The following is a 40,394-nucleotide window of genomic DNA, read 5'->3' as shown; positions in this document are numbered from 1 at the left end:
TATTTCATGAGTGGACAATTTTTCATCTATCTTTATAAAAAATCTATTTTCCAACCCTTTTGTGGGCTTATTAAGGCCTTTTATTTTACATATGCAGCAAAATTCATGTCATGGGTCAAATCCATACTAGCTTAATTAGGTAAGTTTCTTGGCTTTGACATACTTTTTTAAACATCACCTATATAGCTGTAGTTTAAATCTGTTTTACTACAACACTATATATCCTTAAGCTAACAGCTAAATCAGAGCACTTTTTCATTATAGCTATAAATGATCATTCAATTTAAAGGTGCATTTTTTTAACCTTTCGCGGCATATTCACTCTGTTTAAGCTTGGTTAAACTATATTTTATTTCAACGACTGCTTTGTCATGCCTCAGCAATTTTATTTACGCTTTCCATTGTTATTGATCGGCCTGATGTTAATGGCTTTTGGCGTGGTGCTGTCTATTCGCTCGGATTTAGGCACATCGCCTATTTCATCCCTGCCTTATGTATATAGTTTCATTGTGCCGCTTTCGGTCGGGGTGCTAACCATTGCGATGCATATTGTAATGATTATTGGACAAAAGCTCTTATTGGGAAATAAGTTTACATGGACGCGTTATCTACAACTGCCGATTGGTATAATTTTTGGCCTAGGCATTGATGTATTACTGTGGCTTACACAAAATTGGCAAGCAGATAACTATATACAGCAATTGTTGTACTGTTTAAGTAGCTGCATGATCACTGCAATTGGTGTATGTATGCTGGTTAAAGCCAATTTGGTCTTTTTGGCAGGCGAAGGATTGTATCAAGCCTTTGCATTGCGTTTTAACTGGAACTTTGGCTCATGTAAATCTTATGGTGATATGGTTTTAGTGCTGTTGGCCCTTATAAGTTCATATATTGGATTGCAGTATATTGTTGGGATTCGTGAAGGCACTATAATTTCGGCACTATTGGTTGGTTTTTTGGTTAAACAAATGCTACCGCGCCTAGCATTTATTCAATATAAATAGCGCATAGAGTCGCTGTAAATAACAACGTGTTGCATAGAGCTTTTTCTAGACATAAAAAAAGAAAGAGATCTCTCCCAAAATCTCTCTCTCTGAGTTAGATCATCAAATGCGATCCAGTGTGTCTTATTATAATTATTTTCGTTAAATTCTTGCTAAAAGTGAACCGATCTTCCTTGAATAATCGTCCTTATCTATACCCTCTGGACTGTGCTACACAGTCATAAGATGCAATCCATCCTAACGAGATTTTTTTTCAAATGCAAGGTTTTGGAAAAAATTAAACCTTGTTTTTATAAGGTTTTTTTTGAATTTACTTATTTAAAATACAAATATAAAACTTTAGTCATAAAAAAAGCAGACCAAAGTCTGCTTTTTTTCAATTACTTAAAACACATCAAATAGGCTTAGTCCACAAAAGTGACTTTCGCAATGGCTTTTTTACTTGATTGAACAATTAAGGTCACATTTTCTTTGACAGCAAAAGAAGCATCTACTTCTTTCCAATCAACTTTGGCTGCACCACGTGCAACTGCATCTTTGGCTTGGGCCGCATTTTTAACCAGACCTGCAGCACGCAAGATTGACGCAATGAACATCTCACCGCCAAATTCTGAGCGTGAAATCGTCACTTCTGGTGTACCTTCTGGTAATTCACCTTCGGTAATGATGTTGCCGGCACCTTTATGCGCATTGGCAGCCGCTTCGCTTCCATGGAAACGTTCTACCAATTCAAGGGCAAGAATCTTCTTCACTTCTTGAGGATTACGCCCTTCAGCCACTTCTTTTAATAGCTGTTGAATTTCATCTAAAGATTTAAAGCTGAGTAGGTCAAAGTAACGTTCAATTAAAGAATCCGGCATTGAAAGCACTTTTTGATACATCGCACCCGGTGTATCAAACACACCAATATAGTTGCCTAAAGATTTAGACATTTTATTGACGCCATCTAAACCTTCAAGGATTGGCACAGTAATACAAACTTGTGCTTCTTGATCATAACGACCTTGCAGCGTACGACCCATAAGCAAGTTAAAGGTTTGATCGGTACCACCAAGCTCTACGTCAGCTTGTAAAGCAACTGAGTCATACCCTTGTACCAATGGATACAAAAATTCGTGAATGGCAATTGGCTGTTGGTTGTTATAACGCTTGGTAAAGTCATCGCGCTCTAACATACGCGCCACAGTTTGCTGTGATGCCAATTGAATTAAATCAGCCGCAGTTTTTTGCGCAAACCATTCTGAGTTAAACACCACTTTGGTTTTGTTTGGATCAAGAATTTTAAACACTTGTTCTTGATAGGTTTTAGCGTTTTCTAATACTTGTTCACGTGACAGTGGTGGACGTGTCGCACTCTTACCGGTCGGATCACCGATCATGGCAGTATAGTCACCAATCAAGAAATATACTTCATGACCTAAATCTTGGAATACTTTTAATTTGTTAATTAAGACCGTATGACCTAAATGTAGGTCTGGTGCTGTCGGGTCAAAACCCGCTTTAATTTTTAATGGACGATTCTGTTTTAATTTCTTCAGAAGGTCTTCTTCAGAAATAATTTCATGGGTGCCTCGTTTGATGAGAGCAAGTTGTTCTTCAGCCGGCAGGAAATTTGACATCACAAAATCCAAATAGATCAGTTATACAATTTGTGCGATATACTAACACTTTTTCAGCATATTGCAGGCTTTAGAATCATCATGACAGCGATCTATATTGGGGTAATGACCGGCACAAGTATGGATGGTGTCGACATTGTTGCTGCTTCTTTTAATCCTCTGCATCTTCATGCCACACTAACCTTGCCATTTGACCCTGATTTACGTGATGAACTGATGGCACTGACTTTACCTGACGACAACGAAATTGATCGTATGGGCAAAGCCGATGTAGCTTTGGCAACCATGATTGGGCATGGCATTAATCAACTGATCCAAGACCACAATTTAGATAAAACAAAAATTAAAGCCATTGGCTCACATGGGCAAACTATTCGTCATCGTCCTGAACATGGTTTTACCTTACAAATTGGCGACCCCAACATCATTACCGAAATCACCCAAATTCCGGTCATATCTGATTTTCGTCGTCGTGATATGGCAGCAGGTGGTCAAGGTGCGCCGCTTGTTCCGGCTTTTCACCAAGATATTTTTCAACATCAATCAATTCATCGGGTGATTTTAAACTTAGGCGGCATTGCTAATGTCAGTATGTTGCCTGCCGGTCAACCTGATCAAGTCTTTGGTTTTGATACCGGACCTGCAAATATTTTGATGGATGCATGGTGCGAGCGTTACACCGGTCAGCCTTATGATGAAAATGGCAATTGGGCCGCTTATGGCACGCCAATTCGCAGTTTGCTCGATCGGCTACAAAGTCATGATTTCTTTTCTAAAGAACCGCCTAAAAGTACAGGACGTGAAGACTTTAATTTAGAGTGGTTGGATGAACAAATTTTAGATTGGCGTAGCGACATTGAATATAACGAATTAGAAGATACACCAGAAAATGTGCAAGCCACCTTAATGAAACTCACCACACGCGCGATTAAAAAAGCCATTTATCGCTCTGATATGGCAACTGGTGAAGTGTATGTCTGTGGTGGTGGCGCATATAACTCACATTTATTAGAGCAATTACGTTGGCGTTTACGTAAACATCAATGGACGGTACAAACCACTGCCGATTTAGGTTTAAGCCCAACGTGGGTAGAAGCCACAGCTTTTGCTTGGCTGGCTATGCGCTTTGTTAATCAACTCAGTGGCAATTTGCCTGCGGTCACAGGTGCTACAGGTTATCGCGTACTTGGTACCATGACGTGTATCTAAATAAAAAAGCCCCAAATTTGGGGCTTTTTTTACGGCAACTTTACATAGAGAAAGAAGAGCCACAACCACAAGTGGTGGTTGCATTTGGATTTTGCACCACAAAGCGTGAACCTTCTAAACCTTCAATATAATCCACCACAGAGCCTACTAGATATTGGTAGCTGAGTGAGTCGACCAACATTTTTACATCGCCATTTACAAATTCTGCATCATCTTCATTTTGGCTTTCTGCAAAGTTAAAACCGTAAGAGAAACCTGAACAACCACCACCTGTTACATAAACGCGTAACATTAAATCTTGGTTGCCTTCGCTCTCACGCAATTGGCGTACTTTGTTCGCAGCACTATCCGTCAGCTCAAGCGCTTGATCAGTCATGGGGAGATTCCTCTATTGAATTGGGTGGTCTTATGCGGCTAAGACAATATATGCAGTATAGCATAATCAATATATGGGGCACTTTTGAAGATTAAAAGGCAGCAAAATGCCAAGTTTATTTTTTACTCAAGATAAAAGTCACTCAGGTTTTGGCTTTTTTCTAAATTCCATTAGAATGAGGCCTATTTTTTCTTTGTTCGATAATTTCATGATTCAGTTAGAGCAACTTTCTTTACGTCGCGGCGGACGTGTTCTTTTTCAAAAAGCGTCTATGCAATTGCATCCCGGTTGGAAAATTGGTTTAACAGGGGTCAATGGTGCTGGTAAATCCACTTTGTTCTCAGCGCTCTTAGGGGGCATGGAATCTGACAGTGGTAGCTTAACGCGCCCTGCGGTATGGACTGTGGCCCATATGGCACAAGAAATTAAATCCTTGGATATGAAGGCTATTGATTTTGTTTTATCGGGCGATGAAGAATATTGGAATATTCAACATCAACTGGCCCATCCTGATACGCTCAATGATTCTGAACTTGCTCATTTATATGGACGTTTTGATGAAATTGACGGCTATTCAGCAGCAGCTAAAGCTTCACAACTGATGGCAGGTTTAGGATTTTTTGAACATCAATCTGAATTGAATGTATCAAGCTTCTCGGGTGGTTGGCGTATGCGCTTAAACTTAGCGCGTACTCTAATGAGCCGTTCAGACTTATTGTTACTGGATGAACCAACCAACCATTTAGATTTAGATGCAATTTTATGGCTTGAAGATTGGCTTAAAGCTTATGAAGGCACTTTAGTTTTAATCTCGCATGACCGCGATTTCTTAGATGCGATCACCGACCATATTTTACATATTGAAAATCAAGAATTAATTTTATACACCGGCAACTATTCAACTTTTGAGCGTACTCGTAGCGAACGCTTAGCACAGCAACAACAAGCTTATGAAAAGCAATTAGAAACCCGCGCACATTTACAAAAATACATTGACCGTTTTAAAGCCCAAGCCACCAAAGCCAAACAAGCACAAAGTCGTATTAAACAGTTAGAACGTATGCAAGAGCTTTCGGCGGCGCATGTTGATACGCCATTTACCTTTAGCTTCCGTGAACCGACCAAAATGAGTTCACCACTGCTTGAGCTTGAAAATGCTGATATTGGTTATGGCGACAAACTCATTGTCACCAATGTCAATCTGCAAATTACCCCCAACAGCCGTATTGGTTTATTGGGCATGAATGGTGCAGGTAAATCGACCTTAATTAAAGCTTTAGTTGGTGATTTAGCCTTAATGCAAGGTCATCGTAAGGATTCAGAATTACTTAATATTGGTTATTTTGCTCAGCATCAAATGGATGCATTAGATGGCAATGCCAGCCCAATGTTACAGTTAGCCCGTATCGCAGATAAAAAAATCAGTGAAGCCACTTTACGAGCTTTCTTGAGTAGCTTTGGCTTTAGTGGCGAACGCATGGATACCCCGTCTGAGAGTTTCTCTGGTGGTGAACGTGCACGTTTAGCATTAGCTTTAATTGTATGGAAGCGTCCAAACGTTTTGATTCTAGATGAGCCAACCAACCATTTAGACTTAGATATGCGTCATGCCCTGACTATGGCGCTGCAAGATTTTGAAGGTGCAGTGGTGTTGGTATCGCATGAACGTCAATTGGTGGCCAGCGTTTGTGATGAATTAATTTTAGTACATGGCGGTCGTAGTCGCGAATTTGATGGTGACTTAGTCGCTTATGCTGATTGGTTGCGTCAAGCCCGCATTGACATGATTAAAAATGGGCAAAAGCCAGCAGCACCTGTGCAATCAGATGTGCAAATTAAACCTAGCATCTCGAAACTCGATAAAGAAGCTCAGCGTAAAGAAACTGCGCGTCGCCGTGAATTGGGGCGTCCAATTCGTAAAAATATCGAGAAAAATGAAGCACAAATTGCCAAATTACAGCCACGTTTAGCCGAAATTGAAGCTTTATTGGGTGATACCGCACTCTATGAAACAAGCCGTAAAGATGAATTGCTTAAACTCATGAATGAGCAAACAGAACTTAAAGCCAAAGTTGAACAGGCTGAAGAGCTGATGTTAGAACTCATGATGGAACTTGAAGAACTCGAAGCCTCTTTTGAAGATTAAATACTCGGTTTAAGTTATGCACACTTGCCAAAAAGTTATCCACAGTTTGTGTGCATAAACCCCAAGTTATCCGCAGTAAAAAGCACCTTTGGGTGCTTTTTATTTTGAAGCGACTTTTTTATTTAAGGTGGATAACTCAAAACTTATCCACAGTTTTTAGCTTAACAATGCCAGTTATCAACATCCATTATTTTAAAAAGCGTAATTCAGTAATTTTCCATTCGGTTGTATACACCCAAGTTTCTTGAATCTTTTGTTGATTACTCAGTTCGACTTGTACTTGGCATTTTTGTAAATTTTCATCAAAATCAAATAGTTCTGCTTCTACATCTAGTTTTTGTGGCTTCCACACACCATTTTGCACCGCATGTTCAATTTGCGTATAACGCGTATAGTGACTTTCAACTCGACCTTCTTGCTCGTAAATTACTTTAAAGTCTTGGTCTTCGTATTGGGCTAAAGCGGCATAATCGCCATTAAAAAATGCCTCTACCCAATGATCACGGATACTTTCTAAAGTAGTGATAGCCATATTATTTTCCTCAATTTTAATCAAATTTTTAGTTTATTTTGATAGCAACATAGCATAAAAAAAGCGCCTCGAAAGGCGCTTTTTAAAATTTTATGCTTAGACTTAATTAAGCATCAATATCAGCATTTAAGGCATTTTCTTCAATAAAGGCACGACGTGGTTCTACATCATCGCCCATTAAACATGAGAACATACGATCGGCTTCAATCGCATCATCAATCGTTACTTGTAACATGTTACGGTTTTCAGGATCCATAGTGGTTTCCCAAAGTTGTTCCGCGTTCATCTCACCTAAACCTTTGTAGCGCTGAATCATCATACCGCGACGCGAGTCTTGTAAAATTTGCTGCCATACTTGATGGAAAGTTGATACTTGAATCTTACGCTCACCTTTTTGTAAGTAAGCACCCTCTTCAAGTAAGCTAAACCAACTTTTCGAGTTCTTTAACAAACGTGCATATTCAGCTGAAGCCAACAAATTCGCTTCAAGTAAATAGGCATGTGGCAAGTTATGAACATACACTGTAAGGCGTGGATAATACGCAATCACGGTATTGCCCGCAGCATCTTGCTTTTCAAAGCTCTCTAAAGACAATTCAGGACGTAAGTTTTCTTGCTGTGCTGCAATCGCTTGACGTAACTGTTCACCCCACGTTTCTACGTAGTTTTTATCGGTCACTTGATCCAGTTTAAAGGCTTCAAGACCTAATAAACCATCAAGTAAAGTTGCAGGATAACGCTGTGTTAAACGCTGAATGCTCTTTTGCGAAGTTTGATAATCCGCAATCACATTAGCTAATGCTTCACCACGAATGGCAGGGGCTTCAGCGCTAATATGTAAAGCAAGCTCATCAATGGCATTTGAAATTAGGTAAGTTTCCAGTGCATCGTTATCTTTGATGTACTGTTCTTGCTTGCCTTTTTTGAGTTTATAGAGCGGTGGCTGTGCAATATAAATATGACCACGCTCGACCAATTCCGGCATTTGACGGAAGAAGAATGTCAACAATAGCGTACGAATATGCGAACCATCCACATCAGCATCAGTCATGATGATGATTTTGTGATAACGCAATTTGTCTGGATTATATTCTTCACGACCAATACCACAACCTAAAGCGGTAATTAAGGTACCCACTTCAGCTGATGAAATCATACGGTCAAAACGCGCACGCTCTACGTTTAAGATTTTACCTTTCAGTGGCAGAATCGCTTGCATTTTACGGTTACGACCTTGTTTCGCCGAACCACCTGCTGAGTCACCCTCGACAAGATATAGTTCAGACAAAGCTGGATCTTTCTCTTGGCAATCGGCCAATTTACCCGGCAAACCTGCAATATCAAGCGCACTCTTACGACGTGTCATTTCACGGGCTTTACGCGCCGCATCACGGGCACGCGCAGCATCAATTATTTTACCTGCAATGGCTTTAGCTGCTTGCGGATTTTCTAATAAGTATTCAGAGAATGACTTATTCATCGCCTGCTCAACAGCAGTTTTCACTTCACTTGACACCAATTTTTCTTTGGTTTGCGAAGAGAATTTTGGATCTGGCACTTTAACAGAAACAATTGCAGTTAAGCCTTCACGCGCATCGTCGCCTGAAACTACAACTTTTTCTTTTTTCAGAATATTTTCGCTATCCATATAGCTGTTTAAACCGCGCGTTAAGGCAGCACGGAAACCGGCTAAATGGGTTCCACCATCTTTTTGTGGAATATTGTTGGTAAAGCAGCGTACATTTTCTTGATAAGAATCATTCCATTGCAAAGCAACTTCAACGCCAATGCCATTTTCTGCTTGCACGGTAAAGTGAAAAATGTCATTTAGATGGGTTTTACCTTGGTTAATATATTTAACAAACTCAGATAAACCACCTTCGAAATCAAATACATGCTCTACGTTAATACGTTCATCACGTAGCACAATACGAACACCTGCGTTTAAAAACGAAAGTTCACGTAAACGACGCGCTAAAATATCAACGTTAAAGATGGTTTGACTAAATGTTTCCGCACTTGGATAGAAACGAACCGTGGTACCAGAGCTGTCAGTTGTACCTGTTTCACGTAATTTGTAAACAGGATCACCGTGACGATATTCTTGCTCGTAGCTTTTGCCTGCACGGCTAATATTTAACAGCAGTTTTTCTGACAGTGCGTTTACAACAGACACACCTACACCGTGTAAACCACCCGATACTTTATAGCTATTGTCATCAAACTTACCGCCTGCATGCAAGATGGTTAAAATTACCTCTGCTGCAGATACCCCTTCTTCAGGGTGAATATCGGTTGGAATACCACGACCATTATCGGAAACAGAAACCGATTCATCTTCGTGAATGGTCACTAAAATTTCATCACAATGACCAGCTAAAGCCTCATCAATCGAGTTGTCAACAACTTCAAAGACCATGTGGTGTAAGCCGGTGCCATCGTCAGTATCACCAATATACATGCCGGGACGTTTACGAACCGCGTCGAGGCCACGTAATACCTTGATACTAGAGGAATCATAAGCCTTTTCAATGGTTTGTTCTGTAGTAGAGACAGATTGATCTTCTGAACTCATGGTTTCTCCCTAGTGAAAAAATAGGTCTATCCCAAGATGGGTAAATCATTGTGTGACAAGGCGAACCTCACCGTTTTCAACATTGAATAATTGATAAGAAATAGACAAATCATGTAAGTGAGTTTGCACTGCTTCATGGTCTAAAGTGGTAATAAAAACTTGACTACCAAGTTGGCTTAAACGCCCAATTAAACGTTGTTGTGCGGTTAAATCTAATTCTGCCGTCAGATCATCTAATAATACCACAGTTTCCTTATTACACCCATGCAGCATTGCAATCTGTGACAGTTTTAAGGCAATGATCAAGAGCTTTTTTTGCCCACGTGACAACACCACATCAGCATCGCCAATTGGCGTTCTTAAACGCAGATCAGCACGATGCGGGCCATATTCGGTATAGCGCCGATCAAGGTCTTTTTGATGATGCTGGGTTAAATCATGCAATAAACCGAGCTCAGTATGAAAGCCTGCTTGGTAATCGAGTTTGATCTCGACATTCGGCAATAAATATGCCAAATCTTGAGCCAAATACTGCTGCCATTGTTCCACAATACTTAAACGCTGTAGATGTAACATTTCACCATAACGACTCAGTATTTCATTCCACGGCTCTAAGTCTTGCAAACTTAAGTTACGCTGATTTTTAAGTAGACTATTACGTTGTTTTAAGGCACGTGAATAAAATTGCCATGTTTGATAAAAATCAGGTTCCACGTGAAACATCAGCCAATCGAGTAATTGACGACGTGGTTTAGCACCATGATCAATAATATCCGTGCTTAATGGATCAATCATTTGCAATGGCAGTAAACGTGCTAGCTGACCTTGTGTGGCAATATGATCACCATTGAGTTTAATGATCTGTTCACCCGAAATCAGCTTTTGCATCCCAATTTTATCGCTTACCGATTGCGCAAAAACAATCGCATCTTGGGCATGCTGCTGAATGTAATGTTTGGGGATATGTGTTCGAAATGAGCGACCTGTAGCCAGCAAATGGATCGCTTCAAGTATAGAGGTTTTACCCGAACCATTGACCCCATAAAAGACGTTAAACGGCTGCAACTCTTGGAGCGCAACCGTTTTTAAATTTCGAACACGTTGAATATTTAAATGCGTGATCTGCATAAATCTAAACGCTTAAACACGCATTGGCATGACCACATAGGTCTGATCAGGATGCATCGCATCTTGTACCAATACCGAATGATTGGCTTCTGTCATGGTCATGGATACATCTTCACCATCGAGGACATTAAGTACTTCAAGTAAGTATTGCGAGTTAAACGACATTTCCAATTCATCGCTAGTGTACTGAATTGCAAGCTCTTCGGTTGCTTCATCTTGCTCAGGGTTATTGGCACGCAATTGCAACGCATCTTGCTTAAAGATTAAGAACACACCACGCAATTTTTCATTACTTAAAATCGAAACACGTTGCAATGATTGTTTAAATACATCATGACCAATCACAACTGTTTTATTGCCACCACGTGGAATCACACGACGGTAATCAGGGAACTTTCCATCAATGAGTTTGGTTGTGAAACGCACGGTAATATCTGGTTGTTCTTTGTCACGGCTTGGCGTGCTAATGGTAATATTAAGTAATTCACGACCAATCAACAAAGACAGTTGTTCATCTTCAAGACTGAGTAAACGCTGCAACTCAGCAACTGCCTTACGTGGCACAATCGCTTGCATCGGCTGTGTAGCATTCGATGAAGCGACTGTTTCACACAAGGCTAAACGATGACCATCTGTGGTCACCGCACGCAATTGATTCTCTTCAACTTCAAGCAAGGTACCTGTTAGGTAAAAACGTACATCTTGCACTGCCATCGCGAAAGCAGTCTTTTCAAACAAACGTTTTAATTCACGTTGTGTCACGGTCACTTGCGTGCCTTGCGTACTTTCTGTAGTTAATAGCGGATAATCTTCAGCAGGCAATGTGCCTAACACAAAGCGACTACGCCCTGAGGTTAAAACACAACGCTGATCTTCAGCGACATGTAAATCAACAAAAGCACCATTCGGTAGAGATTTACAAATATCAACCAATTTACGTGCCGGTACAGTCGTTTCACCCGCTTGTAAGCATGCACCTTCAGCTAAGACTGTACTTGCTACCAACTCAACTTCTAAATCAGAGCCTGTGACCGTTAACGCATGCTGCGTCACCTGCACTTTAACGTTAGATAGAATATTCAGAGTATGGCGACGTTCTACCGCGCCCACAACGTGAGAGAGAACATTCAATAAGCTTTCTTTCGCGATTTTTAAACGCACAATACATTCCTCTAACAACTGAAGATGAAATTTTTCGATGAGTAATATGAGGTAGAACTTACGTGATTGCAAGGTCTAGCAATTGAATAAAACTTAATCAGCTTTGTAACAAGCGCTGTAGGTTTTTATAGTCCTCATTAAACATAGGGTCTTCTTGGCGTAAGCTTTGCACTTTTTCACAGGCATGCATGACCGTACTATGATCACGCCCACCAAAAGCCATACCAATTTCAGGAAAGCTGTCGCCAGTAAGTTCACGTGATAAACCCATAGCCAATTGACGCGGACGCGCATAAATACGGGTACGTTTAGGTCCAACCAATTCTTTAAGTGGAATACGGAAGTACTCACTTACTACACGCTGAATGTTTTCAGTACTAATGGTACGTGCACGAATCGCAAGTACATCTTTGAGTGATTCACGCACCACATCTAGGTCAATAGACGTGCCTTTAAAGCGTGAAATTGCCACAACTTTATTTAAAGCACCTTCGAGTTCACGAACATTAGCGACCACTTGTTGTGCAATAAATAAAGCACAATTACGCGGTAATTCTACACCCGTGCTTTCTGCTTTTTTCAGTAAAATTTCGATCCGTGTTTCAATATCAGGGGGCTCAACACCAACCGATAATCCCCAAGAAAAACGTGAAACCAAACGTGGATCAAGTTCAGTCAACTCTTTTGGATAGCGATCTGAAGTTAAAATGATCTGTTTTGATTCATCAAGTAATGCGTTAAAAGTGTAAAAAAATTCAACTAAACTCGCTTCTTTACCAGCAAGTAAATGAATATCATCGACAAGTAATAAATCCAGTGAACGGCAATTTTTCTTAAATTCTTCGACCTTACCCTTTTGCAATGATGTGACAAAATCTTGCACAAAGCTCTCAGCAGTCATATACATCACACGTGCATTTGGTTTCGCTTGCAACAATGCATTGCCTACCGCTTGCATGAGGTGAGTTTTACCTAAGCCAGTTGGACCATACAAAAATAACGGATTGTGTTGCGGCTCACCTAATTGCGTTAAAACCTTACGACACGTTTCAGCAGCCATTTGATTAGAACGACCTTCCACAAACAGTGAAAAAGTGAATAAGGGATTTAAAAGACGCTTACGATTTGCTTTAGCTGCTTCATCTTTGTCTTTTTTAGCTTTGGTCGGTGTAGATACAGGAGTAGGATTTTGTAAAGCTGCTGTGCTCGTTGCAGGCTGTTCACTAGGCGCTAAAATTGCACCAGGACGCGAATCAACTAAAATTTCAACTTTACGCACACGCCCTTCAGAAAGCTGTTCTGCCAAAATTGAGATCAATTCAAGATGATGTTCTTGAATATAACGCGTCCAATAAGGATTAGGCGCATATAGGCGTAAACAGTCTTGAGCCTCTTCTGCAACTAATGGGCGAATCCACATCGTAAAGACATTTCCAGATAGCTCTTGGCGCAAGCGATCTAAACAGTCTGTCCAAAGCATGTGAAACCCCTATATATCCATTAACAGATGAAAACTGACCGCCCCAAACCTAAGCGGGTCGCCATTCTAACCAAGTTATCCACATCTGTCATGACTAATGACATTAATTTGCTAAAAAAAGCTCAATTTTAAATTTAAACCACCATGTGGATAAGTTTACCCGAAAGTTGTGGATAAAATATATCAAAAACTTATCCCCAAAGTATTCAATTAATATAAACATAGTTATTCACAACTTAACTAAATGTTTTTTATTAAAAAAAGTCACTTATCCATAGAAATTAGGCTTCCTAATAATAATAATATTAAATTTATAAATTTAAATTTATTTATAAGCACAATGTTTTTTGTGGATAAGTCTTAAAATGGAATAAATTTAAAATCAAAAATATAAGCTATTAACAAACTATGTATAAACTTGTGGATAAGTATGTTAATATCGTTGTTGATATTTAATTTATCCATTAATATCAAATATATAGAATAATAAAAACTGTACATTCTTAATTTTCTATATAGGACAATCATTTTAATGTTTAAGAAAATATTACAATCTAATTTGATAACATTTGCCCTTTTTCATTGACAGCTCAAGCAATGAGCACTAAAATCGCGGACCTTTATAGAAAGATCATTTTTGGAGTTTCGATATGAAACGTACATTTCAACCATCTGAATTAAAGCGCAAGCGCGTTCATGGTTTCCGTGCTCGTATGGCTACTAAAGCTGGTCGTCAAGTATTAGCTCGCCGTCGTGCAAAAGGTCGTCATAGCTTAACTGTTTAATCAGTTAACGCTTGACGGTTTTGGGTGTGATGACAACACTTTGCGGCTATAGCACAGAGGTTCGTTTACGCTGTGCTGCCGATTACAAAGGTGTGTTTGATGGTGCGCTTTTTAAAGTGCATCAGCCCCATTTCTTATTTCTAGCAAAACATTCCGAACTGCCAAATAGCCGTTTGGGTTTAGTTGTTGCTAAAAAGAAAGTGCGTCGCGCACACGAAAGAAATAGAGTAAAACGACTTGCTCGCGAAAGCTTTCGCTTGCACCAACATCAATTAGGTTTATTAGATATTGTCGTCATGCCCAAAATGGGAATTGAAGCTATACCTAATGCCGAATTGTACCAGCAACTACAATTTGCTTGGCAGAAGTTACAACGCCTTGCCAAAAAGCATTCTAAAATAGCTCCCTCTCCACAAAAGTAGAGATGGCCAATGGTACGTCTACTGCATTGGTTCATTCGTTTCTATCAGATTGCGATTAGTCCTTTACTTGGACCTCGTTGTCGTTATATTCCAACTTGTTCTCAATATGCTTTAGAAGCAGTCCAGACACATGGTGCTGTCGGTGGTGTGTGGTTGTCTACAAAACGTATTTGCCGGTGCCATCCTTGGGGAGGATCGGGTTATGATCCTGTTCCATTTAAAGCAATTCGTTTTATTTCCTTTCAGCAAATAGATTCTGATTCTCAAAAGCGTCTTGTTGCTGTACCCTTTCGTGATCGTTTATTGAACCAAAAACACTCTAACCACTTGGGGTAATAGATATGCAACAATGGGCCAGGATTGCAATTCTCGGTGCCATGTTTGTTGTCGCATATTTGCTCATTTTGGCGTGGCAAAAAGATTACGGTAATGTCGAGAACCAACCGCAGCAACAAGCTGCCGTGGTATCACAGGATGTATCTGCAGATTTGCCAAATGCTCAGACGGCTGTTGCCGCATCTGATCTGCCACAAGCAAATGTCACAGCACAACAGGCAACGGACACTACAGCACCTGTAAGTCAACAGCTTATTTCAGTACAAACTGACCTTTATCATCTTTGGATTAGTCCAAAAGGTGGTGATATTGTTCGTGTTGAATTACTCAATCATGACAAAAATAAAGATAGCGATGAACCATTCGTTATGCTTGAAAGTGACGCGAAACGCACGTATGTCGCGCAGTCTGGTTTAGTTGGTCTAAATGGCCCAGACTCAAGCCGTAATGGTCGTCCTAATTATGAAGTTGAGAAAACGTCATATAGTTTAGCCGATGCTAAAGCTGTACCAAGCAAAGATGGTCAATCAGCAAAAACGCTGAGCGTACCTATGGTATATAAAACAGCGGATGGCGTTGAAATTATTAAAACCTTTACCTTTACTGAAGGTAAATACCCAATTGTTGTTAATCACAAAGTGGTTAACCGCAGCAGCCAAACTTGGCAGGGTCAAATGTTTGGTCAAATCAAACGTGATAACTCTGAAGACCCAGGTCAATCTGATCAAGGCATTTTCACTTTAGGAACTTTCCTAGGTGGTGCATGGGGTACACCGGATGAACACTACAACAAATTAAAGTTTGATAACTTTAATGAAGAAAAAGTAAGTGTTGATGCCACAGGTGGTTGGGTTGCGATGGTGCAACACTACTTCGTGAGTGCTTGGGTACCAGGCGAAATTAAGTTGACCCAAAATGGCGGTCAAGCTTATGCAGCCAAACTAGAATCACGCAAATCAGCTGATGATATGAATATCATTGGTTTTACTTCACCTGCGATCAATGTACCAGCAGGTACAGTAGCTGAAGTGGATGCCACATTCTATTCAGGTCCAAAAATTCAATCTGAGTTGAAAGATTTAGCAACAGGTTTAAATCAAACTGTGGATTACGGTTGGTTATGGCCAATTGCGAAACTTTTATTCTTAGGTCTTGAGTTTTTCCATGGTTTGATCGGCAACTGGGGTTGGGCGATTATTCTACTTACCGTATTGGTTAAACTAATTCTTTGGCCATTATCGTCGAAGAGCTACCGCTCGATGGCGAAAATGCGTGTGATTGCACCTGAAATGCAACGCATGAAAGAAGAGTTCGGTGAAGACCGTATGCGTTTTTCGCAAGAAATGATGGCGTTGTACAAGCGTGAGCAAGTGAATCCACTTTCAGGTTGCTTACCATTGTTACTGCAAATGCCAATTTTCCTTGCTTTATATTGGGTATTGATGGAGTCAGTTGAACTTCGTCATGCACCATGGATGTTCTGGATTCAAGATTTATCTGCAATGGATCCATGGTTTATCCTGCCCTTATTGATGGGCTTAACCATGTTTATCCAACAGTCGTTGAATCCACAACCGACTGATCCAATGCAAGCTAAAGTATTTAAAATCATGCCAGTTATCTTTACAGTATTCTTACTGTTCTTCCCTGCAGGTTTAGTACTTTACTGGATCGTCAACAACTTGATCACCATCTTACAGCAAGGCTTAATTAACAAAGCTGTGGCTAAAGAACGTGAACAACGTGAAGGCTCAAGTCAGTAATACAACACGACTGACTAGCTGAATTAATCCGCTTAAGATGGTAATCTTAGGCGGATTTTTATTTGTGCTGTTATCCAAAATTTTTAGGTGAATGTTATGCAAAACCAAACCACGATTGCTGCGATTGCCACACCACCGGGGCGTGGTGGTGTTGGGGTCATTCGCCTATCTGGGCCAAAAGCGTATGCTATTGCTGAGAGCTTGACTCAACAGCCACTTGCAGGCGCACGTTATGCAGCATTTCGCAAGTTCTATGATGCCGTTGGTGAGGTCATGGATGAAGGCTTAGCCATTTGCTTCCCTAATCCACATTCATTTACTGGTGAAGATGTGGTTGAGCTACAAGGTCATGGTGGCCCTGTGATTCAAAATGCCCTTTTGGCGCGTTTATTTGAATTGGGTGCCATTGCTGCCAAAGCCGGCGAGTTTTCGATGCGTGCTTTTGAAAATGGTAAGCTCGATTTAGTTCAAGCAGAAGCGATTGCCGACTTAATTGATGCCACCTCACAAGCGGCAGCACGCTCAGCGGTACGTTCATTGCAAGGTGCATTTTCAAGCAAAGTGAATCGTGTTTTAGAGCAACTGATTCACCTACGTTTACATGTTGAAGCAGCAATTGACTTCCCTGAAGAAGAAATTGATTTTTTAGCCGATGGTAAAATTTTAAGTTTGCTAGATGGTGTAGCGATTGCTGTCACTGAAGTACAGCAATCAGCGCGTCAAGGTCAGTTACTACGTGAGGGCTTACAAGTGGTGATTGCAGGTAAGCCCAATGCGGGTAAATCATCATTACTCAATGCTTTGGCAGGGATTGAACGTGCCATTGTGACTGATATTGCTGGTACGACACGTGATGTATTACACGAAAAAATCACGCTTAATGGTTTACCAATTACCCTAACCGACACGGCAGGTTTACGTGAAACTGGTGATATTGTAGAAAGAGAAGGTATTCGCCGTGCCATCAAAGAAATTGAAAATGCTGATTTATTATTATTGGTGTATGACTTAAGCCAAGGTGACGATCCGCTACAATTGGCACAAGAGTATTTTGCCGAGCATCTTGAACCAAAGCGTTTAATGTTAATTGCCAATAAGTGCGATTTAACAGATGCGATGCCTCACTTAGGTGATTATCAAGGTTTCCGTCATATTACGGTATCAGCTAAGCAAGAGATGGGTGTACAGGCGCTTATTGATGCAGTGACAGCACATGCAGGCTTCCAACCTGAGGAAGATACCTTTATTGCGCGTACCCGCCATCTAGACGCAATGAAGCGCACACAGCACTATCTTGCAGAAGCTCGTGAACAATTAGTTGTGTATAACGCAGGTGAATTAGTTGCAGAATCGCTCCGCTTAGCACAAAATGCTTTGGGTGAAATTACCGGTGACTTTAGCGCTGATGATCTATTGGGCAAGATCTTTGGCTCTTTTTGTATTGGTAAATAGACATAATCAGTTAAAAAGCCCTTATGTTGAGGGCTTTTTCATAGGTCTTGCTTGCATAAAAACTAAAATGAATCTTAAACATCAGTCATTCACTAGTGCTTGTGTAAAAGTCTCATAAGGTTGTTGATAAGTCATGTTTTATCCACAGGGTGAATTATATAAAAAGCCAACATATCTAAAAAATTAATTAAGTTGTTGTTTTTAAAGAAAAATATTAAATCTGGTTTGTTTTTTTATGTTCCACGTGAAACTTTATGGTTGTTGTATTTGAGTAAAAAAATTCACTCACAAATTAGAATCAGACAAGAACAGCGTAGAATATTGACCTAGATAACATCTCAATTTTGAGTACTTTACAGATGCAAAAAACAATATGGGTTGCAATCTTGCTCTCTTTGAGCAGTCTGGGTTGGGCAGATATCAATACAGCACAGCAAAATCTTGCAAAAAACTATCCAAATTTAGAGATTAATAATATTGCAAGCACCGAGATGCGTGGTATTTATAGTGCTGAACTTGACGGACAAGTGGTGTATTTAAATGAGGATGCCCAGCATTTGATTGCTGGCAATATGCTGCGTTTAAGTGATCAAAAAAGCTTAACACAAGAATTGATTGTGAAAAAAAACACGATTGATTGGAAAAAACTCCCGCTTAAGAATGCCATTAAATCAGTACGAGGTAATGGTAAACGCCAATTGGCGATCTTTTCTGACCCAAATTGTCCATATTGTAAACAGCTTGAAGTAGAATTAAAAAAACTCAATGATGTCACGATTTACACATTTATTTTACCGCTTAAATCACAATCTGTTGCCGCATCTAAGCAAGTGTATTGTGAACAAGACCCTGCATATGCTTGGCAACAACTGATTGAAAAAGGCATTGAGCCTAAAACTAAGAAAAGCTGTACTAACCCTGTGAACGCTAATTTAGCGTTGGCTAAAGAGTTAGGAATTGCAGGAACACCAGCTATTATTTTTAGCAATGGTTACCGTGTATTAGGGGCTTATCCTGCCAATGAAATGGAAGCAATTTGGCGTGAATTAGGTTTATAAGTTGTATAGCGTTAAAAAAGCCCTGCGTATACAGGGCTTTTTTGTTTTTAAGCTTTTTTGCTGAGTATATTGTAAATAAACAAGATAATAATTGCACCAATGATAGAGGCAATAAAGCCAGCTGCTGAATTTTCACCATAAAGACCGAGTAACCGACCGCCATAAGTAGCTAATAAAGAACCTGCGATCCCAAGAACCGTGGTCATGACAAAACCTGCTTTATCATTCCCGGGATGGAGAGCACGCGCAATCAAACCTGCAATAAAACCAATGACAATCGCAACAATAAGTGACCACATAGCTTATCTCCTCTTCAATGAAGGGTTGTCGTAATGTGTTATGAATCTATCATTATGGATTCAACTCTTTGACTAAAGCGCAGTTTAGCTAAAAAATGTTGCTTTTTTGTGCAGCATGGGGCTTTAAAAAAATAAAAAAAGTGGCCTTCGGCCACTTTTCAATAGGTTTAGTTTTAATACAAACTTATAAACCAATTTCACCAATAAATGGGATATGACGGTATTTTTGGTCGTAGTCTAAACCATAACCGACAATAAATTTATCTTCCACTTCAAAACCTAAGAAACGTACATCAAGCTCGATTTCACGGCGCGAAGGTTTGCTCACTAAAGTACATAACTCAATTGAGTTTGGCTCACGAGTTTGTAAAATTTCTAATACTTTGCTTAAGGTATTGCCTGAATCAATAATATCTTCAATTACTAATACATCTTTGCCGCGGATTTCGCCGTCTAAATCTTTTAAGATTTTTACATCACGGCTTGATACTGTACCACCGCCGTAGCTCGACACAGTCATAAAATCAAGTTCGTGTGGCTTAGTAATAGTACGGCACAAGTCCGCCATAAAAATCACTGAACCACGTAATAAACCAATTAAAACCAATTCTTTGTCACTATTGGCATAGTGAGCATTAATTTGTGCGCCAAGTTCTTGAACTTTCGCTTGGATTTCTTCGGCCGAAATCATAACATTCATTTCAACAGACATGGGTAGATACCTAAAAAAGTATAAAAAATAAAAAAGGTGTTGACCTGCAACACCCCAAAACATGTACTAATTTTAAAACATCTTACGCGTTGTTGCATCCGTTTTAGTGTTGAAAATGTAAACCAAAACTATGCAAACTTGACACTTATTTTGTTGAAGACTGATGATACACGCATTCACCAAACACATAAGTGGCGGCAATATTACGATCATCGCCCATGGTGATGAGTGCAAATAAAGCGTCCTCAATATTTTTGGCACGGCTTTGACGCAAACGCTGTAGCGCGGTGGCATTTAAATCCAGTACCACAAAATCAGCTTCTTTACCCAAATTAAAGTTACCTAATTTGTCTTCTAAACTTAAAGCTTTGGCACTGCCTAAGGTGGCGTGATACAGGGCTTCAAAAGCAGAGAGTTTATTGCCTTGTAATTGCTGCACTTTATAGGCTTCGTTTAAGGTTTGTAGTTGGTTAAATGAAGTACCTGCACCAACATCACTCCCTAAACCAACTTTGACTTGTTTTTCCCATGCTGTATGCAATGGAAATAAGCCACTGCCTAAAAATAGATTAGAGGTTGGGCAAAAGGCAATTGCAGAATCGGTATCATGCATACATTGCCATTCATGTTCTTCTAAATGTACGCAATGGGCAAACACTGATTTTGAACCCGTTAAGCCAAAATGATGATAGACATCTAAATAGCCATTTTGCTCAGGAAATAATTCTTTTACCCAAGCAATTTCATTTTTATTCTCACTTAAATGTGTGTGTACGTATACATCAGGATATTCAGCTTTTAATTGCCCTGCTTTGCTGAGTTGCTCTTGGGTTGATGTGGGTGCAAAACGTGGGGTAATTGCATATAAATTACGTCCTTTCCCATGCCATTTTTCAATTAATGTTTTTGAATCATAATAGCCCGTTTGCGCTGTATCACACAGGTTTTCTGGTGCGTGACGATCCATCAGCACTTTACCAGCAATCATACGCATGTTTTGAGCAGTTGCAGCTTCAAATAAAGCGTTGACCGATTCAGGATGTACTGTGGCAAAGACTAAAGCTGTAGTGGTGCCATTTTTAAGTAATTCTTGAATAAAAAATTGCGCAATTTGTTTAGAATATTCGGCATCTTTAAACTGCAATTCTGTTGGGAAGGTATAAGTATTGAGCCATTCAAGTAGTTGCTCACCATAAGCACCAATCATTTCAGTTTGTGGAAAATGAATATGCGTATCAATAAAGCCCGGTACAATCAATTGTTCGGGGTAATGTTCAACTTTAACATCTGGGCCAATTAAATGCTGCCCTGCTTGCCATGAACCAAAATAATCAATCTGACCATTTTTTGTGATGAGTAAACCATCTTCTACATATCGCACTTGGTCGTGAATTTCACGTGCTTGGGCAACTGTATTCTTAATATCAAGAAAGCGACCACGAATCGCTGTCATTGCAACTACAGAAGACATTTTTAACCTGCGAGTTTTATTTTTTCAATTGATTGTACCCAATATAAATAGCTTAAACTGTATAACGTTTACTCAGTCCCCATTCTGCCAAAATACGGCGATACATGGTCGATGAACGGTCGGCTTCAAAATGCGCTTCCATCATTAAATCGAGTGGTAATTCCTCTGGTTTTTGTGCCTCGACCATGGCTTGATCTTCAGCAAAAATCTGTGCATTAAAATCATGGACTGCTTGTAAATCCCCAGTTTGGTCAAAGTTACGCGTGAGTGGCACAAACAAACGAGTTTTATTGTGTGATACAGGGCAACATGCATTTAAGATTTTTAGTACGCCATTGTTGGGAAAATCTACAGTTAAAACGGCACTAAATGGTGGATAAACTTCAAAGGTACGTGTCCATTTAAAACCCTCAGGTGCAAGATGTTGTAAACCGTGTGGATAGTTACTCACCTCACTCACATAGACACTTTTTAAACCATAATAGGTACGTTCAGTGTGATACTTTGGCACCACAGCTTGCTCACGTTGTGCAAAAGCTTGATGGTGTACCCAAGCAAAATGTGCCACATCAATAAAACCTTCAAGTTGGCGGCCACTAGAACCTGCAATATCAACAAAAGGTGGCAAAATCGCTTGATGTTCGGGCTGTTGCCACGTGTCTAGCACAGCAATATTGGCACTTTGTACATCACGAGCAAAAAGACTGGTCCAAATTAAGCCATAACGTTCAAGTACAGGAAATTTAGTTAAACGAAAACGCTCTGAAATTTTTTTTAAATCAGGCTGAGCAGGAATTTTATTGCATTGACCATCAGCACCATAATGCAGCCCATGATAAGGACAGATAATATTTTCATCTTTAACCCACCCTTTACTTAATGGTACACCGCGATGTGGACAAATATCGCGTACTAAGTGAATAGCACCACTTTGAGTTTGATACAGCGCCATATTCACATCAAGCAGCGTGACGCGTTGTGGTTGCATGCTAACGTCTTCTACACGCGCTACAGGATACCAATGCTGCGCTAAAATTTGCCAATCAGCAGCATCAAATTGACTGTGACATGGTTGATCAAAAGGCTGCAAGGTTGGGATGATGGCATTCATAATGGACTTCTTAAATAAAATGATGACCATTATCTAGATGCAAATTCTTTGCCAAATGAAAAGGCAACTTTTGCCCTTTATCTTTTGAGCGCAAGTGCGTAAAGTGTGAAAATTAATCAAATTTGAGCCAAGATCTCTATGTACTTTTGGAAGACCAAAGCACTCGCCCATGAACTCTCTGCCAATACCTTAGAGAAAAAGCATTATAAAAATTATTATCTCATGACCGCTTTATTGGTGTCTGTGGTGTATTACTACGGTATGTATTCACCATATTTTAATGTCAATGTAATTGCAGTTGAAGGCTTGGTCACTTTAGTGATTATGGCACTGGGTATTCAAGCTGCTTATCGTGCCAATGGTGGCGATCAAGGTGAGCACTTTATGGGGCGTATCACGGCATTGTCCTTTCCAATTTTGGTGCAGACCACGGTTGCAGGGATTGTGTTTGGCGCGATCTTATTAAGCTTATATTTTGCTTTAAACCTAGAAGGCACAGCTTTTGATGCGTGGTATGAATGGGCAATTTCAGCCTTTACTGTATTTTTACAAATTTTATTTTTTACCCGTTTAGTATTTTATATGCGCCGTGTTGCTGCACATACCATTTAAAAAAAGTGGCTTTAGCCACTTTTTTATTCCACAAAATAATGCGCTGCAAAATGTGCGTCGTTGCCAATCACATCAAACACATCTTCACGTAATGACATGCCGTGACATTCATCTCCGACCATCCATAAACCCAAAGTCGGTAACATGCCATCATGCAATGGGGTTTTTACCCAACGCTGCATAACATAACCAGCTTGGTCATATTCGGCAAAATGAAAACTACCCGATGCTGCACCACAATCTAGGTTATTTTGCACAATATGAATATTGGCACCTTCACGCGATAAGATGGGTTTACGTGCCCATTTGCCTTGATAATTTTGCTTGGGATCATAGACATGGGTTTCTGCCAGCAATGGATGATGTGGATGACGTTGCCATAATTCCACTAAAATGGCTTTATTGGATAATAGCATTTTCCAACACGGTTCAATCCAATCTATGTCAACATCAGGTCGAATAAAAGCACCAAATTCTTCTTGCCATAGCCACTCCCAAGGATAAAGCTTAAACAAATGCGAGATAGGTAGTTCGGCTAAATCTACAAAATTGCGTTCATCCCAACCCATATTTTCAATAGACAATTCATGAACATTTAAGCCGGCTTGAAAAGCAGTGTCCATTAAGTATTCTAAATTACCCCAATCTTCACGACCTGCTGTTTGGCAGGCGGTAAAATGTACATGCTGCCCTTGCACATATAACTGTTGCCAGCGTGCAATTAAAGCTTCGTGAATACTATTAAATTGATTGCGATTGGGAATATGGGCCACTTGTTCTAACCAATGCCACTGCGCCACAGAGGCTTCTAATAAGCCTGTAGGGGTATCGGCATTGTATTCTAGCATTTTGATGTTTTGACCATCATAAGCAAAATCAAAACGACCATACAACATTGGGCTTTGTTTACGCCAAGAGTCTTCAATACAAGCAATTGCTGCGCGCGGAAGATGAAAATAATCAGGATAGTTGCCACGTTTGACCAAATCTGCCACAACGTCTAAACACATGGCATGCAGTTCATTGCTGGCATCTTCAAGACGTTCAATTTCTTTTAAACTAAACTCGTAGGCTACACCTTCTGACCAATACATCGAGCCATCACGTGAAGCCAAGTCAAAATAATCAAAACCAATAGCACGATGCTGCGCTTGCCAATCATCACGGGCGGGTAAAATGACTCGTTTCATGCTTTAGCCTCCAAAAGATGAACCACCTGTTGAACGACCAAAACCACCACGGCGAATGGGTTTAGATTTGGCTTGTTTAAAAACCTGTTGGGAAAATACCGGTTGATGAATATGACGTGAACCTGTGGCAGTTAAGGTACGCCCTAAATATTTCACTTTACGGTTATTGCTGTAATACTGTGGACCAATATAAAAAATTTGATAATTGCTAGATGCGGTTTGATAGGAACTGGTGCTGTTATAAGGCTGGCACAAATTACGATCCCAATCTTGGCTACAGTTGTATTGATCATTATAAACATCTTGTTGTAAACGACCAGAGTTGCTACAGGCAGCCAATAATACAGGTACAACGACCAACGTTAATGTTTTGCTGCGCATTGGCTTAACCCTTGTGTTTAAATTTTTAATTTAGAAACATCAAGCATAGGTATTTGCTCAATTAAAGTACAGCACGTTTATGCTCAAAATAGAAGATTTTTCCATTAAAAAAGCCCGAACAGTGTCGGGCTTTTTAGAGGCAGACTTATGATAATTCTTGACGTTTACTGTGACGAACCGATAACCATGCAGTTACAGCAAGCACGATCACAATAAAGCTTAACGAAATCCAAATTGGCATATGGAATACATCAAGCATTAGCATCTTAAAGCCGATAAACAACAAGATAATGCCTAAACCATAAGGCAAGTAATGCATTTTAGATGCTGCGCCAGAGAGCAAGAAGAACATGGCACGTAGACCTAAAATTGCCATTAAATTGGCTGTAAGTACAATAAACGGATCTGAGGTTACCGCAAAGATTGCAGGGATAGAATCGACTGCAAAAATAACGTCTGATGCTTCAACTAAAATTAACACCAAAAACAATGGCGTTGCCCATAACACACCATTTTGGCGCACAAAGAATTTATCGCCATGCATTTGTGGGGTAATACGCATACGCTTACGTAAGAATTTTAAGATCGCCATATCTTCGATATTGGTTTCTTCTTCGTCCTGCCCTTTTAAGAACTTGAAGCCGGTATAGACCAAGAACGCACCAAAGATATACAGTACCCAAGAGAATTCTTGTACAAACCATGCGCCAATAAAAATGAAGATGGTACGTAAAATAATCGCGCCCAATACACCATACAGCAGTAATTGACGTTGTAAGGCAGGTGGAATAGCAAAAGCGGCAAAGATCATCAGCCAAACAAATACGTTATCAACGGCAAGTGATTTTTCCAGTAAATAACCTGCAAAGTATTCCATTACTTTAGCGTTGGCAATGGTAACACCTGCGGTTTGTTGTAAGTACAGCCACAGTCCGCCACCAAATAGTGCGGCAACCGAGACCCAAGCAATACTCCAATACGCAGCAGTTTTAATTTTAACGTCTTGACCTTGGGTTTGGCGAAAGCCTAAAAAGTCAATAATAAGCATAATGGTGACTAAGCCAAAGAAGGCTAAGTACAACCATGTATTGCCGATAGTTTCCATGTGTATTCTCCACATCTAGCAATCGGCCATAAAAAAACCTTGACCAGTTGCCAGACACAATTTGTCTATAACAACATGATCAAGGTCTTGCCTACATCTTAAACTCTAAGATGCTCAGATACCGACTTTTTGCAAAGTGTAATGACGATAGTCTGACACCATAACTCAATAACAATTATGGTTTGGAGGAGGCTACTCCCCTTGTTCAAATAAATTTTGTTTTAAGCGAGGCTTAAATATGTGTCCAGTATGCCATATTTTAATATCAAGCACAATTTTTATGCTGTGCTGAGCGTGTATATATTGCGTAAAAGCACATGGTCTTTTTATCGCTTAAGTAGTTAAGTACATATGTTAAAGTAATTGAACAGCATAAAAATAGGATCAAGTATGAACTTTGAACATCAAGATAATGCAACAAAAGGTGAATTCTTTTTAAATAATGATGCAGGCCAACGCATCGCTGAAATTAGTTATCTATGGCGTGATGATCAAACCATTATAGCCGATCATACATGGGTAGATGATTCATTACGTGGTCAAGGTGTGGCACGCAAATTACTTGATCATTTGGCTGATTTTGCCCGTGAAAAATCTGTCAAAATTGTACCCACTTGTTCTTATGTGGTGGTGATGTTTAAACGTGAGCCAACCGCATTTAACGATGTTGCTGCATAAAAAAAGCCTGCATAAGCAGGCCTTTTATTGAATGATTGGAATTAAATATCAATCATGACTTTCATGGCTTTTTCATCGGCAGCATGCTTAAACACATCATAGGCCTTTTCAAAATCTGCAAATTTAAAATGATGCGTGGCCAACTTGTCTAATGGCAATTTACCTGAGCAGCATGTTTTTAATAGCATTCCTGTGGTATTGGCATTGACCAAGCCTGTGGTAATAGTGAGGTTTTTAATCCAAAGCTTATTCAGTTCAAAGTTTACAGCTTTACCATGCACACCGACATTGGCAATGTGCCCTCCTTCTTTAACTACATGTTGGCAAATATTCCATGTGGGTTCAACGCCTACCGCTTCAATGGCACAATCGACACCACGTCCATCGGTAATCTCTAAAATACGTTGGATGGCATCTTCTTTACTTGAATTGACGGTATGAGTTGCACCAATGTTTTTGGCAAACTCAAGGCGATTATCGTCCATATCCACCATAATAATATTGGCAGGTGAATAAAACTGCGCAGTGAGTAAACAGCTCATACCAATTGGGCCTGCACCAACAATGGCAATATTGTCCCCCGGTTTGACATCGCCATATTGCACACCAATTTCATGTGAAGTGGGTAGAATGTCAGATAAGAATACAGCAACATCTTCATTTAAATCTTCAGGTAATAAATACAGTGAAGTATCGGCAAATGGGGTGCGTACATATTCGGCATGCGTGCCATCAATCATATAGCCCATAATCCAACCGCCTTCGTTGCGGCAATGTGCATACAATTGTTTTTGACAATTTTCACAGGTCCCACAGCGGCTGACACAAGAGACAATGACCTTGTCACCTTGTTTAAAATTCTTGACCGCTGAACCAACCTCTTCAACAATTCCAATACCTTCATGCCCAAGAATACGTCCATTAAAAGAACCTTCTTTTTCAATGGCAGTTTGTTCAATTTCAGGATTCTTACCTTTCCAAATGCCTAAATCTGTACCACAAATGGTGACTTTGGTCAGTTTAATCACGGCATCTGTTGGCGCTAAAATTTGTGGCTTGGCACGTTCTTCAAAACGAATATCATTTTCGCCGTAATACACCATGGCTTTCATTGTTGTCATTGTGATTATCCTTTTTGTATATTTTATAGACAGACTTTAGACTAACAAATAAAAGTGACATTCTGTCTAAATTCAGCAATTTTCATACATAAAAAAAAGCCCGCAGTGGCGGGCTGTTCAATCATTTTAGTTTTAAGCCTTTAACGCTGTGATAAGTTTTTGATGTAAGCCCCCAAAACCGCCATTCGACATAATCACCACGGCGTCGCCCTCGCCTGCTTCTTGGCTAATTTTGTTAATAATGTCGTCTAATGAGCGAGCAATTTGTGCTTGATTAGTCGCAGCATTAATCACCGGTTGTAAATCCCAATCTAAACCTTCAGGTTGATACCAGATCACTTCATCAGCAAGGCGGGCTGAATGTGCCAAGCCATCTTTATGACTGCCCATACGCATGGTGTTGGAGCGCGGTTCAATAATCGCCCAAAGTTTACGTTCGCCTAAACGTTTGCGTGCACCCTCAAGCGTTGTGTCAATCGCTGTTGGATGATGGGCAAAGTCATCATAGACTTCAATGCCGCGTACAGTGCCCAGTAATTCCATACGGCGTTTTACACCACCAAAATTAGATAAGGCTTCACACGCCACTTCAATTGATACACCGACATGTTCAGCTGCAGCAATGGTCGCTAAGGCATTGGCAACACTGTGCTGCCCTGTCATATTCCACTTTACTTCACCTTTAATAACGCCGTGTTGTATCACTTTAAAGTGTGAACCATCTGCTGCTAATTGTTCAGCATACAATTGAGATTTTGGGTTAGCATCTAAAGAGGTACGGACTACAGGTGTCCAACAACCCATCTCGAGGACTTCATCAATATTAGTTTCGGTAATGGGAGCAATAATGCGACCTTCAGATGGAATGGTACGCACTAAATGATAGAATTGTTTTTGAATGGCCGCTAGATCATCAAAGATATCGGCATGGTCAAATTCTAAGTTATTTAAAATGGCCGTTTTAGGATGGTAATGCACGAACTTAGAACGCTTATCAAAAAAAGCGGAATCATATTCATCGGCTTCTACACAAAAATATTTACCCGCCCCTAAACGTGCGCTTTGTGAAAAACCAAGCGGTACACCACCAATTAAAAAGCCGGGTTCTAAACCTGCTTGATCCAGTACCCAAGCGAGCATCGTGGTGGTAGTCGTCTTACCATGTGTGCCTGCCACGCCTAAGACATGTTTGCCTTGTAGCACATGGTCGGCTAAAAATTGTGGCCCTGAAATATACGGTAAACCTGCATTAAGCATATATTCAATTGCATCAATGCCGCGTTTCATGGCATTGCCCACAATCACTAAATCAGGATGCGGTTGTAAATGACTGCGGTCGTAGCCTTGCATTAAGGTGATGCCTGCATTTTCAAGTTGGGTCGACATTGGTGGATAAACATTTTGATCCGAGCCAGTCACCGTGTGCCCAAGGTCGCGTGCAAGTAGTGCCAACGAGCCCATAAAAGTGCCGCAAATACCCAAAATATGCAGATGCATACGCTTAACTCCAGTGCGTTTTATACACAAGCTTAGTGCTGTGTTGGAATAATAGAATGTCTCAAACCATAGCAAGGCTGATGATGAAAAGATAGTTTTTCTTGTTGTGCTAAAATGAAAAAAATCGCGCTAGTCATTTAGTATCTGAATAAAAAAAATTACACTACAGGCTTTCTTGACCAGCTAGAAAAACTCATGTTACTGCCTTTAATGTTATTAATTATTGCCAACTGTTTTATGACTTTGGCTTGGTATGGCCATTTAAAATTTTTACCACAAGATGCGCCCATGTGGCAGGCGATTTTATTGAGTTGGATGATTGCGCTGTTTGAATATAGTTTAATGATTCCAGCCACGAAGTTACTTGCACAGCAAGGTTGGGCAGTGGGTGAAATGAAAATTACTCAAGAAGTGGTAACTTTATTGGTCTTTGTGCCTTTTATGATTTTTTTATTTAAGCAACCGTTTAAGTTGGATTATCTATGGGCGGCATTGTGTTTATGCGGCTGCGTTTATTTTGTGTTTCGTGGCCAATAATTTTTATCTAAAATTAATTCTTAATAAAAAATCTAAGTTTAAGGAAAAAATATTAAAAATCCGCGCTTGCTTTAGGCGTTAAATTTTGGTCATTGGCATTTTAAGGCTATAATGCACATTGATTCATAAGAGCTTGGATACCGATCCAAGATCTGTCTTTTCCTTACTTCAGTTGGAATATTTGCAATGAATGCGGCTGCTACACAAGATGCTCCTTTAGTTGGAATTATCATGGGTTCTCAATCAGATTGGGCAACTTTAGAACACACTGCCAATATGCTTAAGCAGCTTGGTGTACCTTTCGAAGCCGAAGTTGTTTCTGCACACCGTACCCCAGACCGTCTATTTGAATATGCAGAACAAGCGCGTGATCGTGGTATTCAAGTGATCATTGCAGGCGCAGGTGGCGCAGCACATTTACCAGGTATGTGTGCCGCTAAAACTGATTTACCTGTATTAGGTGTTCCTGTGAAATCATCCATCTTAAACGGTGTGGATTCATTGCTATCTATCGTACAAATGCCAGCAGGTATTGCAGTGGGTACATTGGCAATTGGTCCTGCAGGTGCAACCAATGCGGCAATTATGGCAGCGCAAATTCTTGGCTTAACTCGTGCTGATATCGCTAAAAATGTAGCAGATTTCCGTGCAGCGCAAACTGAAAAAGTCGCGAGTAAAAATATTCCGGGTCAGGCATAAAACGGGGCAGTCTCTAATGAACAAAACCATTGGTATTTTTGGTGGTGGACAGCTCGGTCGCATGATGGCACAAGCTGCATTGCCACTTAATCTTAAATGTACCTTTTTTGAAGCAAGTACAGATTGTCCATCTGCGGCACTCGGTCAAGTGTATTCAACCCAAGCTGCAAACGGTTTACAAAACTTTATTCAAAGTGCTGACGTATTTAGCCTTGAGTTTGAAAACACACCGCTTGCTGATGTTGATGCATTAATTGCACAAAAAGATTTGCATCCACCACGTCAGGCACTCGCCATTGCACAACATCGCTTATCTGAAAAAGCCTTGTTTGATGAACTCGAAATTCCTGTAGCACCTTATAAAGCGGTTACTTCTTTAGAAGAATTGCATACTGCAGTTGCAACTTTAGGCTTACCAATCGTACTGAAAACTTCACGTGGCGGTTACGATGGTAAAGGGCAATTTGTATTACGCAGTGCAGATCAAATTGAACAAGCATGGGCAGAATTAGGCCCTGCGGGTGAACTGATTGCAGAAAGTTTTGTGACGTTCTCACGTGAAGTGTCAATTATTGCCGTGCGTGGTCAAAATGGTGAAGTAAAAACTTGGCCATTGGCTGAAAATCATCATCACCATGGTATTTTGTCGCATTCGATCGTGCCTGCGCCAAACAGCACCGATTTACAGCCTGTAGCTGAAGATTACATCACGCGTTTGTTAAATCATTTAAATTACGTCGGTGTATTAACTTTAGAATTGTTTGTGACTGACAAAGGCCTATATGCCAATGAAATGGCGCCGCGTGTGCACAATTCAGGGCATTGGTCGATTGAAGGTGCGGTATGTTCACAATTTGAAAACCATATCCGTGCAGTTGCAGGCTTACCACTAGGTTCTACTGCGATTGTACGCCCAACCGTGATGGTCAATATCATTGGTCAGCATCCAAAGTCTGAAGATGTATTGGCATTAGAAGGTGCGCATTTGCATCTTTATAATAAGTCAGAATGTGAAGGTCGTAAAATTGGTCATATTACTTTAATGCCAAACGATACAGCACAATTGACGACCTTATGCCGTCAACTTGCGAAAATCTTACCAAACCCATTAGCATTAAGCGAAGATATGAACATCTAAGCTGCTCAATGTCCAAGAAAAAAGTGATTCTTAAGAGGATCGCTTTTTTTATGCAAAAAACTCATGCAGAATGCGCTATCCTTGGATAGGCACACAGTTTGGTTTTATATTTTTCTCGCAGAATTTTTTTATTAGTGACTTAAACCATTTTTTTAAATTTAAAACAAAAAAATATATCTATAAAGCAGATTTTTTATACTTATCCACGCAATCATCCATAGACTTATCAACAGAAAACCCTTTAAAAGGGGTACTTCAAATTTAAATTACATGATATAAATTTAAAAAATATTCCTTAAAAATCAAAATATTGATTTATTTTTTGATTTTTAAATTTAAAACTTCGTTTTTTATTTGGTGCTTGATTAGGTTTTGAATTTAAATAGTTGAAATGAATTTAAATTTACCCAATATGGCTTTAATTTTTGAATCAAAATGCTAAGGTAAATAAAATTTAAATTTAAAAAAGGGAACTTATGCAGCGCATCGCTTTGCTTTTAGGCGCAGTCACTTTGGCAATGACGGCTCAAGCTGATTTGCTCATCAATGGCAAGCCTGTTTCAGTTACGCCAGCGCCGACAGTGGCAAATTATAATCCAAATAATAATTTTCAAAGTTGTTTAAATAATTTACGTAGCCAAGCCATTGCTAAAGGCGTACATGCTGTAACGTATGATCGTTATCGGCAAAATTTGACCCCCGATTATTCAGTAATTGAACGCCTGAATTATCAGCCTGAGTTTTCTACTCCAATTTGGGATTACTTATCAGGTTTGGTGGATGACGAGCGTGTGCAATTAGGGCAGCAAAAACTCAATCAGCATCAGGCTGTGCTTAATCGTGTAGAAGCTGCTTACGGTGTACCAGCAAATGTGGTGGTGGCTGTGTGGGGTGTCGAAAGTAACTATGGTGATATTTCAGGTCGTTATCCATTATTGCAAGCTTTGGGTACATTAAGCTGTGAGGGACGTCGTCAAAGTTATTTCCGTGGTGAGTTTTTTGCAGCCATGCGAATTTTACAACGTGGTGATGTCAGTTATGAGCAACTAAAAGGTTCGTGGGCGGGCGCATTTGGACATACCCAATTTATGCCAAGCACTTATGAAGAACTCGCGGTGGATTTTGATGGCGATGGTCGTCGTAATTTAGTTTCAAGTACTACCGATGCTTTAGCTTCTACAGCCAATTTCTTAAAAAAACGTGGTTGGCAAACAGGGCAGCCATGGGGCTTTGAAGTCAAAGTACCTGTGGGTATGTCAATAAGCAATGAAGGGCGTCGCAATAAAAAATCTCTACAACATTGGCTAGACCGTGGTGTCGTGCGTGCTGATGGTACATCTTTACTGCAAGGTAATTTAACCACGATGTCCCAAGCTGGCTTAATGGCACCTGCTGGTGCTAACGGTCCTGTTTTCTTGGTGTTTAAAAACTTTGATGCCATTTATGCCTATAATGCTGCCGAAAGCTATGCCTTAGCCATTGCACATTTATCTGATCGAATCAAAGGTGGAAATGGCTTTACACAAGCATGGCCAACTGATGATGCTGGAACGTCACGTCTAGAGCGTCGTGAAATTCAAACTATGTTGTTGGCACGCGGTTACGATATTGGTGCAGCAGATGGTTTGATAGGCGATAAAACCCGTAAAGCGATTATGCTTGAGCAAGCACGTTTAGGTTTAGCGCAAACAGGTCGAGCAGGGCAGAAGATCTTACAGGCTTTGCGTCAAGATCATGCACGCGCTGTAATGCGTTAATTTTGAGACATAAAAAAAGGTCTGTTTTTACAGACCTTTTTTGATATAGGCTTAATCAGTCAATTTAACAGCGTCAAGCAAATCAAAGATAATTGTAGTCACATCTTGACTTAAATTACGATTATTAAAAATCTCATAAGCGCTCATGGTGATATCAGTATCGCTTGGGAGTTGGCGTTGTTCTTCTTCAATCAAATCCTTAATTGGCAACAAGGTTTGCTTCACTTGTAAATGCAATACATCTTTAAACTCAATATTATCATCTTCAAGTTCTAAAATTTGCTCATTCAAGTAAGGCAATAAAATGGCGTGCAAATATGGGCCGATTTCAACAATATCGAAGATTTCAATATCGCGAGTTTCTTCAACAGTGCTGATATGGTCATTGGCTTCAATCAGAATATGGTAGTAACTCACAAGACGCTCCAAAGATATATTGTTCTCATTGAAACATCACAATAACATGAAATGCTTGAATTTGTTTTAGATTATAAAAAATACGCCTAAAAAAAATAAGGAATTTGCATAGTTAAAATTTAGATTCTAGTAAAGCAAAGTCAGCATTACTGAGCTGAAAATTATCCAGCGTTTGCTTTTGTAAAATTGGATACATTAAGCCATAAGGATCATCATGATGGCCAAGTCCGAGTGCATGGCCAAATTCGTGTGCCAAGGTTAAACGTAAATCTTCGATAGAGCTAAACTCATAAATAATAATTTGCTTGCCATTGAAAATGCCTTTATCAAATTGCTTGCCTACAAATTGTCGATTAAAAGCTGAAATTTGCTGAGAAAGCTGCTGATTTAAAGTATTAAGTCGATTCACTTCTTGGTTGAGTGTTTCAATTTTACTGCTATGAATGGCAATATCTTGGTTAAATAATTGTCGTTGCTGACTCAGATAAAGACGCTGCTGTTCCAAGACATGACGTTGCTCAGGCGAGGCACCACCTTGTTGATTAATCGCTTGCACCTGCTGGTTATAATAAGTTGTGGCTTGATTAAGTACATCCTGTTTTTGTTTAAGTTGTTGTTCTAGTTGACTCAGCTGTTGTCGCATGGTTTGCAGTTGCTGATGGCGTTGTTGCCACAATTGTTGTTGCTGTTCAATGTCTGCATGTTGCTGTAGCCGAGTTTGAGTATGTATTTGACGCTGATCATAAATAAAATCAATAACTAAGCGTGCATCAGGATCATAAACGAAAATATTTTTATCCGCTTGTTGCCAAATTTGAGTAGCTTCTAGAGCCAGTTGTTTTACCTCAGCGTGACTCAGTCCAAAGCGTGGATCAAGCTCTCCAATCCGGTAACGAATGTGTAGATCAAATGGTGCAAGCAAACGCTCAGTGATTGGAACAAATCTTAAGTGTGGATAATTGAAATTTTGGTAAAACAAGCCTAAAGCAAAAACCATCAGTCCAAGTAAAACAACAATCCGCAGCACAATAGATACTCTTTTTTAGTTACTTTAGCTGAAAATATTCAACATTAAATAAAAAAAACCGCGCTTGCGCGCGGTTTTTTCTAATCAGACAAATTATTTTTTGTCGTCTTTTACTTCTTTGAATTCAGCATCTACAACGCCGTCATCTGCTTTTTGTTGACCTGCATCGCCACCGAATGCATTTGGATCAAAGCCTTGCGCGCCACCTTGGCCTTGAGCTGCTTCATAGGCACGTTGAGTAATCGGCATGATGATGTTTTGCAACGCTTCAGTTTTCGCCTTGATCTCTTCTACATCATTTTCTTTTGTAGAAGCTTCAAGTTCAGAAACTGCGGTTTCAACTGCAGTTTTTTCATCAGCTGTTACTTGTTCGCCAAGGTCTTTCACCGCTTTTTGTGAAGAAGCAACTAAAGCATCTGCTTCATTACGTGCTTTTGCAAGCTCTTCAAATTTACGGTCTTCTTCAGCATTCGCTTCAGCATCTTTAATCATTGCTTCGATTTCAGCATCAGATAAACCTGAGTTTGCTTTAATCTGAATTGATTGCTCTTTACCTGTGCTCTTGTCTTTTGCAGATACTTTTAAGATACCATCAGCATTGATGTCAAAAGACACTTCAATTTGTGGCACACCGCGTGGCGCAGGTGGAATGTCACCTAATTGGAAGTTACCTAACAGTTTGTTTTGCTGCGCCATTTTACGTTCACCTTGGTAAACCGAAATGTCTACAGCAGGTTGGTTGTCAGCAGCTGTTGAGAACACTTGAGATTTCTTCGCAGGAATCGTCGTATTTTTCTCAATGATCGCTGTTAACACGCCACCCATGGTTTCAATACCAAGCGTAAGTGGAGTTACATCAAGAAGTAGTACGTCAGTTTTGTCACCTGAAAGTACCGCACCTTGAATACCAGCACCCATCGCTACAGCTTCGTCAGGGTTTACGTCTTTACGTGGCTCGCGACCAAAGAATTCTTGTACTTTTTGTTGTACAAGTGGCATACGAGATTGACCACCAACCAAAATCACATCAGAGATATCTGAAGTTGAAAGACCAGCATCTTTCAGTGCAATCTTACATGGCTCAATCGTACGTTCAACTAAATCAGCAACCAAGCCTTCTAATTTGGCACGTGTTACGTTGATCACTAAGTGTTTAGGACCAGTCGCATCAGCTGTGATGTATGGAAGGTTAATTTCAGTTGCATTCGAAGAAGAAAGTTCGATCTTCGCTTTCTCAGCAGCTTCTTTTAAACGTTGTAGTGCAAGCGGATCTTGTTTTAAGTTTACGCTTTGCTCTTTCTTGAATTCTTCTACTAAGAATTCAATTAACGCGTTGTCAAAGTCTTCACCACCTAAGAATGTATCACCGTTGGTAGATAACACTTCGATTTGTTGGTCGCCATCAAGGTCAGCAATTTCAATGATTGATACGTCAAAAGTACCACCACCTAAATCGTAAACTGCGATTTTGCGGTCGCCTTCTTTTTTGTCCATACCAAACGCTAAAGCCGCAGCTGTAGGTTCGTTAATGATACGTTTAACTTCTAAGCCTGCAATTTTACCTGCATCTTTCGTTGCTTGACGTTGTGCATCATTGAAGTAAGCAGGAACGGTAATTACCGCTTCAGTCACTGTTTCGCCTAGGTAATCTTCAGCTGTTTTCTTCATCTTTTTCAAGATTTCAGCAGAGATTTGTTGTGGCGCTAATTTTTTATCGTTTACATCAACCCAAGCATCACCATTGTCTGCTTTGATGATTTTGTAAGGTACAAGACCGATGTCTTTTTGAACTGCTTGGTCTTGGTACTTACGACCAATTAAACGCTTGATCGCGAACAATGTATTTTTTGGATTGGTTACTGCTTGACGCTTAGCAGATTGACCCACAAGAATCTCGCCATCTTTATACGCAATAATCGATGGAGTTGTGCGCGCGCCTTCAGCGTTTTCGATTACTTTAACTGTGTCGCCTTCAAGTACTGCGACGCAAGAGTTTGTTGTACCTAAATCAATACCAATGATTTTAGCCATTTGGATGTTTCCTCAAAAATTCTATTGTGATGTTTCACTTGCTATTCGATATGAGAGCCAATCATTTTTTTTCAAGTAAAATGATTAAAAAAATTTATAAGCTCTCGAATTTTTTAACTTTAAGCGCCAACCATAACCATTGCAGGACGTAATAAACGACCTTTTAGGCTGTAGCCTTTTTGCAGTACTGTACCAATTTCATTGGCTTTGGCATTTGGATCAATACCTACTGCTTGATGTAAATCTGCATTAAAACCACTTGCTGTATCAACAACCACAACACCAAATTTCTCTAAAGTATTCAGTAGACCTTTAAGCGTTAATTCAACACCTTCAGAAAGAGGTGTTTTTTCTTCACCTACCGCAGCAATAGCACGTTCTAGGTTATCTACAGTATCGAGCAATTCTTTGGCAAATTTTTCTAGTACAGCATCTTTATGCTTTTCAGATTCACGTTGAATACGCTCAACACTTTTTTGTGCTTCATATACTGCATTTGCAGTACGTGCTTTTTCAAGCTTTAGATCGCCTTCAAGTTGATCAATTTGTGCTTGTAAAGATTCAACGGTAACTTCAGCCTGCTCAGATTCTGTCTGAGTTTGAGCTGTATTGTTTTCTGTTTGCTCTTGCTCAAGATCTTGAGCTTGTTGGTTTTGCTCAGTCGCCATTGATTTACTCCGTTTAAATGGGTTCTTAAACATGTACAGTCCTTTGGCATCAGCTCTAACTCTGTTAACTCTGAACTGCCATGAGTTTGATAAATTTCATGATTGTTTATAGAAATCGGGGCAGGGGCTAAAAATTCAAGCGTAACTTAAGCAAAATGCCAAAATAATCTTTAATTGATGATGTTTTTTATAGCTGCAGGCTCAAAATTAAAGCTCAATTAATTTTAAAACGGGTGAAAACTGAGTATTTTAAAGTGGCGTCATACCTGATTTAACAACTAAACTGTATTAATCCAAGATACAAAATTGATTTTATTTAATTGATAGTATTAGTTATTTTTAATTATTGTTTATTATTTAGACAAAAAAGCAATCAACATTTGATAAATTAAGTATTTCTAATAAGTGTTTAATTTGGATATTATTTATTCAGATTCTAGGGCTGTAGTTTCTTTTTCGATATTTTCAGATGTGTTTTTAAGGCTTATCCAATCATTGGATAAGCCTTTTTTTTTACTTAAATTTAACTTAGCGGTGACGTTGCTGCTCAAAATACTCGCGTGCTTTTTGCACTTTATCTTCGTTGCTACGGCGATGATCCTGATTACGTTGGCGTTGTTGTAGATCCTTTTGACGTTTTTGCTCTGCCTGACGCTTTTGCAGGGCTTGTTGTTCACGCTGACGTTTTTGCTGTTCAACTTGCTCACGACGCTTACGATCTAGATCTTGGCGTTGTCGCTGTTGTAACTGCTGTTCACGACGTTTCTGTTCTAACTGCTGACGCTCACGTTGTTGTAGGCGTTGACGCTCCAACTGGGTTTTTTCTCGGTCAAGTTGTAGCTGACGGTTACGATTTTGTTCAGCCAAACGGCGACGCTCAAGCTCTAAACGTTGGCGCTGTTGAGTATCGTAACTGCGGTCATAGTTTCGATCGTAACCACGATCATAACGTCCATCGTAGTAGCCATCATCAGGGAGTGCCACACAGCCTACAGCTAAAAAGGTTGTGGCAAGTGACACAAGCAAAAGTTTTCTAGCCATGTGGTTCATCCTTATATTACAAATTAATGAGTATTAAGCATAAGGCATTTTTTTCATTGACTCTGTTAGCAATTGCATCATTTATATAAGGATATGGTGCTCAATATGCTTGATCATGTAGAAATTATGAAGATTTTGGCAACATGATTTTAATAACCAATGCTCTACTTTAGATTTTTTATGAGAAGTCACGCATTTGGAATTTAAATTTAGGATGATTTAAAGCCTGACTCATTAAATTTTATTTTTATAAAAAGCTTGAGCCTTTCTCATAGTGGCCACAGTCATGTTTTTCAAATACTGCTACCAATTATTAACACATGAAGCAACAACATATAAATGCTTCACAACTTAGATAAGAAACTATTTTTTATGTCAAATAGCTTGGTTTATAAAGCCGGGAATTTTTAACCTAGATTAAGTTGTTTCACGTGAAACAGGAGTTTTAACTTCAATTTTGGCTTCAGGTAGCAAAAGCTGTACTTCCGACATATAAAAGCTATTGATATAACGTGCTTGGTTAAAATCTGGAAATACTTCCTCGCTGTCATGCCACTGTACTGATTTTAATTTATGTAGCTTACCTCGAAATTGTGGGGTAAAGGTATAGTCCTGAGATTGCCAATGTTGTTGCACATTTAAAATATGATGTGGCAATTGATGACTATTAATATAAAACTCTGGACTATTTTTATGACGATTTAATTGAATCGTCATATTTTTTCCGTTCACCTCTACTTGGCAATAGGTGGCTGTATTGGTTTCTGTCCAAGTAAATTTAGCTAATTGTTTAGGTAAGCCCCATAAATTTTGCCCGTGTAACATAGAGGCTTCGTTTGAGACAAAGATCTTAGCAATCGTTGAGTAGCGTTGTTTTTTTCTAACGGGATGATCAACAATAAAGAGCGCGTCATAGGCCCCAATAGGTGTTTGCGTATAACGAATTAAAATCACATGTAGCATATGACCTGCACGTGAAGGTCGTAAATTATAGGCTTTGGACTGTTCTAATAACTGTGGACTGGCCCAATAATTTAAAATATAAGCTTGACCGTGACATTGCCAAGGCGGATAACAGTAAACACTGTGAAGGTTGGGTCGCTGTTTCATAAGAATATCCTTTTCACGAATACGACAATTTTGTTTATAGTGAAGTATTGGAATCCATAAATTAAGCCAGTAATGATGAGGATTAGTAAATAAATGTTAAAAAAGAGCTTAGCGATATCGACACTTATGCTGACCAGCATGACAACTTTTGCAGCCAACACCCTGCTTGAAATGAAGACCAGTTTAGGAACGATTGAAATTGAACTGTTTAATGATCAAGCACCAATCTCCACAAAAAACTTTGAAAGTTATGTGAAGAGTAATTTTTATAAGGGCACTATTTTTCATCGTGTGATTCCTGGCTTTATGGTGCAAGGTGGTGGCCTGACTGTTGATATGAAAGAAAAGCCAACGACTAAAAGTATTTCAAATGAATCAAATAATGGTTTGAAAAATATACGTGGTACATTAGCGATGGCACGTACCAATGATCCAAACTCAGCGAAAAGCCAATTTTTTATTAATTTGGTGGACAATGAGTTTTTGAATAAAAGCCAACGAAATGCAGGCTATGCGGTATTTGGTCAGGTGGTGAAAGGTATGGAGATTGTAGATCAAATTGCCAAGGTTCCAACGCACCGTTATGGCGCATATACTGATGTGCCTAAGCAACCTATCAAAATTATCAGCGTTAAAACTAAGCAATGAATAACCTTTTAAAGCTAGATTACGATTTATTACGTATATCTGAGCTGATTTTGTGCGAAAGGTAATTTTTTGCACAAAAAATACTCAGTTGTAAAATA

38 protein-coding genes are annotated in these 40,394 nt (G+C 39.7%); 16 read left to right on the top strand and 22 right to left on the bottom strand.

Annotated elements, in window-relative coordinates; genetic code table 11:
• The first annotated feature begins 371 nt into the window (after window positions 1–371).
• The gene (locus Q0Z55_RS09095) at window positions 372–1,004 is read left to right on the top strand and encodes a DUF6198 family protein (protein WP_297427343.1); all 633 of its coding nucleotides are present in this window, start codon (window positions 372–374) and stop codon (window positions 1,002–1,004) included.
• Window positions 1,005–1,408: 404 nt separating this feature from the next.
• On the opposite strand, the gene tyrS is transcribed toward Q0Z55_RS09095, so the two are convergent.
• Window positions 1,409–2,641, bottom strand: coding sequence for a tyrosine--tRNA ligase (gene tyrS, locus Q0Z55_RS09090; protein ID WP_297427348.1), 1,233 nt, complete (start codon window positions 2,639–2,641; stop codon window positions 1,409–1,411).
• Between the two features lie 63 nt (window positions 2,642–2,704).
• On the opposite strand from tyrS, the gene Q0Z55_RS09085 reads away from it, so the two are divergent.
• Complete coding sequence (locus tag Q0Z55_RS09085; protein ID WP_297427340.1) at window positions 2,705–3,832, top strand: anhydro-N-acetylmuramic acid kinase; 1,128 nt, start codon at window positions 2,705–2,707, stop codon at window positions 3,830–3,832.
• Window positions 3,833–3,872: 40 nt separating this feature from the next.
• Here Q0Z55_RS09085 and erpA read toward each other — a convergent pair whose 3' ends face one another.
• Entirely contained in the window at window positions 3,873–4,208 is a 336-nt protein-coding gene (gene erpA / locus Q0Z55_RS09080) for an iron-sulfur cluster insertion protein ErpA (protein ID WP_297427337.1), read from the bottom strand.
• 208 nt (window positions 4,209–4,416) lie between these two features.
• On the opposite strand from erpA, the gene Q0Z55_RS09075 reads away from it, so the two are divergent.
• Complete coding sequence (locus Q0Z55_RS09075; RefSeq protein ID WP_297427334.1) at window positions 4,417–6,354, top strand: ATP-binding cassette domain-containing protein; 1,938 nt, start codon at window positions 4,417–4,419, stop codon at window positions 6,352–6,354.
• A gap of 187 nt (window positions 6,355–6,541) precedes the next feature.
• On the opposite strand, the gene Q0Z55_RS09070 is transcribed toward Q0Z55_RS09075, so the two are convergent.
• From Q0Z55_RS09070 to dnaA, 5 genes are all read right to left on the bottom strand, one after another.
• On the bottom strand, window positions 6,542–6,886 hold the full coding sequence (locus tag Q0Z55_RS09070) for a hypothetical protein (protein ID WP_297427331.1): 345 nt from the start codon (window positions 6,884–6,886) through the stop codon (window positions 6,542–6,544).
• Window positions 6,887–6,992: 106 nt separating this feature from the next.
• Window positions 6,993–9,461 carry a DNA topoisomerase (ATP-hydrolyzing) subunit B gene (gene gyrB / locus Q0Z55_RS09065; RefSeq protein WP_297427330.1) on the bottom strand — a complete coding sequence of 823 codons (2,469 nt, stop codon included), beginning with the start codon at window positions 9,459–9,461 and terminating at the stop codon, window positions 6,993–6,995.
• Window positions 9,462–9,506: 45 nt separating this feature from the next.
• The gene (gene recF / locus Q0Z55_RS09060; protein ID WP_297427327.1) at window positions 9,507–10,589 is read right to left on the bottom strand and encodes a DNA replication/repair protein RecF; all 1,083 of its coding nucleotides are present in this window, start codon (window positions 10,587–10,589) and stop codon (window positions 9,507–9,509) included.
• A gap of 12 nt (window positions 10,590–10,601) precedes the next feature.
• Entirely contained in the window at window positions 10,602–11,750 is a 1,149-nt protein-coding gene (gene dnaN, locus Q0Z55_RS09055) for a DNA polymerase III subunit beta (protein ID WP_297427324.1), read from the bottom strand.
• Between the two features lie 97 nt (window positions 11,751–11,847).
• A complete protein-coding gene (gene dnaA / locus Q0Z55_RS09050) occupies window positions 11,848–13,230 on the bottom strand; it encodes a chromosomal replication initiator protein DnaA (RefSeq protein ID WP_297427321.1) in 1,383 nt (460 codons plus the stop codon).
• A 650-nt stretch (window positions 13,231–13,880) separates the two neighbouring features.
• Here dnaA and rpmH point away from each other — a divergent pair.
• From rpmH to Q0Z55_RS09020, 6 genes are all read left to right on the top strand, one after another.
• On the top strand, window positions 13,881–14,015 hold the full coding sequence (gene rpmH, locus Q0Z55_RS09045) for a 50S ribosomal protein L34 (protein ID WP_000831329.1): 135 nt from the start codon (window positions 13,881–13,883) through the stop codon (window positions 14,013–14,015).
• A gap of 29 nt (window positions 14,016–14,044) precedes the next feature.
• Window positions 14,045–14,437: a ribonuclease P protein component gene (gene rnpA / locus Q0Z55_RS09040; RefSeq protein WP_297427345.1), complete on the top strand. Its 393-nt coding sequence runs from the start codon at window positions 14,045–14,047 to the stop codon at window positions 14,435–14,437.
• Between the two features lie 9 nt (window positions 14,438–14,446).
• The gene (gene yidD / locus Q0Z55_RS09035) at window positions 14,447–14,773 is read left to right on the top strand and encodes a membrane protein insertion efficiency factor YidD (protein WP_297427313.1); all 327 of its coding nucleotides are present in this window, start codon (window positions 14,447–14,449) and stop codon (window positions 14,771–14,773) included.
• Window positions 14,774–14,778: 5 nt separating this feature from the next.
• On the top strand, window positions 14,779–16,536 hold the full coding sequence (yidC, locus tag Q0Z55_RS09030) for a membrane protein insertase YidC (RefSeq protein ID WP_297427310.1): 1,758 nt from the start codon (window positions 14,779–14,781) through the stop codon (window positions 16,534–16,536).
• Window positions 16,537–16,632: 96 nt separating this feature from the next.
• Window positions 16,633–17,988 (top strand): tRNA uridine-5-carboxymethylaminomethyl(34) synthesis GTPase MnmE, encoded by a 1,356-nt coding sequence (gene mnmE, locus Q0Z55_RS09025; RefSeq protein WP_297427308.1) that lies wholly within the window; start codon window positions 16,633–16,635, stop codon window positions 17,986–17,988.
• A gap of 359 nt (window positions 17,989–18,347) precedes the next feature.
• Window positions 18,348–19,046 carry a DsbC family protein gene (locus Q0Z55_RS09020; RefSeq protein ID WP_297427306.1) on the top strand — a complete coding sequence of 233 codons (699 nt, stop codon included), beginning with the start codon at window positions 18,348–18,350 and terminating at the stop codon, window positions 19,044–19,046.
• A gap of 47 nt (window positions 19,047–19,093) precedes the next feature.
• On the opposite strand, the gene Q0Z55_RS09015 is transcribed toward Q0Z55_RS09020, so the two are convergent.
• From Q0Z55_RS09015 to Q0Z55_RS09000, 4 genes are all read right to left on the bottom strand, one after another.
• Window positions 19,094–19,345 carry a GlsB/YeaQ/YmgE family stress response membrane protein gene (locus Q0Z55_RS09015; protein ID WP_297427303.1) on the bottom strand — a complete coding sequence of 84 codons (252 nt, stop codon included), beginning with the start codon at window positions 19,343–19,345 and terminating at the stop codon, window positions 19,094–19,096.
• A 184-nt stretch (window positions 19,346–19,529) separates the two neighbouring features.
• Window positions 19,530–20,057, bottom strand: coding sequence for a hypoxanthine phosphoribosyltransferase (hpt, locus tag Q0Z55_RS09010; RefSeq protein ID WP_297427300.1), 528 nt, complete (start codon window positions 20,055–20,057; stop codon window positions 19,530–19,532).
• 145 nt (window positions 20,058–20,202) lie between these two features.
• Entirely contained in the window at window positions 20,203–21,528 is a 1,326-nt protein-coding gene (guaD, locus tag Q0Z55_RS09005) for a guanine deaminase (RefSeq protein ID WP_297427297.1), read from the bottom strand.
• A gap of 52 nt (window positions 21,529–21,580) precedes the next feature.
• Window positions 21,581–22,639, bottom strand: coding sequence for an aromatic ring-hydroxylating dioxygenase subunit alpha (locus Q0Z55_RS09000; protein ID WP_297427294.1), 1,059 nt, complete (start codon window positions 22,637–22,639; stop codon window positions 21,581–21,583).
• A gap of 138 nt (window positions 22,640–22,777) precedes the next feature.
• On the opposite strand from Q0Z55_RS09000, the gene Q0Z55_RS08995 reads away from it, so the two are divergent.
• Entirely contained in the window at window positions 22,778–23,251 is a 474-nt protein-coding gene (locus Q0Z55_RS08995) for a hypothetical protein (protein ID WP_297427291.1), read from the top strand.
• 23 nt (window positions 23,252–23,274) lie between these two features.
• Here Q0Z55_RS08995 and Q0Z55_RS08990 read toward each other — a convergent pair whose 3' ends face one another.
• The 3 genes from Q0Z55_RS08990 to Q0Z55_RS08980 all read right to left on the bottom strand — a co-directional run bounded on the left by Q0Z55_RS08990 (window position 23,275) and on the right by Q0Z55_RS08980 (window position 25,927).
• Complete coding sequence (locus Q0Z55_RS08990) at window positions 23,275–24,441, bottom strand: glutathionylspermidine synthase family protein (RefSeq protein ID WP_297427288.1); 1,167 nt, start codon at window positions 24,439–24,441, stop codon at window positions 23,275–23,277.
• Window positions 24,442–24,444: 3 nt separating this feature from the next.
• On the bottom strand, window positions 24,445–24,822 hold the full coding sequence (locus Q0Z55_RS08985) for a hypothetical protein (RefSeq protein WP_297427285.1): 378 nt from the start codon (window positions 24,820–24,822) through the stop codon (window positions 24,445–24,447).
• A 145-nt stretch (window positions 24,823–24,967) separates the two neighbouring features.
• Window positions 24,968–25,927, bottom strand: a complete 960-nt coding sequence (locus Q0Z55_RS08980; RefSeq protein ID WP_297427282.1) for a TerC family protein — start codon at window positions 25,925–25,927, stop codon at window positions 24,968–24,970.
• Between the two features lie 390 nt (window positions 25,928–26,317).
• Here Q0Z55_RS08980 and Q0Z55_RS08975 point away from each other — a divergent pair, with 390 nt between their 5' ends.
• Window positions 26,318–26,605, top strand: coding sequence for a GNAT family N-acetyltransferase (locus Q0Z55_RS08975; RefSeq protein WP_297427280.1), 288 nt, complete (start codon window positions 26,318–26,320; stop codon window positions 26,603–26,605).
• Between the two features lie 41 nt (window positions 26,606–26,646).
• Here the strand turns inward: Q0Z55_RS08975 and Q0Z55_RS08970 are convergent, their stop codons facing one another.
• Window positions 26,647–27,726: a zinc-dependent alcohol dehydrogenase family protein gene (locus Q0Z55_RS08970; protein WP_297427277.1), complete on the bottom strand. Its 1,080-nt coding sequence runs from the start codon at window positions 27,724–27,726 to the stop codon at window positions 26,647–26,649.
• 132 nt (window positions 27,727–27,858) lie between these two features.
• Entirely contained in the window at window positions 27,859–29,223 is a 1,365-nt protein-coding gene (mpl, locus tag Q0Z55_RS08965; protein WP_297427275.1) for a UDP-N-acetylmuramate:L-alanyl-gamma-D-glutamyl-meso-diaminopimelate ligase, read from the bottom strand.
• Window positions 29,224–29,418: 195 nt separating this feature from the next.
• Between mpl and Q0Z55_RS08960 the strand changes: the two genes are divergently transcribed.
• The 4 genes from Q0Z55_RS08960 (at window position 29,419) to Q0Z55_RS08945 (ending at window position 33,354) form a co-directional block, all read left to right on the top strand.
• A complete protein-coding gene (locus Q0Z55_RS08960) occupies window positions 29,419–29,760 on the top strand; it encodes a DMT family protein (RefSeq protein ID WP_297427273.1) in 342 nt (113 codons plus the stop codon).
• A 186-nt stretch (window positions 29,761–29,946) separates the two neighbouring features.
• Complete coding sequence (gene purE / locus Q0Z55_RS08955) at window positions 29,947–30,459, top strand: 5-(carboxyamino)imidazole ribonucleotide mutase (RefSeq protein WP_297427270.1); 513 nt, start codon at window positions 29,947–29,949, stop codon at window positions 30,457–30,459.
• Between the two features lie 16 nt (window positions 30,460–30,475).
• Window positions 30,476–31,597 (top strand): 5-(carboxyamino)imidazole ribonucleotide synthase, encoded by a 1,122-nt coding sequence (locus tag Q0Z55_RS08950; protein WP_297427268.1) that lies wholly within the window; start codon window positions 30,476–30,478, stop codon window positions 31,595–31,597.
• Between the two features lie 476 nt (window positions 31,598–32,073).
• Window positions 32,074–33,354 (top strand): lytic murein transglycosylase, encoded by a 1,281-nt coding sequence (locus Q0Z55_RS08945; protein WP_297427265.1) that lies wholly within the window; start codon window positions 32,074–32,076, stop codon window positions 33,352–33,354.
• Window positions 33,355–33,405: 51 nt separating this feature from the next.
• Here the strand turns inward: Q0Z55_RS08945 and Q0Z55_RS08940 are convergent, their stop codons facing one another.
• The 6 genes from Q0Z55_RS08940 to Q0Z55_RS08915 form a co-directional block, all read right to left on the bottom strand.
• Window positions 33,406–33,771 carry a hypothetical protein gene (locus Q0Z55_RS08940; protein ID WP_297427262.1) on the bottom strand — a complete coding sequence of 122 codons (366 nt, stop codon included), beginning with the start codon at window positions 33,769–33,771 and terminating at the stop codon, window positions 33,406–33,408.
• Between the two features lie 112 nt (window positions 33,772–33,883).
• Window positions 33,884–34,798 (bottom strand): matrixin family metalloprotease, encoded by a 915-nt coding sequence (locus Q0Z55_RS08935; RefSeq protein WP_297427259.1) that lies wholly within the window; start codon window positions 34,796–34,798, stop codon window positions 33,884–33,886.
• Window positions 34,799–34,891: 93 nt separating this feature from the next.
• The gene (dnaK, locus tag Q0Z55_RS08930) at window positions 34,892–36,829 is read right to left on the bottom strand and encodes a molecular chaperone DnaK (protein WP_297427255.1); all 1,938 of its coding nucleotides are present in this window, start codon (window positions 36,827–36,829) and stop codon (window positions 34,892–34,894) included.
• Window positions 36,830–36,948: 119 nt separating this feature from the next.
• Window positions 36,949–37,497: a nucleotide exchange factor GrpE gene (grpE, locus tag Q0Z55_RS08925; RefSeq protein WP_297427252.1), complete on the bottom strand. Its 549-nt coding sequence runs from the start codon at window positions 37,495–37,497 to the stop codon at window positions 36,949–36,951.
• A gap of 528 nt (window positions 37,498–38,025) precedes the next feature.
• Window positions 38,026–38,538: a hypothetical protein gene (locus tag Q0Z55_RS08920; protein WP_297427250.1), complete on the bottom strand. Its 513-nt coding sequence runs from the start codon at window positions 38,536–38,538 to the stop codon at window positions 38,026–38,028.
• A gap of 417 nt (window positions 38,539–38,955) precedes the next feature.
• Window positions 38,956–39,648 (bottom strand): acetoacetate decarboxylase family protein, encoded by a 693-nt coding sequence (locus tag Q0Z55_RS08915; protein WP_297427247.1) that lies wholly within the window; start codon window positions 39,646–39,648, stop codon window positions 38,956–38,958.
• Window positions 39,649–39,741: 93 nt separating this feature from the next.
• Between Q0Z55_RS08915 and Q0Z55_RS08910 the strand changes: the two genes are divergently transcribed.
• On the top strand, window positions 39,742–40,296 hold the full coding sequence (locus Q0Z55_RS08910) for a peptidylprolyl isomerase (protein WP_297427244.1): 555 nt from the start codon (window positions 39,742–39,744) through the stop codon (window positions 40,294–40,296).
• Window positions 40,297–40,394: the final 98 nt, after the last annotated feature.

It is taken from the genome of uncultured Acinetobacter sp., assembly GCF_947626835.1.
Lineage (GTDB): Bacteria > Pseudomonadota > Gammaproteobacteria > Pseudomonadales > Moraxellaceae > Acinetobacter.
This window is presented reverse-complemented; position numbering and strand designations above follow the sequence as displayed.

What these genes read in the sequence shown, in the direction of transcription:
- Q0Z55_RS09095 (WP_297427343.1), top strand. Translation starts at nt 372, where the DNA reads ATGCCTCAGCAATTTTATTTACGCTTTCCATTGTTATTGATCGGCCTG.
- Q0Z55_RS09085 (WP_297427340.1), top strand. Translation starts at nt 2,705, where the DNA reads ATGACAGCGATCTATATTGGGGTAATGACCGGCACAAGTATGGATGGT.
- erpA (WP_297427337.1), bottom strand. Translation starts at nt 4,208, where the DNA reads ATGACTGATCAAGCGCTTGAGCTGACGGATAGTGCTGCGAACAAAGTA.
- Q0Z55_RS09075 (WP_297427334.1), top strand. Translation starts at nt 4,417, where the DNA reads ATGATTCAGTTAGAGCAACTTTCTTTACGTCGCGGCGGACGTGTTCTT.
- Q0Z55_RS09070 (WP_297427331.1), bottom strand. Translation starts at nt 6,886, where the DNA reads ATGGCTATCACTACTTTAGAAAGTATCCGTGATCATTGGGTAGAGGCA.
- gyrB (WP_297427330.1), bottom strand. Translation starts at nt 9,461, where the DNA reads ATGAGTTCAGAAGATCAATCTGTCTCTACTACAGAACAAACCATTGAA.
- recF (WP_297427327.1), bottom strand. Translation starts at nt 10,589, where the DNA reads ATGCAGATCACGCATTTAAATATTCAACGTGTTCGAAATTTAAAAACG.
- dnaA (WP_297427321.1), bottom strand. Translation starts at nt 13,230, where the DNA reads ATGCTTTGGACAGACTGTTTAGATCGCTTGCGCCAAGAGCTATCTGGA.
- rpmH (WP_000831329.1), top strand. Translation starts at nt 13,881, where the DNA reads ATGAAACGTACATTTCAACCATCTGAATTAAAGCGCAAGCGCGTTCAT.
- rnpA (WP_297427345.1), top strand. Translation starts at nt 14,045, where the DNA reads ATGACAACACTTTGCGGCTATAGCACAGAGGTTCGTTTACGCTGTGCT.
- yidD (WP_297427313.1), top strand. Translation starts at nt 14,447, where the DNA reads ATGGTACGTCTACTGCATTGGTTCATTCGTTTCTATCAGATTGCGATT.
- yidC (WP_297427310.1), top strand. Translation starts at nt 14,779, where the DNA reads ATGCAACAATGGGCCAGGATTGCAATTCTCGGTGCCATGTTTGTTGTC.
- mnmE (WP_297427308.1), top strand. Translation starts at nt 16,633, where the DNA reads ATGCAAAACCAAACCACGATTGCTGCGATTGCCACACCACCGGGGCGT.
- Q0Z55_RS09020 (WP_297427306.1), top strand. Translation starts at nt 18,348, where the DNA reads ATGCAAAAAACAATATGGGTTGCAATCTTGCTCTCTTTGAGCAGTCTG.
- Q0Z55_RS09015 (WP_297427303.1), bottom strand. Translation starts at nt 19,345, where the DNA reads ATGTGGTCACTTATTGTTGCGATTGTCATTGGTTTTATTGCAGGTTTG.
- hpt (WP_297427300.1), bottom strand. Translation starts at nt 20,057, where the DNA reads ATGTCTGTTGAAATGAATGTTATGATTTCGGCCGAAGAAATCCAAGCG.
- guaD (WP_297427297.1), bottom strand. Translation starts at nt 21,528, where the DNA reads ATGTCTTCTGTAGTTGCAATGACAGCGATTCGTGGTCGCTTTCTTGAT.
- Q0Z55_RS09000 (WP_297427294.1), bottom strand. Translation starts at nt 22,639, where the DNA reads ATGAATGCCATCATCCCAACCTTGCAGCCTTTTGATCAACCATGTCAC.
- Q0Z55_RS08995 (WP_297427291.1), top strand. Translation starts at nt 22,778, where the DNA reads ATGTACTTTTGGAAGACCAAAGCACTCGCCCATGAACTCTCTGCCAAT.
- Q0Z55_RS08990 (WP_297427288.1), bottom strand. Translation starts at nt 24,441, where the DNA reads ATGAAACGAGTCATTTTACCCGCCCGTGATGATTGGCAAGCGCAGCAT.
- Q0Z55_RS08985 (WP_297427285.1), bottom strand. Translation starts at nt 24,822, where the DNA reads ATGCGCAGCAAAACATTAACGTTGGTCGTTGTACCTGTATTATTGGCT.
- Q0Z55_RS08980 (WP_297427282.1), bottom strand. Translation starts at nt 25,927, where the DNA reads ATGGAAACTATCGGCAATACATGGTTGTACTTAGCCTTCTTTGGCTTA.
- Q0Z55_RS08975 (WP_297427280.1), top strand. Translation starts at nt 26,318, where the DNA reads ATGAACTTTGAACATCAAGATAATGCAACAAAAGGTGAATTCTTTTTA.
- Q0Z55_RS08970 (WP_297427277.1), bottom strand. Translation starts at nt 27,726, where the DNA reads ATGACAACAATGAAAGCCATGGTGTATTACGGCGAAAATGATATTCGT.
- mpl (WP_297427275.1), bottom strand. Translation starts at nt 29,223, where the DNA reads ATGCATCTGCATATTTTGGGTATTTGCGGCACTTTTATGGGCTCGTTG.
- Q0Z55_RS08960 (WP_297427273.1), top strand. Translation starts at nt 29,419, where the DNA reads ATGTTACTGCCTTTAATGTTATTAATTATTGCCAACTGTTTTATGACT.
- purE (WP_297427270.1), top strand. Translation starts at nt 29,947, where the DNA reads ATGAATGCGGCTGCTACACAAGATGCTCCTTTAGTTGGAATTATCATG.
- Q0Z55_RS08950 (WP_297427268.1), top strand. Translation starts at nt 30,476, where the DNA reads ATGAACAAAACCATTGGTATTTTTGGTGGTGGACAGCTCGGTCGCATG.
- Q0Z55_RS08945 (WP_297427265.1), top strand. Translation starts at nt 32,074, where the DNA reads ATGCAGCGCATCGCTTTGCTTTTAGGCGCAGTCACTTTGGCAATGACG.
- dnaK (WP_297427255.1), bottom strand. Translation starts at nt 36,829, where the DNA reads ATGGCTAAAATCATTGGTATTGATTTAGGTACAACAAACTCTTGCGTC.
- grpE (WP_297427252.1), bottom strand. Translation starts at nt 37,497, where the DNA reads ATGGCGACTGAGCAAAACCAACAAGCTCAAGATCTTGAGCAAGAGCAA.
- Q0Z55_RS08920 (WP_297427250.1), bottom strand. Translation starts at nt 38,538, where the DNA reads ATGGCTAGAAAACTTTTGCTTGTGTCACTTGCCACAACCTTTTTAGCT.
- Q0Z55_RS08915 (WP_297427247.1), bottom strand. Translation starts at nt 39,648, where the DNA reads ATGAAACAGCGACCCAACCTTCACAGTGTTTACTGTTATCCGCCTTGG.
- Q0Z55_RS08910 (WP_297427244.1), top strand. Translation starts at nt 39,742, where the DNA reads ATGTTAAAAAAGAGCTTAGCGATATCGACACTTATGCTGACCAGCATG.